Annotated in this window: 52 protein-coding genes and 1 riboswitch (1 of these 53 running past the window's edge); of the genes, 22 read left to right on the top strand and 30 right to left on the bottom strand. The window is 40.1% G+C overall.

Going from position 1 to position 57,671, the window contains the following annotated elements; genetic code table 11:
- Positions 1-43: 43 nt before the first annotated feature.
- Positions 44-505, bottom strand: coding sequence for a PA2169 family four-helix-bundle protein (locus tag R2S57_RS23060; protein WP_316847301.1), 462 nt, complete (start codon positions 503-505; stop codon positions 44-46).
- A 328-nt stretch (positions 506-833) separates the two neighbouring features.
- Between R2S57_RS23060 and R2S57_RS23065 the strand changes: the two genes are divergently transcribed.
- Positions 834-1,319, top strand: a complete 486-nt coding sequence (locus R2S57_RS23065; protein ID WP_316847302.1) for an ankyrin repeat domain-containing protein — start codon at positions 834-836, stop codon at positions 1,317-1,319.
- Here the strand turns inward: R2S57_RS23065 and R2S57_RS23070 are convergent.
- The 3 genes from R2S57_RS23070 to R2S57_RS23080 all read right to left on the bottom strand — a co-directional run bounded on the left by R2S57_RS23070 (position 1,316) and on the right by R2S57_RS23080 (position 4,744).
- Positions 1,316-1,924 carry a hypothetical protein gene (locus R2S57_RS23070; protein WP_316847303.1) on the bottom strand — a complete coding sequence of 203 codons (609 nt, stop codon included), beginning with the start codon at positions 1,922-1,924 and terminating at the stop codon, positions 1,316-1,318. The genes R2S57_RS23065 and R2S57_RS23070 overlap by 4 nt on opposite strands.
- Before the next feature lie 62 nt (positions 1,925-1,986).
- Positions 1,987-4,179 (bottom strand): catalase, encoded by a 2,193-nt coding sequence (locus R2S57_RS23075; RefSeq protein WP_316847304.1) that lies wholly within the window; start codon positions 4,177-4,179, stop codon positions 1,987-1,989.
- A gap of 10 nt (positions 4,180-4,189) precedes the next feature.
- Positions 4,190-4,744 carry a ferritin-like domain-containing protein gene (locus R2S57_RS23080; RefSeq protein ID WP_316847305.1) on the bottom strand — a complete coding sequence of 185 codons (555 nt, stop codon included), beginning with the start codon at positions 4,742-4,744 and terminating at the stop codon, positions 4,190-4,192.
- Between the two features lie 297 nt (positions 4,745-5,041).
- Here R2S57_RS23080 and R2S57_RS23085 point away from each other — a divergent pair, with 297 nt between their 5' ends.
- On the top strand, positions 5,042-5,272 hold the full coding sequence (locus R2S57_RS23085) for a hypothetical protein (RefSeq protein WP_316847306.1): 231 nt from the start codon (positions 5,042-5,044) through the stop codon (positions 5,270-5,272).
- A gap of 276 nt (positions 5,273-5,548) precedes the next feature.
- On the opposite strand, the gene R2S57_RS23090 is transcribed toward R2S57_RS23085, so the two are convergent.
- On the bottom strand, positions 5,549-5,929 hold the full coding sequence (locus R2S57_RS23090; RefSeq protein ID WP_316847307.1) for a helix-turn-helix domain-containing protein: 381 nt from the start codon (positions 5,927-5,929) through the stop codon (positions 5,549-5,551).
- A gap of 82 nt (positions 5,930-6,011) precedes the next feature.
- Between R2S57_RS23090 and R2S57_RS23095 the strand changes: the two genes are divergently transcribed.
- On the top strand, positions 6,012-6,758 hold the full coding sequence (locus R2S57_RS23095; RefSeq protein ID WP_316847308.1) for an SDR family oxidoreductase: 747 nt from the start codon (positions 6,012-6,014) through the stop codon (positions 6,756-6,758).
- 238 nt (positions 6,759-6,996) lie between these two features.
- Here the strand turns inward: R2S57_RS23095 and R2S57_RS23100 are convergent, their stop codons facing one another.
- On the bottom strand, positions 6,997-7,683 hold the full coding sequence (locus R2S57_RS23100) for a DUF2461 domain-containing protein (protein WP_316847309.1): 687 nt from the start codon (positions 7,681-7,683) through the stop codon (positions 6,997-6,999).
- Between the two features lie 186 nt (positions 7,684-7,869).
- Between R2S57_RS23100 and R2S57_RS23105 the strand changes: the two genes are divergently transcribed.
- From R2S57_RS23105 to R2S57_RS23115, 3 genes are all read left to right on the top strand, one after another.
- The gene (locus R2S57_RS23105) at positions 7,870-8,646 is read left to right on the top strand and encodes a helix-turn-helix domain-containing protein (RefSeq protein WP_316847310.1); all 777 of its coding nucleotides are present in this window, start codon (positions 7,870-7,872) and stop codon (positions 8,644-8,646) included.
- Between the two features lie 84 nt (positions 8,647-8,730).
- Positions 8,731-9,357 (top strand): SDR family oxidoreductase, encoded by a 627-nt coding sequence (locus R2S57_RS23110; protein ID WP_316847311.1) that lies wholly within the window; start codon positions 8,731-8,733, stop codon positions 9,355-9,357.
- Positions 9,358-9,813: 456 nt separating this feature from the next.
- Complete coding sequence (locus R2S57_RS23115) at positions 9,814-10,332, top strand: sigma-70 family RNA polymerase sigma factor (RefSeq protein ID WP_316847312.1); 519 nt, start codon at positions 9,814-9,816, stop codon at positions 10,330-10,332.
- Positions 10,333-10,392: 60 nt separating this feature from the next.
- Here R2S57_RS23115 and tam read toward each other — a convergent pair whose 3' ends face one another.
- Entirely contained in the window at positions 10,393-11,178 is a 786-nt protein-coding gene (gene tam, locus R2S57_RS23120) for a trans-aconitate 2-methyltransferase (protein ID WP_316847313.1), read from the bottom strand.
- A gap of 156 nt (positions 11,179-11,334) precedes the next feature.
- Between tam and R2S57_RS23125 the strand changes: the two genes are divergently transcribed.
- Together R2S57_RS23125 and R2S57_RS23130 are read left to right on the top strand one after the other, a co-directional pair.
- A complete protein-coding gene (locus R2S57_RS23125) occupies positions 11,335-12,087 on the top strand; it encodes a glucose 1-dehydrogenase (protein ID WP_316847314.1) in 753 nt (250 codons plus the stop codon).
- Between the two features lie 225 nt (positions 12,088-12,312).
- Positions 12,313-14,778 carry a YfhO family protein gene (locus tag R2S57_RS23130; RefSeq protein WP_316847315.1) on the top strand — a complete coding sequence of 822 codons (2,466 nt, stop codon included), beginning with the start codon at positions 12,313-12,315 and terminating at the stop codon, positions 14,776-14,778.
- A 459-nt stretch (positions 14,779-15,237) separates the two neighbouring features.
- On the opposite strand, the gene R2S57_RS23135 is transcribed toward R2S57_RS23130, so the two are convergent.
- From R2S57_RS23135 to R2S57_RS23145, 3 genes are all read right to left on the bottom strand, one after another.
- Positions 15,238-16,002 carry a hypothetical protein gene (locus R2S57_RS23135; protein WP_316847316.1) on the bottom strand — a complete coding sequence of 255 codons (765 nt, stop codon included), beginning with the start codon at positions 16,000-16,002 and terminating at the stop codon, positions 15,238-15,240.
- Entirely contained in the window at positions 15,999-16,415 is a 417-nt protein-coding gene (locus R2S57_RS23140) for an ABA4-like family protein (RefSeq protein ID WP_316847317.1), read from the bottom strand. The genes R2S57_RS23135 and R2S57_RS23140 overlap by 4 nt, the downstream gene beginning before the upstream one ends.
- Positions 16,416-16,694: 279 nt before the next feature.
- Positions 16,695-17,270, bottom strand: coding sequence for a Crp/Fnr family transcriptional regulator (locus R2S57_RS23145; RefSeq protein WP_316847318.1), 576 nt, complete (start codon positions 17,268-17,270; stop codon positions 16,695-16,697).
- A gap of 459 nt (positions 17,271-17,729) precedes the next feature.
- Here R2S57_RS23145 and map point away from each other — a divergent pair, with 459 nt between their 5' ends.
- Positions 17,730-18,530 carry a type I methionyl aminopeptidase gene (gene map, locus R2S57_RS23150; protein WP_316847319.1) on the top strand — a complete coding sequence of 267 codons (801 nt, stop codon included), beginning with the start codon at positions 17,730-17,732 and terminating at the stop codon, positions 18,528-18,530.
- 915 nt (positions 18,531-19,445) lie between these two features.
- On the opposite strand, the gene R2S57_RS23155 is transcribed toward map, so the two are convergent.
- The 3 genes from R2S57_RS23155 to R2S57_RS23165 all read right to left on the bottom strand — a co-directional run bounded on the left by R2S57_RS23155 (position 19,446) and on the right by R2S57_RS23165 (position 24,711).
- Positions 19,446-20,444: a 2-hydroxyacid dehydrogenase gene (locus tag R2S57_RS23155; RefSeq protein ID WP_316847320.1), complete on the bottom strand. Its 999-nt coding sequence runs from the start codon at positions 20,442-20,444 to the stop codon at positions 19,446-19,448.
- A gap of 305 nt (positions 20,445-20,749) precedes the next feature.
- Entirely contained in the window at positions 20,750-21,865 is a 1,116-nt protein-coding gene (locus R2S57_RS23160; protein ID WP_316847321.1) for an acyltransferase, read from the bottom strand.
- Positions 21,866-22,557: 692 nt separating this feature from the next.
- Entirely contained in the window at positions 22,558-24,711 is a 2,154-nt protein-coding gene (locus tag R2S57_RS23165; protein WP_316847322.1) for a GH92 family glycosyl hydrolase, read from the bottom strand.
- 244 nt (positions 24,712-24,955) lie between these two features.
- Here R2S57_RS23165 and R2S57_RS23170 point away from each other — a divergent pair, with 244 nt between their 5' ends.
- Together R2S57_RS23170 and R2S57_RS23175 are read left to right on the top strand one after the other, a co-directional pair.
- Positions 24,956-27,193 (top strand): glycosyl hydrolase family 95 catalytic domain-containing protein, encoded by a 2,238-nt coding sequence (locus R2S57_RS23170; RefSeq protein ID WP_316847323.1) that lies wholly within the window; start codon positions 24,956-24,958, stop codon positions 27,191-27,193.
- 114 nt (positions 27,194-27,307) lie between these two features.
- Positions 27,308-27,661, top strand: coding sequence for a nuclear transport factor 2 family protein (locus R2S57_RS23175; protein WP_316847324.1), 354 nt, complete (start codon positions 27,308-27,310; stop codon positions 27,659-27,661).
- A 64-nt stretch (positions 27,662-27,725) separates the two neighbouring features.
- Here the strand turns inward: R2S57_RS23175 and R2S57_RS23180 are convergent, their stop codons facing one another.
- The 3 genes from R2S57_RS23180 to R2S57_RS23190 form a co-directional block, all read right to left on the bottom strand.
- On the bottom strand, positions 27,726-27,920 hold the full coding sequence (locus tag R2S57_RS23180; protein WP_316847325.1) for a hypothetical protein: 195 nt from the start codon (positions 27,918-27,920) through the stop codon (positions 27,726-27,728).
- Positions 27,917-29,104, bottom strand: coding sequence for a GAF domain-containing sensor histidine kinase (locus R2S57_RS23185; protein WP_316847326.1), 1,188 nt, complete (start codon positions 29,102-29,104; stop codon positions 27,917-27,919). The genes R2S57_RS23180 and R2S57_RS23185 overlap by 4 nt, the downstream gene beginning before the upstream one ends.
- Positions 29,105-29,316: 212 nt before the next feature.
- Complete coding sequence (locus R2S57_RS23190) at positions 29,317-30,741, bottom strand: glycoside hydrolase family 125 protein (protein WP_316847327.1); 1,425 nt, start codon at positions 30,739-30,741, stop codon at positions 29,317-29,319.
- 287 nt (positions 30,742-31,028) lie between these two features.
- Here R2S57_RS23190 and R2S57_RS23195 point away from each other — a divergent pair, with 287 nt between their 5' ends.
- A complete protein-coding gene (locus tag R2S57_RS23195; protein ID WP_316847328.1) occupies positions 31,029-32,216 on the top strand; it encodes a DUF1624 domain-containing protein in 1,188 nt (395 codons plus the stop codon).
- 120 nt (positions 32,217-32,336) lie between these two features.
- Here the strand turns inward: R2S57_RS23195 and R2S57_RS23200 are convergent, their stop codons facing one another.
- From R2S57_RS23200 to mutS, 3 genes are all read right to left on the bottom strand, one after another.
- Positions 32,337-32,804: a TlpA disulfide reductase family protein gene (locus R2S57_RS23200; RefSeq protein WP_316847329.1), complete on the bottom strand. Its 468-nt coding sequence runs from the start codon at positions 32,802-32,804 to the stop codon at positions 32,337-32,339.
- Between the two features lie 152 nt (positions 32,805-32,956).
- Positions 32,957-33,484, bottom strand: coding sequence for a C40 family peptidase (locus R2S57_RS23205; protein ID WP_316847330.1), 528 nt, complete (start codon positions 33,482-33,484; stop codon positions 32,957-32,959).
- A 70-nt stretch (positions 33,485-33,554) separates the two neighbouring features.
- Positions 33,555-36,167: a DNA mismatch repair protein MutS gene (gene mutS, locus R2S57_RS23210; protein WP_410479106.1), complete on the bottom strand. Its 2,613-nt coding sequence runs from the start codon at positions 36,165-36,167 to the stop codon at positions 33,555-33,557.
- Positions 36,168-36,583: 416 nt separating this feature from the next.
- On the opposite strand from mutS, the gene R2S57_RS23215 reads away from it, so the two are divergent.
- Positions 36,584-36,898, top strand: a complete 315-nt coding sequence (locus R2S57_RS23215; protein WP_316847332.1) for an HPF/RaiA family ribosome-associated protein — start codon at positions 36,584-36,586, stop codon at positions 36,896-36,898.
- A gap of 74 nt (positions 36,899-36,972) precedes the next feature.
- Here R2S57_RS23215 and R2S57_RS23220 read toward each other — a convergent pair whose 3' ends face one another.
- The 6 genes from R2S57_RS23220 to R2S57_RS23245 all read right to left on the bottom strand — a co-directional run bounded on the left by R2S57_RS23220 (position 36,973) and on the right by R2S57_RS23245 (position 42,048).
- Positions 36,973-37,578 (bottom strand): hypothetical protein, encoded by a 606-nt coding sequence (locus R2S57_RS23220; RefSeq protein ID WP_316847333.1) that lies wholly within the window; start codon positions 37,576-37,578, stop codon positions 36,973-36,975.
- A 6-nt stretch (positions 37,579-37,584) separates the two neighbouring features.
- Positions 37,585-38,361, bottom strand: coding sequence for a Fic family protein (locus tag R2S57_RS23225; protein ID WP_316847334.1), 777 nt, complete (start codon positions 38,359-38,361; stop codon positions 37,585-37,587).
- A gap of 56 nt (positions 38,362-38,417) precedes the next feature.
- Positions 38,418-39,143: a menaquinone biosynthesis protein gene (locus R2S57_RS23230; protein WP_316847335.1), complete on the bottom strand. Its 726-nt coding sequence runs from the start codon at positions 39,141-39,143 to the stop codon at positions 38,418-38,420.
- Between the two features lie 39 nt (positions 39,144-39,182).
- Positions 39,183-39,806 carry a histidine phosphatase family protein gene (locus R2S57_RS23235; protein ID WP_316847336.1) on the bottom strand — a complete coding sequence of 208 codons (624 nt, stop codon included), beginning with the start codon at positions 39,804-39,806 and terminating at the stop codon, positions 39,183-39,185.
- Between the two features lie 198 nt (positions 39,807-40,004).
- Entirely contained in the window at positions 40,005-41,198 is a 1,194-nt protein-coding gene (mqnE, locus tag R2S57_RS23240; RefSeq protein WP_316847337.1) for an aminofutalosine synthase MqnE, read from the bottom strand.
- 355 nt (positions 41,199-41,553) lie between these two features.
- Positions 41,554-42,048, bottom strand: coding sequence for a hypothetical protein (locus R2S57_RS23245; protein WP_055907819.1), 495 nt, complete (start codon positions 42,046-42,048; stop codon positions 41,554-41,556).
- A gap of 122 nt (positions 42,049-42,170) precedes the next feature.
- On the opposite strand from R2S57_RS23245, the gene R2S57_RS23250 reads away from it, so the two are divergent.
- On the top strand, positions 42,171-43,286 hold the full coding sequence (locus R2S57_RS23250; protein WP_316847338.1) for a trans-sulfuration enzyme family protein: 1,116 nt from the start codon (positions 42,171-42,173) through the stop codon (positions 43,284-43,286).
- 49 nt (positions 43,287-43,335) lie between these two features.
- On the opposite strand, the gene R2S57_RS23255 is transcribed toward R2S57_RS23250, so the two are convergent.
- Entirely contained in the window at positions 43,336-44,349 is a 1,014-nt protein-coding gene (locus R2S57_RS23255) for a hypothetical protein (protein WP_316847339.1), read from the bottom strand.
- Between the two features lie 212 nt (positions 44,350-44,561).
- A riboswitch (SAM riboswitch) is annotated at positions 44,562-44,672 on the top strand.
- Positions 44,673-44,938: 266 nt separating this feature from the next.
- On the opposite strand from R2S57_RS23255, the gene R2S57_RS23260 reads away from it, so the two are divergent.
- From R2S57_RS23260 to R2S57_RS23270, 3 genes are all read left to right on the top strand, one after another.
- Positions 44,939-46,270 carry an O-acetylhomoserine aminocarboxypropyltransferase/cysteine synthase gene (locus tag R2S57_RS23260; RefSeq protein ID WP_316847340.1) on the top strand — a complete coding sequence of 444 codons (1,332 nt, stop codon included), beginning with the start codon at positions 44,939-44,941 and terminating at the stop codon, positions 46,268-46,270.
- A gap of 48 nt (positions 46,271-46,318) precedes the next feature.
- Positions 46,319-47,419, top strand: coding sequence for an alpha/beta fold hydrolase (gene metX, locus R2S57_RS23265; protein WP_316847341.1), 1,101 nt, complete (start codon positions 46,319-46,321; stop codon positions 47,417-47,419).
- A 131-nt stretch (positions 47,420-47,550) separates the two neighbouring features.
- Positions 47,551-48,795 carry a homoserine dehydrogenase gene (locus R2S57_RS23270; protein WP_316847342.1) on the top strand — a complete coding sequence of 415 codons (1,245 nt, stop codon included), beginning with the start codon at positions 47,551-47,553 and terminating at the stop codon, positions 48,793-48,795.
- 79 nt (positions 48,796-48,874) lie between these two features.
- Here the strand turns inward: R2S57_RS23270 and R2S57_RS23275 are convergent, their stop codons facing one another.
- Complete coding sequence (locus R2S57_RS23275; protein ID WP_316847343.1) at positions 48,875-49,324, bottom strand: hypothetical protein; 450 nt, start codon at positions 49,322-49,324, stop codon at positions 48,875-48,877.
- A gap of 33 nt (positions 49,325-49,357) precedes the next feature.
- Complete coding sequence (locus R2S57_RS23280; protein ID WP_316847344.1) at positions 49,358-50,128, bottom strand: queuosine precursor transporter; 771 nt, start codon at positions 50,126-50,128, stop codon at positions 49,358-49,360.
- A 201-nt stretch (positions 50,129-50,329) separates the two neighbouring features.
- Here R2S57_RS23280 and R2S57_RS23285 point away from each other — a divergent pair, with 201 nt between their 5' ends.
- Positions 50,330-51,556: a multidrug effflux MFS transporter gene (locus R2S57_RS23285; RefSeq protein WP_316847345.1), complete on the top strand. Its 1,227-nt coding sequence runs from the start codon at positions 50,330-50,332 to the stop codon at positions 51,554-51,556.
- 253 nt (positions 51,557-51,809) lie between these two features.
- Here R2S57_RS23285 and R2S57_RS23290 read toward each other — a convergent pair whose 3' ends face one another.
- Together R2S57_RS23290 and R2S57_RS23295 are read right to left on the bottom strand one after the other, a co-directional pair.
- Complete coding sequence (locus tag R2S57_RS23290) at positions 51,810-52,493, bottom strand: PepSY-associated TM helix domain-containing protein (protein ID WP_316847346.1); 684 nt, start codon at positions 52,491-52,493, stop codon at positions 51,810-51,812.
- Entirely contained in the window at positions 52,465-53,991 is a 1,527-nt protein-coding gene (locus R2S57_RS23295) for a DUF2271 domain-containing protein (RefSeq protein ID WP_316847347.1), read from the bottom strand. Before R2S57_RS23295 ends, R2S57_RS23290 begins: the two co-directional genes overlap by 29 nt.
- A 325-nt stretch (positions 53,992-54,316) precedes the next feature.
- Here R2S57_RS23295 and R2S57_RS23300 point away from each other — a divergent pair, with 325 nt between their 5' ends.
- From R2S57_RS23300 to R2S57_RS23315, 4 genes are all read left to right on the top strand, one after another.
- Positions 54,317-55,462 (top strand): methionine aminotransferase, encoded by a 1,146-nt coding sequence (locus R2S57_RS23300; protein WP_316847348.1) that lies wholly within the window; start codon positions 54,317-54,319, stop codon positions 55,460-55,462.
- Positions 55,463-55,480: 18 nt separating this feature from the next.
- Positions 55,481-56,287: a nitrilase family protein gene (locus R2S57_RS23305; RefSeq protein WP_316847349.1), complete on the top strand. Its 807-nt coding sequence runs from the start codon at positions 55,481-55,483 to the stop codon at positions 56,285-56,287.
- 241 nt (positions 56,288-56,528) lie between these two features.
- Positions 56,529-57,563: a N(4)-(beta-N-acetylglucosaminyl)-L-asparaginase gene (locus tag R2S57_RS23310; RefSeq protein WP_316847350.1), complete on the top strand. Its 1,035-nt coding sequence runs from the start codon at positions 56,529-56,531 to the stop codon at positions 57,561-57,563.
- 46 nt (positions 57,564-57,609) lie between these two features.
- A protein-coding gene (locus R2S57_RS23315; protein ID WP_316847351.1) for a YegJ family protein crosses the window boundary here: on the top strand, positions 57,610-57,671 show its 5' portion. 817 nt of this gene lie beyond the right edge of the window; 62 of the gene's 879 nt are visible here — the first part of the coding sequence; its start codon is at positions 57,610-57,612; its stop codon lies beyond the right edge, outside the window.

The following is a 57,671-nucleotide window of genomic DNA, read 5'->3' on the forward strand; positions in this document are numbered from 1 at the left end:
GTCCCGATTTTACATCGGAACGGCTTCTTGTTATTTTATAATCTTATAATGCAGCATGGGCATCTCTCAATGCTTTAATGGCATCATGACTGATATTAATACCTTCCTGTTGTTTTAACAGTACGGATCTGATATTTTCGCCCAACTCATTTTCCTGAAGTGCATCGCGGTAAGCTTTTTTGATCGCATCCTCCCCACGTTCGCATTCTGCTAAAATACTGTGTCTGTCGTCGCCACCAAAACTTGCTTTAATATCGATCCATGCACGGTGTAAACTTCCTAAAATAGTATTACCGGTATCTGGGTTTTCGCCATTTCTACCTACCAAACCAGCAAGTTCAGTTACATTTGCTCTGCTATCGGATGATAATTTATTAAAAGTCGCTTTTAAATCTATATTCTCGTCTTTCAAATCTGCACTGGCTTTATCAAAGCCATCTGCCCTATCGTTATTAATCTGAATCAGGTCGTTAAGAACCTCTACTGTTTTTTCTTGATTTTCCATAATGTATTGTAGATAATTTAAAGTAAGAACAGTACTTTAATCGGAATAGTTTAGAATATCTTACAACTTTAGTAAAATTTTTAATGATTGTGTTTTTCTCTTCCAAAAGAAGAATGTTCTGGGAAAAAATTTGGGAAAAGAGAAAGCCCCATATTACTATGAGGCTATATAATGATGTTCTATAAGCATCCACCTATAAAACTAACCAAACAAACTACATACTAAACGCCATGTGTTTTAAATTGTTTTAAAAAAAATAAATAAAATTTTAACGCAACCTAAATTATTGATTTTAAAACTTTACGCATGAATAAAGGTTGTAGAAAATATGGAGCATATAAATGATTTGATTATTCCAGCTGCCAGATTAGGCGAGCTTGAAGTACTAAAAGAATTGGTCCGCAGAGGTGCTGATTTAAACCATCGGGATGAAAAAGGTTATACCCCTTTAATTATTGCCTGTTACAACAATCAGCTGGAAGCTGCTAAAGTATTGATTGATGCGGGAGCGGACATTGATGCAGCTGATTTTGGCGGCAATACAGCCCTAATGGGTGTAAGCTTTAAAGGTTATCCTTTAATCGCCAAAATGCTTATCGAAAACGGCGCCAACCTAAATCTCCAGCACGGCAATGGTGGTACCGCACTAATGTTTGCCGCCATGTTTGGCAGAAACGAAGTATTAAGGTTATTGTTAGAAAACGGAGCTGACACCCTAGTTGTGGATCAAAATGGTCAACGTGCAATTGAGTTTGCCGCATTACAGGGTAATGAAGTTGGTATAGAGATGTTACAAGCGCATATTCAGGTTTAATTTTTTAACAAACCTTTAACCAAACTTTTCCATTGTGGATAAGAAAGGCCAAGTTTAGCGGCCATGCCCACCACAAAATTTCTCCCTTTGTCGTATAAACTTCCTTCAGTAGTATTGGGCACCTCATTGCGGCCATGTTCCTCAGCGGTTACACGGAGTCCGTCTCTTTTGATCAGAAAGGTAGAGGTTGCTGCATCTTTTAGAAAATGGGCGGTATCTCCGTTCTGTGCAAGTGGATGTGCGCTAGGCCTTACCGTTAACGCGAGCAACTGATGGTCGTATTCGTTAATGTTTTTGATATCAATAATCACTACCCAATCGTAGCCATGTCCGGCCTGTGTACCTGGCCCCGGAATATCGATCCTGATAAAATCGCCTTCCTGAGCTTCCCTATCAGCTTTAATGCCATGTATATCAATAAGCTGAAATGCCGATATCCCTGCATAGTTACCCCATTCATTTACTGTTAACAGTTTAGCAGAAGCCTCATTAAAGCGTTTTGTAGCTTCATCTGTTGAGGCACCAATCCATTCTTCCGAAACATCCATACTGCTACCCATATATTGGGCAGGTACAATATCATGGTTCAATTGATCTTTTTCCATCGTATATTTATATTTTAGGCGAAGGCAAAGCCTTCGCCCATGATACAACTTCAATTTTTAGATTAAGCAGGAATTTTTCTCGGATTCTCCCTGTCCCAGAAACGGTGCAATGCAATCATTTTTATAAAAGTAGCTGAAAGTGTTTTTAAGTCTTTTCCTACCAACACCCCTTCCCGCAACACGGTTTCTTCCGAATATTCAGCGGGCAGTTTTTTGAAAAAATAGGTCGATGATAATACCTGAAGTGCTTCTTCATCTGCCGCAATGGCTTTGCAATGCTTAAATGCTTCATTTAAAAAATGTATGGCATTGGCCTCTGCTTCTAATGTAGCCACCGAGTTGCCCCCACCTGGAACATATACCGCATCGTACAACACTGAAGCAGCTGTTAAAAAGCTTTCATCAGGCGTAATCTGCTGATCTTCTTTAGATAAGATCTGGCCCAATTTAGGCGCAATAATATATACAACGGCGCCTTCAGCAACCAACGCGTCTTTCACTCTACTTAACGACTTTCCATCTACACCATCGGCCGCCAGGATGGCTATTTTTCTGGTTTTAATGGTATTTTTTATTGTACCAGCCATACTTAAAGCTTCAGATTTGGCTAAACTTCCTTTAGGATTTAATGAGGCGTAATCCGCACGGTCTCCATCTGCAGGTAAACTGTTGTTTAATTCTTCCAACGGGATTTTAGGAATGTGCAAGCCTAGCGCAAAAGCCACCTCAGCTGCCAGTCCTTTATCTATCTGTGCTAAAACAGCAAGCATCCTTTCTCTGATGGACACAGTCTTAACTTTACCAAGCTCAAAACTTAAGGCATCGATAATATGGTTTTTCTCCGCATCACTCTGGCTATTGAAAAACAATGTAGCTTGAGAAAAATGATCAAAAAAGCTTCTGCTCCTCGCCCTTACTTTCCTAGCATCAATGCGTTCGTTGTAACTTACAAAACCACCATCGGCTGCTTTCACCTGTTGTGGATCGTTATTGCCAATAGCGTTTGGACCATAGCTGGTTTTACCCCTATTAATCGTTTGGCGCATATGCCCGTCACGCTGGTTGTTGTGCACTGGAACCACCGGGCGGTTAATCGGAATCTCATGAAAATTAGGACCACCCAAACGGAGCAGCTGTGTATCGGTATACGAAAATAACCTGCCCTGTAACAATGGATCATTGGTAAAATCGATACCTGGAACCACATGCCCTACATGGAAGGCCACCTGCTCTGTTTCTGCAAAAAAGTTATCCGGATTCCGGTTCAGTGTCATTTTTCCAATACGTTGCACAGGAACCAGTTCTTCGGGAATCAGCTTGGTCGGATCTAAAAGATCAAATTCAAATTTAAACTCATCGGCTTCAGGAACAATCTGCACACCAAGTTCCCACTCTGGAAAAGCACCTGCTTCGATGGCATCCCAAAGGTCGCGACGGTGGAAATCAGGATCTTTACCCGAAATATTCTGGGCTTCATCCCAGGCTACAGCGTGTACGCCTAATAAGGGTTTCCAGTGAAACTTAACAAAGCTGGCCACGCCTTTAGCATTTACAAACCTAAAGGTATGCACGCCAAAACCCTCCATCATGCGGTAACTTCGGGGTAATGCCCTATCGCTCATGGCCCACATCACCATGTGTGCTGATTCAGGCATCTGTGCAATAAAATCCCAAAAAGTATCGTGCGCCGAAGCCGCCTGTGGCATTTCGTTATCCGGTTCGGGTTTTACGGCATGTATCAGATCAGGAAATTTAAGTGCGTCCTGAATAAAGAATACCGGCATATTGTTTCCAACCAAATCAAAATTACCTTCCTGGGTGTAAAATTTTACAGCAAAACCCCTTACATCCCTGGCCAGATCGCTTGATCCCCGAGAACCTGCTACGGTCGAAAACCGCACAAATACTGGTGTTTCGGCACCCGGATCGCATAAAAAAGCTGCGCGCGTTAATTCCGACATATCTTCATACACCTTAAAAACGCCGTGTGCTGCTGATCCCCTGGCGTGTACAATTCTTTCCGGTATCCGCTCATGATCAAAATGCGTGATTTTTTCCCTAAGGATAAAATCTTCGAGAAGCGTTGCTCCACGTTCTCCTGCCTTAAGTGAATTTTGATCGTCGTTAATTTTTAAACCATGGTTCGTGGTCATCAACTCACCACTGGCATCAGCAACAAATGATTCCAGTTTTCTGGTTTTATCATTTTCTTGCTGTAGCGGTGTACTTGCTTTATCTGATGTTTTCTTAGCCATTTTATTTCCCTTAAGCTTCTTCAGCTGCTTTATAATTAATTTCGTTTTCTGCTATATCGGTTAGTTTGCTATCGGCGAGCTTTTCTTCAGCGAGTGTTTGTTCTAAGATATCGGCGATTTCGGTGAGCCCAAGTGTGGTGGCCAATTGAAACAGACCGCCATAACTGGCAATTTCATAATGTTCAACTTTTTGCGAAGCCAGGATAATTCCAACATCGCGTGTGGCCGTACCAGCTTCCGTTTCTTCAACAATTCCTTCCGCCTCTTTGCTAAGTCCTTCCATGGCATCGCACTTTTTGGCAATAGCTTTTTCTCCCAATAACTCAAACACCTGTTCTAACCGGGTAACATGTCCTTTGGTTTCTTCGAGATGTGAGGTGATGGCATTTTTAAGTTCAGGGGCAGTTGCTGCTGAAATCATTTTAGGCAGGGCCTTTACCAAATGGTTTTCGGCCCAATAGAGATCAGCAATAGCATCTTTGAAAAGTTCGTGCAAAGCAGGTGCGTCCTGTGTGGTTGTTTTGGTCGCGAATTTTGGATCGCCACCAGTTTCATTTTTTTTCATGGTATATGCTGTTAGTTCTGCAGGTACAACCCATAATTTTGGTCGAAGGTTTTGCTTTTTTACCGATACTGTAATAAAGCGTATTTACCACGATAGAAATTCGAATGTTGGCGCTGCGCAATAAAATGAAAATCATTCGAAAAAAAGTCTAAAAAAATCGACCAGCCAGAACACCCTCACTATCAACTCAATCCAGATAAAAAATTACAGTTTTGTTTAGAAACCACTCTTTGTTGATAAATCATGTCAAACAAATACACTGTTTATCTGCTTATACCCATCATCAAAACTATTTATATGAAAAACACAGATACTCCAATCAGTACTGATCTACAGAAATTCATCGAAAAGTTCGAGCCAAATAAGTTTAAAATGTTGGCCCGCGGAATTGAAATAAGAGGCAATAACGATGTGCACAGAAGCATTACCTTCGCAAAAGAATTGATCGAGCGCATGAAATTAAAATTAACGGTTCATCACTCTGCCGAAATGGCCATGTACGGTGGTTTCGAAGTAGTGAATAGTTGAAGAGAGTCCGGAGTCGGAAGTCTGAAGTCCCAAGTCGATTAACCAGATTAGTTTGGAGCTGGGAGTTTGGAGCTGGGAGTCAGTTAACCGATTTCAACAATTAACCGATTAACCAGTCTGAGTTTGGAGTTGAGAGTTTGGCGTTTGGAGTCAATTAACCGATTTGAACAACTAACCTATAAACAGTCCGGAGTCGGTAGTCCATAGTCAATTAACCGGTTCAAACAATTAACCGATTAACCAGACTAATGAACTAATGACTAATGAACCAATGAACTAACCCCTCCTCTTCAACCTTAGCCTATGCTCTTTTCCCCATTTAATCATTTCGAGAATAATATCTCCGAATGATCTGCAATAATCGGTAGAAGTATATTCGATGCTTACAGGTGTATCGTCAGTAACCGTTCTTTTGATCAGTTGATTTGCGGTCATCTCTTTTAATTCTTTCGAAAGCATTCTTGTGGTAATGCCTGGGATACTTCGTTCAATATCCCTAAAACGTTTATTGCCGTTGCAGATCGAATTGATAATCGGCAGCTTCCATTTCCCACCCAAAACATACAATGTATCCTGCAAAGCCTGTATTTCTTCTTGCTGATTGCGTGGATTAGCCAGCACTTCTGCCGCCATCTGATTTCTTTTTTCTGTTTCCATACTGGTATACTCCGTTATACTACTTACAAAAGTATACCAACAACTCCATACTTTTGTCGGTATAAAATATTTTTTTTTCATCATGAACAATTTAGCAGGAAAAATAGCGCTGGTTACCGGCGGAAATAGCGGCATCGGCTACGCCACCGCAAAAGAATTAAAAGAACAAGGTGCAGAAGTCATCATTACTGGCAGAAGAAAAGATGCCATTGAGAAAGCTGCCGCAGAACTTGGGGTTACAGGCTTTGTGGCCGATCAAAGTCAGATTACGGCAATTGAGGGGTTGGCAAGCGAGGTAGAAAAAAACTTCGGTAAAATTGATATCCTATTTATCAATGCAGGTGTAGTTGAACAGACCAGCATAGCAGACGCCACTGAAAAAATATTTGATACCATTTTTGATATCAATTTTAAAGGAGCTTATTTCACCCTTAGCAAATTCATCCCTTTATTAAATGATGGGGGTTCTGTTGTATTTCTATCTTCAAACACTGCAAGCATGGATTTCCCTAACAGTTCGATCTACTCTTCGAGCAAGGCCGCACTGAACTCCATTATGCGCATTGCAGCAGTAGAATTAGCACCACGCCAGATCCGCGTAAACAGTGTAAGTCCGGGCCCAACAGCTACAGAGATTATGAATAAAAAAGGACTGAACGAAGAGCAATTGGTAGAATTGAACCAGTGGATGATCAGCCGTATTCCACTTAAAAAAATCGGCAAATCGGAAAATGTAGCCAAAATGGTGGCTTTCTTCTGCGGAGAAGCGGCTACATTTATCACAGGGGCAGAAATTGTAATGGACGGCGGAATGAGCCTTAAATCATAAGTAAACAACAGAAGGCATGAGTGTATCGAACTTGGGCCTTCTGTTTTTAATTTCAAATGTTCAATCACCAATAATCAAAAAACAATAACCAACTGACAGTCCAAAGTCCGGAGTCGGTAGTCCATAGTCAATTAAACGGTTCAAACAATTAACCGATTAACCAGGCCGAGCTGGGCGTTTGGCGTTTGGCGTCAATTGACCAATTAAACAGTTAACCGATTAACCAAGACCAATCGAACTACTCTCCGTTCGCATCACCACTCAACACACTGCTCATGTAATCAAAAAACGGTCTCATGGCCTTAAAGCCCTGCCCCATTTGATATACAAAATCATCTTTAAGTACTGCTGCATCATCAAATCTTTTAACTAACAGGAATTGCTTAAAACGCAAAAGATCGATATCAGGGTGTTCGGCTTCGAAACCTTTAGGTGTAGTTTTTAATTGTTCGCCGGCTAAACTCCCAAAGGCCGAAACAAAATCTTTGCTGCTCAAAATATCGCGTAGCGGTTGGGCATCAAAAGCAATGTCGTCTCTAATCAGCTTTAAGTCGGCTGGAGATGGACCCCAAAAACCACCACCAACAAAACTGTTTCCTTTTTCAATATGGAAATAATAACCACCACGCCTGCTTTTGCCTGCGCGTTTAAAACTACCGCTCCAATGTGTTTTATATGGTGTTTTATCTAAAGAAAAACGGGTATCGCGATAAATACGGTATAAACTCTTTTTGCCTGATGGCGTTTCAATTACGTCATGAAGATTAAGTTCGGTTAATAATGCAGCGGCAAAATCTTCGATATGCGCTTGTTCGGATAGAAATTCAGATTTACGCTCGTTAAACCATTCGCGGTTATTGTTTTTTTTCAATTGCTCCAAAAAATCGATACTGGAGGGGTTTATTTTTATTGGGGTAGCTGGCATTTTCTAGTGTTGTTGTTGTTTTAGGTATTCCTTTTTCAAAGATAATAGCTGAGTAAAAAAGTTTATCCATAATGGGGTAATAAAGTCAACTAATTTGTTTCACCTGGTATTCCATCATCCATTTTACATCACACATCCTCCATATTCCATTCAATTTATCTTAATTTACATAAAAACACGACGGATATGAATTTCCAAAGTATAGCGCCAAATAAAGATATATCTCTTTTTGTGAAGGACATATTGGTATTTGAGAGTAGCGATACCGCTGTAAAAACATGTTTGCCGTTTTTTGCAGATGGCTACCCCGGACTCATGTTTCATCAAAGCCCAGCAGGACTGATTGTTAATCCGCATAAAAAGCTGATGCCTAACCTGTTTCTATATGGGCAAACCTTAAAGCCGATCGAATTGGAAATGAGTGGTGCCTACCGTATTATTGTTTTTCAGCTCTACCCTTTTTTACTGAAAGGCTTTTTTAACATCACGCCCGTTAGCATCAACGATAACTGTTACGACCTAAGCGAAGTGAAGGATTTTGATGTGAACGCCCTCTCAGCCACGTTGCTCTCCTTAACCGATATCAATCAGCGGGTAGAATGTCTGAGTCACTTTTTATTCCAGTTATTTATCCTGAAAAAACAGAACCTCGATTATAAGATTCTTCAGGTTATCAAATCCATCATCAAAGAAAAGGGAACTGAAAACATCATCAACATCGCAAAATCACACCACATCAACAGCCGGACACTTGAACGTCGGTTTTTCGCAGAAACAGGACTATCGCCAAAACAGTTTGCCAAAGTGATCCAGTTTCAATCCTCCTTAGAACAGCTCAACTATAAAGATTTCACCAAACTCACCGATATTGTTTACGAGAATGGTTTTTCCGACCAATCGCACTTTATCAAGGTTTTTAAAGCTTATACGGGTAAAACACCCAATGCATTTATCCGACAGTAAATTAATTTCAACTGTCGTTTTTTTTCTATTCTGCCTCCTTGCTCCTCACGACATTTGTTTGTATAAACTTTAAATGATATACAAATGAAACTAGTTATTTTCGGAGCCACAGGAAGTGTCGGCATCCACCTTGTAAAAAATGCATTGGCCAAAGGCCATTACGTAACGGCTTTTTCACGAAGTGCCGGTAAACTTAAAACCCTGAAACACGGGAATTTAAACATTTTCGAAGGCGACCTCGCGGATAGCAATGCGGTAACAGTGGCCATCACCAATCAAGATGCTGTGTTATGCGCCATCGGAGATGGAAGAGCGGGCAAAGTAAGGGCCATCGGCACGAAGAACATCATCGAGGGCATGAAAAAAGCCAATGTTAAAAGATTGATCTGTCAAACCACCCTCGGTTTGGGCAGCAGTGCGGGTAATTTAGATTTTGTTTGGAAATACATCATGTTCGGCTTTTTCTTAAAGAAGGCATTTAAGGATCATGAAGTTCAGGAGCAATATCTTCTAGAATGTGATCTCGATTATACCATTGTGAGACCTAGCGCTTTTACGGATGGCGAAATTACCAAACAGTATGTTGTGGGCTTTGACGGTGCATTTAAAAAACTCAGCCTTAAAATCAGCAGAGCAGATGTAGCCGATTTTATGATCGACCAGTTAAACAATCCTGACGGAATAAAAAAGGCAATCAGCATTTCCAATTAAACCACCATTAAAAACAAGCTCATGCCTCAGGAGGTGCTGTTTAACCACGAAACCGCCTTGAAGCATGAGTTATTATTCTTATCTTACTTATGACAATCAGTCATTCTTTCATTCAATAATTCATCCATTCTATTAATTTTCTCACCACCTTAGTCACCTTAGGCGATCGCTAAATTCAATCATTCAATCAATAATTCAATCATTCTCTCAATCACTAATTCAATCATTAGCTCATTCAATAATTCAATCACTAATGCAATCATTCTCTCATTCAATAATTAATCTTTCTCCCCCGTATAAATACTGTATTTACATTTTTTAAGAGAAATACTTAAACCAAATCAATCTTATGTTGTTAATCCGTTCAATATTACTGACAATATAGGATCTAAACCTTACAACAACATTAGATCCAGCGTACTGAATTGATTTATAAAGGCCCTAACAAAGAAAACGATGAATCAAAATGAATTCAGCTTAGCTGCAAACGCACATGCATCATCCCTGCATTCGCATGCCATGCAATTTACCAAAGACCCGGATGAGGCGAAAGACCTGGTACAAGATACCTTGCTTAAGGGGATCCGTTTCTGCCATAATTTTGATCAGGGCACCAATATAAAGGGTTGGCTCTATGTGATTATGCGGAATACCTTTATCAACAACTACCGTTCTAACAAAAAGAGAAGCGAAACGGTAACCACTGAAGAAGAAATTTCGAGTGCTCAGCTCCTCAAGAGCTCCTCGCGCAATGCTTCTGAATCGGGTTTTGTAATCAGCGATATCCAACGGGCGCTGAATAGTATACCTCCAGCCCTTAGCATTCCCTTTCAACGGTATTTTGAAGGTTATAAATACCATGAAATTGCCGAAGAGCTCGATATCCCGCTGGGAACAGTAAAAACACGCATCCATCAGGCCCGGCTCGAACTTAAAAAGTACCTAAAAAACTATCAGGGCAGTTATCACATTTAAAATAGAAAAATCAGGCCCACAACAAAGCCGAGTTAGATCTTTGTTGTGGGTTATAATCATCTAACGAGTAGCCACAATAAACAACCTCGGATAAGGCAATAACACCACACCGTCATCAAATACCGGGTAAGCTTTTGCAAGCTCTTTTTCAAATCGATCTATAAAAAGTACTTGTTCAGCAGTGTCAAGTGCATTCAGATAGGGCCGTAACCCAGTTCCTTTCAACCATTCCACTATCCCCTTCACCCCACCTTGTAACGGATGAAAATAAATCGTCCGCCAGATATCGAGTGAGTTTACTTTATTCCGCAAATTTTCATAATACCATTCCGCACCTTCTCTTGCAACCCGTTTCGAGGCCGAAATCAGTTTACCTTCCCAACGATCTTCGCTGGCAATGGCGCGCATTAAACGGTGTGTGGGTTCCTCAAAATTATCTGGCATCTGCACAGCAAGCGAACCGCCATTGTTTAATTTACCAATCAGGTTTGGAAACAGTGTAGCATGATCAGGAACCCATTGCAACGCAGCATTGGCAAATATCACATCATAAGTTCCCTCAGCTCTCCATTGCGTAATATCAGCAAGTTCAAAGCTGTTATTGGGCATACGTTTTTTCGCAGCGGCAACCATATCGGCCGAACTGTCTATCCCCGAAACCACAGCATCAGGATATTTTGCCTGTAACAGTTCTGTTGAGTTTCCTGGTCCACAGCCAATATCTACAGCATTCTTCACATCAGTTGCAGGGATGTGCTCAAGTAAATCCATTACCGGGCGGTTCCGTTCTTTTTCAAATTTGCTGTACTGAGCGGCCGACCAGGTATCATTTTCGTTTAAATCCATTTTTCAGACATTAAGCTAATCTTAACAAATAAACGTACAATGGCATTTCTTGTTTTAACTAGGTCAACATCGATTTTAAGCTAGTATGTTAAAACACTTTCAGCTGACAAACATTTTATTACCTCACCCGTTCCTTTTATAATAAAAAAAATAATCATGTCTATATTAGAAAATAAAGTAGCCGTTGTTTCGGGAGCGGGTTCAGGAATCGGACGGGCAATTGCCATTACTTATGCGAAAGAAGGTGCTAAAGTTGCAGTAGCCGATATCAATGGCGCACATGCTGAAGAAACTGTTAAATTAATTAAAGATGCTGGCGGTGATGCCTTTGCCATAACAGCCGATTCATCAAAGGCAGAAGAAAACAAAACCATAGTAGAAAAGGTAGTTGCGCAATATGGCCGACTGGATATTGCCTGCAACAATGCAGGTATGGGTGGTCCTGCCAAACCCACCGGCGAATACGAACCAGAAGAATGGGACCGCGTAATTGCGTTGAACCTGAATGGTGTATTTTATGCCTGCCGTTACCAATTGGAACAAATGGAGAAAAATGGTGGTGGCTCCATCATCAACATTGCTTCTATACATGGCCAGGTGGCTGCACCGAACAGTCCTGCTTATACCGCTTCGAAACATGCCGTAGTCGGCCTTACCAAAAATATCGCTGCAGAATATGCACAAAAAAACATCCGTTGTAACGCAGTTGGTCCGGGCTATATTGAAACACCATTATTATCAGCCAATCTGGATCAAAGTGCACAAGATGCCATCGCTGCAAAAAGCCCCATCAACAGATTGGGAACAGCACAGGAAATTGCAGATTTGGTTACTTTTTTAAGTTCCGACAAATCATCCTTTACCACTGGAAGCTACATCATCTCTGATGGTGGCTACACTGCCGTTTAGGATTAAATGCAACAGACAATTACCATTAAGGCCATGAATTAATTTCAGGGCCTTTTTTTATAGCACAACATCACTAATTCAATCATCCTCTCAATCAATCATTCACTAATTCAATAATTCTCTAACTCTCACATTCAATCATCCTCTCATTCAATCATTCACTAATTCTCTAATTCAATAATTCTCGATTGAAAATCATATTTTTATCCTTCAAACATTCCGATCATGATGAAAAACTGGTTTAGCAAGAATTCTACACACATCCTTATTGTATTTTTACTGTTCGTTATCTGCTTTCTGTTTTTCAGTCCATCTTTTATGGGCAAAACCCTGGGACAGAATGATGTAACCAGGGCACAATCTACACAGACGGAAATTAACCGCTACAAAGAAAAGGGAGAAACCATTTTATGGACCAATCAGATCCATGGCGGTATGCCCACTTTCCAGATATGGGCACCCTATCCGGCAAACATTACCACCTGGATAGTTAAAGTGATTAGCTATGCCATGCCAGCCCCTACCGGAATTTTCATGGTACTATTGCTCGGCACCTATCTGCTGTTTTGCGTACTCAAAATCAATCCGTGGTTATCCTTTGCGGGCGCTTTAGCCTTCGGATTTTCTTCTTATAATATTATCCTCATCGGCGCAGGCCACTCCAGTCAGATTTTCGCCATTGCTTTCTTTGCCCCGGTTATCGCTGGGATCATCCTTATTTTCAGAAAAGAATATCTTGTAGGGACCATTCTGCTCAGTACATTCCTGGCCATGGAAATCAGGGCGAACCATATCCAAATGACCTATTACCTCATGCTCGCGATCTTGCTTTTTGTGCTGATTGAATGTTATAAAGCCATCAGAGCAAAAGCAATCCCGGTATTCTTTAAATCTGTTGGCTTTTCTGCCGCAGCAACTATACTGGCGGTATTGGTAAACACCTCATCCCTATGGAGCACCTACGAATATGGAAAGGAAACCATTAGGGGCACTTCCGAACTCAGCGCTACCACCACTAAAAAAACTACCGGTTTACCACGCGATTATGCCTATGAGTGGAGTCAGGGCGTTGGCGAATGTATTACCTTTTTAATCCCCAATGCTTACGGTGGCAGTTCAAGACCGAGTACCAGTCCTGAATCTAACCTTGTTAAATCGCTTAAAACATTGGGTGCTGATGATAACCAGGCATTAGGCATTGCACAAAGTATGCCTGCACTCTATTGGGGCGAAAAACCCTTTACCGAAGGCTCCTTTTATTTCGGTGCCATCATTGTATTTTTCTTTGTGCTTGGTCTTTTCATTGTTAAATCGAGCATCAAATGGTGGCTATTATCGGTTATCGTTCTTACCATGTTACTTTCATTCGGTAAAAACTGGCCATACCTTTCCGACCTGTTTTTTTATCACGTACCCCTATACAATAAATTCAGGGCAGTAGAGTCTATTCTGGCTGTGGCTGGCCTTTGTTTCCCCATGCTGGCCATCTTAAGTCTGCAGGAAGTCATCAATAGTAGCGACAAAAAACTGTTGCTCAAAAAAGTATTTCCAGCTTTTTACATTACGGCAGGTTTTACCCTACTGATCGCTGTAATACCTACCCTATTTTTATCATTTAAAAGTGCTAACCATAACGAAATGCTCGGCCAGATTGCTACAGCCTTTAAAATCGGTTCACCTGAAGCCAACACGATCGGAAACGCCCTGGTTGAAGACCGGAAATCGCTTGCACAAAGCGATGCCATCAGAACATTGGCTTATATCATTGCCGCATTTGCACTGCTTTGGTTATACCTGAAAGATAAACTCAGCCTCACTGTTTTCCCTATTGCCATCGCGGTGATTGTATTGATTGATCTGTACACGGTTGACAAACGTTATGTGAATAAGGAAAGTTTTGTGGCCAAATCCATTACCAACACACCCGAACCCCGGGCAGTTGACTTAGAAATATGGAAGGATACCGATGTAAACTATAAGGTAATCGATCTTACCAAAGATATTTTGAGCGATGCCACTACGCCTTATTTTCATAAATCGATAGGCGGTTATTCTGCAGCCCGTTTGAAAAAATTCAATGAGATTGTAGAAATACAGTTTTCCAAAGGTGTTAATCCAAATATCCTGGGCATGCTGAATACCAAGTATATCATTACCAGCGATTCTAGTCAACAGTTGCGTGCGATGGCCAATCCAGCAGCTTGTGGCAACGCCTGGTTTGTGAACCACATCACTTTCGTAAAAAATGCCGATGCAGAAATGAAGGCCCTGGGCAATTTAGATCCAAAGAAAGAGGTCATCATTAACGAAAAATACAGCAATCTGATCAACAAAACAACAATTAACAATACTTTACCCAACGGGGAGATCAAACTGACCAGTTACTCGCCCGATACCCTTGTTTATGAAAGCAATTCGCCACAAACCAATACCGCCGTATTCTCAGAAATTTATTACAACAAAGGCTGGAAAATGTTTATCGATGGAATTGAAAAACCTTATTTCAGTGTCAATTATATTTTAAGAGGTGCACAAATTGCCGCCGGGAAACACAAAATCGAATTTGTTTTCCATCCGGCCTCCTATTATGTGGGCGAAAAAATCTCATTCGCTGCATCCTTAATTTTAGTTTTACTGATCGGCGCTGGCTTGTATGTGAACTTTGGTAGAGTGCGGAGCGAAAGGCGGTAAGCGATAAGCGGTAAGCGGGTTGGGACTGAGGGATTACCGCAATATCATTAATAAGTTTTCACCTCACTTATCCAACTAGCCACAGCCATCGTGTGGCCATATTTTTATTAGTTTCATGTTTTTAGGCATCATGCTAGCCTTGCTTAAAAAAAACACAAGTTAAGCCGAAGAACGACGTCAATCCCAAGTGGCAGGAAAATCAAAAAAACAGTTGCAGAATAATTCCTGACCCCACTTCCAAACCTGAAACGCAGTGGTTTTGTGTTCATTAGCATAAATTCAAATTTTCCATGAATATTGAACACAAAACTAAGTGCCGCTGTTTTTTTGATGCGCGCGGGGGTGGTGAGAAGCCACATTGCTGGATTGACAAAGCGCTTTGGGTACTTTGGCGCTCCAAAGTACCATGCCGCCGCGGCATAGAGCGGAAATAAAATTTAGTGATAAATTATCATCCCCTTAAAACAACGGCCTACCCAACATCGCGTTATAAAACAGCAATGAGATCAACACAAAATACAGCACCGAAAAAACAATAGCTGGCCTTGCCGTTTTTACTTTGGTGAGCAACACAAACAAAGGCACAATCTGTAAAGCATGCAGCCCCATAAAATGGGCAATACGCAAATCGCCGGCTATCGTACTCCAGTTAAACAAGGGAATCCCCGGACCACCATCTGCCGCACCAACCGTGTGTGCCAGTCGCGAGGCCATTATACCACCCTCTAAAGAAAAAACAGCAGCCATTACAATCCCCAAACGAATGGCCCACAATAAAGCCGGACTGATCGAAACAGCCTTCACCTTAAAATACACAATCCCCATATACAGGGCAAATAAAGTTTGCGACACTATTACAATCCCCATCGAAGCAAATACCAAAGCGTTATACCCGCCCGAAACGTTATAATGTGATAGCTCACCTCTTGCCGCCTGCGTAGCAATGGCCACCATTTCGAAAGTCATGGCGAATACCGTAAAATTGGCGAAGCGCCTTTTTAACCTTTCAAAAGGGAAGTATTGTAAGAGCAGCGGCCAGGTTAAACAATAAATGGCGATGGATATGGCAAATTTCATCGGTTTAATCCAAAGGTTAATCCCCATTAATTGCCGGTGATCGAACAGCACGATAAGCAACATCAGCACCATTAAAACCAAATGACCTATACCGCAATAATATAAAGCAGGACTAGCAGTTTTAATCCGTTTAAATATAGTTTTCATCGTTGTGATTTAATTTTTTGAATCATCTGATAAAGCAGGTAACCACATGGCCCGAACATAAAGGTGAGCAGCAAACAAGGGATCACCAGCCAATGTGAAACCGATTTATCCTGTGCCGATTTGATGATTGAGAAACCGATCAACAGATCAAAAGCCAGGTAATGCGCCCAGCCCGCTAGCAACAGATTGTCGTTGCTAAAAAGTATGCGCACCTCTTGTATCGACCCAAATCCGCCACCCTGAATGCCAAAGAAACCTGTTATATAAATACTGTAAACAATGGCCAGCAATAGTGGCACAACAGCAAAACGAATGAGCCATTGCGTAACCTTCCATTTCGGTGCTACAATTAACACTAACCATTGCAGTGCAGCCAGTGAGCTAACCGCCGAAAAAACCTGTGTGGTATCCATAAAATGTTTAATCTTTAATACGGTACAAAACTGGGGATAATCATTTAAGCGAAAAATGATCTCAGGTTAAAAAACGCAGGAGATTAGTTAACATAGGTGAAGCGCTGGGCGTTTGGAGTTGGGCGTTTGGCGTTTGGAGACAATTAACCGATTAACCAGGATGAGCTTGGCGTTTGAAATAGACTATCCGCGAAAACAAGTGAACCAATGACCAATGAACCAATGACCAATGAACCAATGACCAATGACCAATGAACCAATGAACCAATGACCAATGAACTACTTCCTTGCCACTTTCCCTCTAATCCTGCTCAAACTTTGCGGTTGGATACCCAGATACGAAGCAATTAAATGTTGGGGCAGTCTTTCCAGAATATTGGGCTGATTCGTTAATAAATCCAAATACCTGTCTTCGGCAGATTGCAACAGTAAATTACGTTTACTTTTTGCGGTCTCCACAAATAAGTTTTCTGCTATAAGGCGTCCGAACCTTTCAAAACGCTGACTATGTAAATACAGCGCCTGCATATCCGCATAACTGAGTGTAAACAACGCACAATCTTCCAGTGCCTCGATAAACGAATCGGAAGGCGCCTGCAGTAAAAAACTCTCATAATCGCCGAGCCATTCGCCCTCAAATGCAAAACCCAGTGTATGATCGCCTTTTTCATTGCGTGTAAAAAATCGCATACCACCCTTGTACACAATCACCATGCTTTTGCAAACCTGCCCTTCAGATAAATAGAAGTCATACTTTTTCAAACTTACAGGTTTAAGCCTTTGCATAAACAAAAAAAGCTCTTCCTCCGTAAAATCGACCACTTTAGTTAACGATTGTGTAATGATTTCGTACATACAGGCTTTAGATTTAATAGTCAAATTTAATACATATATTTTTATGGCTGTATCGGTTAACTGTATAAATTGTTTAAATCGGTTAGGCGATTAGGGTTTAGCGGTTAGCTACACAAGTGCTTTAGCAGAATAAAAGTTTAAGCATCACTACCCAAAAATAAGACATACGAACACAGCAATAAGTTAAACTAACTTCTTAACCATTCCCATTAAGAAAATAAGTTTATCCCATTCTTCCACCCCTCCAACCTTCAACCTTCCAACCTTCAACCTTCCAACCTTCCATCCTTCCCACCATCCACCTTCCAACCTTCAACCTTCCATTCTTCCCACCATCCACCTTCCAACCTTCCATCCTTCCCACCATCCACCTTCCAACCTTCAACCTTCCCCCTCTACATCATCCATTTTCCATCATCCATCTTCCATCCTAAATATTCTTTTACTAAATTTGCAGCAATGATTTTATACAAAACCAACGAAGAAGTAGAACTGATGCAGATCAGCGCCCTACTTGTAAGCGATACACTGGCAGAAGTAGCCAAAATATTAAAACCCGGCATCACCACATTGGCAATTGATAAACTGGCCAACGAATATATATTAGATAACGGTGCTATCCCGTCCTTTTACAACTTTAACGGATTTCCATTCCACATCATCACTTCGGTAAACGATGTGGTGGTGCATGGTTTCCCAACCAAAGACGAACTAAAAGATGGCGATATTATTTCGGTAGATGTAGGTACCATCAAAAATGGTTTCCATGGCGACCACGCCTATACTTTTATTATTGGTGAAGTTTCACCAGAAATATTAAAACTGGTAAAAACCACCAAAGAATCTTTGTTTTTGGGTATTAAAGAAGCCGTTGTAGGTAAACGCATTGGCGATATCGGCGCAGCCATCCAAACCCACAATGAAAAAGAAGGTTATGGCGTAGTGAGAGATCTCGTAGGTCACGGCTTGGGCAGAGATATGCACGAAGACCCACAAGTACCAAATTACGGTCGCAAGGGCAATGGTTTATTACTCAGAGAAAACCTCGTGATGGCCATAGAACCTATGATTAACATGGGCAAAAAAGAAGTTTTCTTAGACGATGATGGCTGGACCATCAGAACCGCCGACGGAAGTCCATCGGTGCATTTCGAACACGATGTTTGCGTTAAAAAAGGCGAAGCACTTATCCTTTCCAACTACGCACCGATCGAAGCTGCCGAAAAGCAAAACAGTAACCTCAACACTTCATATTTTTAAAATAAATATAGCCATAGCGCAAGTTGTGGCTTTGTTGTTTTTGTATGGCACTTATATCTCTTATATGGTTAAAATTGCAGATGAGTTTAAAAAGATCCTTCGTGCCTCAGGATGACAACATGGTTAAAAACAACCCAAGCACCAAGCTAATATTAGGCAAGCTTAGTGCCTTTGTGACTTGGTGGTAAAAACCCAATAACTGCGATATGATTAAGAATGCGCGAAAGGCAAAACCTCCCCCAGTCTCTAACATAGCTATGCAATCAGATTTCCTCCTGCGCGAGATCTGATAGCTATCGGAAGAGGATCGTGTTAGAGATACTATGTAAATGAAGGTCGTAGCCAATTACATAAGGATCCTTCGTACCTCAGGATGACAAACATGGTTAAAAACTACCAAGCACCAAGCTAATATTAGGCAAGCTTAGTGCCTTTGTGACTTGGTGGTAAAAACCCAATAACTGCGATATGATTAAGAATGCGCGAAGGGAAAAACCTCCCCCAGTCTCTAACATAGCTATGGCATCAGATTTCCTCCTGCGCGAGATCTGATAGCTATCGGATGAGGATCGTGTTAGAGATACTATGTAAATGAAGGTAGTAGCCAATTACGTAAGGATCCTTCGTGCCTCAGGATGACAACTGGCAAGGAATCTTTAATCCCTGCTATCCGACACCTTTTTAAGATTTCACCATTTAATTCCATGTTCTCTGTGTTTCCCCCGCCTGAATAGTCGGGCAGGCCCGCCTGAACGGCCGGGCAAGCGTGGCAATTAAACCAAACGCTTAGCGGAACGTTAAGACCAGGTGAGACGCAGAGGCACGGAGCTAGGCGCAACAGTCCATCATCCATTTTACATCTTCCATCCCCTCAGCTCCTTGACTTCGGACCTCCGACCTCTGACTTCCGACTTATTAAACCAACACCGCTCCTTCCCCTATATCTCCCCCTTCCAAAATCGCCTTAACCGTGCCTAATGTCGATTCGGCAATTTCCGTCAATGCCTCTTGCGTAAAAAAAGCCTGATGCCCGGTAACCAGAACATTCGGAAAACTGATTAAACGCTGAATATCATCATCACCGATAATACTGCCCGATAGATCTTTAAAAAAGAGTTTTTCTTCCTGCTCATATACATCAATGCCCAGTGCAGCAACCTGACCCGTTTTCAGTGCCTCAATCACCTCACGCGTGTGGATCAGTCCACCTCTGCTCGTATTGATCAGCGTAACACCCTTCTTCATAGCCGACAAACTGCCTGCACCGATCAGATAATGGTTTTCGGACGTTAGCGGACAATGTAGCGAAATCACATCAGCATCTTTAATCACCTCATGAAAAGGCATATACTTTACACCTGCGCTCTTTAAACTTTTATTATCAAAAGGATCATAGGCCAATACCTTGCAACCAAAACCCAGCATAATCTTACAGAAAGCAGCTCCGATTTTCCCGGTGCCGATAACTCCTACCGTTTTGCCAAAAAGATTGAAGCCCATTAAACCCGACAACGAAAAATTCTGTTCACGCACCCGGTTATAGGCCTTATGCGTTTTTCGGTTAAGCGTTAGCAACATCGCCACTGCATGTTCTGCAACCGCTTCGGGCGAATAAGCCGGAACCCGGCAAACACGGATGCCATACTGTTTAGCCGCATCAAGGTCTACATTATTAAAACCCGCACAACGCAAGGCGATAATTTTTACCCCTTTCTGTGCCAGCACCTCAATTACCTCCGCGTTAAGTTTATCATTTACAAATACACAAACGGCATCCGTACCTTCTTTTACCGCATCGGCAATATGTGGTCCCAAATGGGTTTCCCAAAACTCCAGTTCGAAACCATAACCTTCATTACAACTTTCGAAAAATTCGCGGTCGTAAGCCTTGGCAGAAAAAAATACTATTTTCATATAGGCTAAAATACGGATTAAATGTGGGTGTTGCCCAATTGAGTATTCAACCTTTTACCACCGAGATTACAAAGAGGAGACACAAAGGGCACAGAGCCCCTATCCGCCAATTGGCAGCTTTCAACTGGAAGGGAAAGGTTAAAGACAATTTACAGCACCCTGCAATAGGCCGCATGCGATATGCTCCCTGACTTCGGACATCCGTCCTCCGACTCCGGACTATTTCCAATTTTATAACCCAAAGAACACAAAGCTGTGGATACCATTCCATCATCCATTTTACATCTTCCATCTCTTCCCGACTTCTAAGCAAACTTCTTCTGCAACCACTTTCTCACCGGTTCATCATACCATTTCAGCGCAGCATAAGCCAAAGCAATCCCGCCAACTAAAATCAATAAGGCATAAGGCCAGGCCTCTGCGAGGGTTACACCTTTATGATTGCTGATCCAGGCCACATAAAAATACACCAATGGATAATGCACCAGATAAAGCGGGTAAGATATATCACCTAAAAACTTGCATATTTTGTTCTCTCTTTGCGATTCCATCACACCACTGGCACCCAGGTATACAATAAGTGGAAAAACGATGATAATACAAACAGATTCATAGATTCCGTTCATCCAAAGGTGTTCGGCGCCACCAATGCGGGGCATATACAATACAATGGCCACCAAAAGACTGCACAATAAAAAAGCATTTTTAATCCGGATTGGCTTTGCTATACGCGAAAGTAACAAACCGGCAAAGAAAGGATACATTGTACGGGTAAACCCGATGCGTACCTGTTCTACATTTAATGTCCAGCCGCCACTCACATCGCCATTGCTAATGGCCAGTTGCGCAAGTGCAACAGCAGCGATAACCACTAAAACAATCAATGCTGTTTTAGAGAATTTCCTGATCCATACCGCATACAGAATATTGGCAATGTATTCGAAAAACAACGACCAGCCCACACTATTCAACGGGTGCATTTCTTCCCAGCCGCGTATATCAAGCGATAAAGAAACAGGCAGGATCGTATAACCGATGAGCAACACCAGTAGCATTTTCCAAAGCGGAATGGTATGAATGAGCGGCCATATGGTAGAGTCTGTATAGTAAAATCCGATGGCACCGAGTGTCATTCCCAAAACCACCATGGGTTGAAGACGGATAATCCGGCGTTTAAAAAAATTACCTACGGTCATTTTCTGCCACCTGTCGTCGTAGGCATAGCCCATTACAAAGCCCGACAATAAAAAGAAAAAATCTACAGCCAGATAACCATGGTTAACCAGGATATCCAGATGTCCCGTTCCCAGTGGCTCGGTAAGGTGAAAGGTAACAACAATGATGGCTGCAATACCGCGAAGGCCATCTAATATAGGATAGTGTGGCTTGGTGGCCAGCTCATTATTAAGGTTAGTTGTCATGTAATAGTTGTAAAAAATTGTAATTTCTAAAAAATAGTTAACATTAAATTATCCGGTTCTTTTTTTAACCGCGAAGAACGCAAAGAGAAAGACGCAGAGGGCACAGAGTTGGGCATACTATCATCATCCATTTTACATTTTACATCTTCCACTTTAACCTTAAGGCTAGAGAAAAGGTTAATGGAGAAGATCCCCTCGTTTAAACCACCCCATGCCCATCAAATTTTCAAAGCAATTAATCTACGAATGCCAGTATCTGCTCTTTGCTATCTGCGCCCTGCTATCCGGCCTCGGAAATGATGGAAGGAGAAGCAGTTGAAACTTGTGTATAACCTTTCATTAACCCAAAAAACCAAAACAGAGGCAAGAACGATTTTTCTTCGTTCCTATCCGCTGTTGTCAATAAAGTTTCGACTAGCTCATCCAACATCAGTTCCAAGCCTTGATTTTTTGGTCACTTTTTTATCAAGAAAAAAGGACTAGCCACGGCGGCAATGACCCGTTTCAAAACATCTGATTTTTTTCGCAGAAGCAACCGCTTTAAGATTAGCGTGGATGAGCACTTCGTGGTTCCCTCCTGCGTGCGATCAGATAGCTATCGGATCGCGCTCGATTACTCATTTCCTCCTCCGAAGCCCATTGTATATCGATAGCCAAAGGAAGTCAAGTTTTAAAAACTTGACTTCCTTAAATTACTTCGTCAGAATCTCAACCTTTCCTCCATTCTTAAACAGATCATGAGAAATAAAATACCCTTGGTTCGTTTTCCCGTTTACCTTAATGGCAGTAATACCCCTTCCCTTTCCAGGTTTGGTAATGGTTAATAGTTTACCCGTATTCGTTTTCCATTTTACTTCATCAAATAGCGGAGCCGTAACAATATAATTGGGATCCGTAGCAGAGAAAGGATATAAACCCAAGGAACTAAATACATACCATGCCGACATCTCACCAGCATCATCCATACCCGATAGCGCTAAACCATCGCTACCGATGCCATACAGTTCATTCAAAATTTTATCGATTATTTTTTGCGATTTCTCTGGTTTACCGATAAAAGTATAGGCAAAGGGTGCCTCATGATCGGGTTGGTTACCCTGGCAATACTGACCAATCATGGTTTCTACATTCCTCGCAATGTATTTCGGGTTCCATGGCAAGGTAAACAACGAATCCAATTTCGATTCGAAACCTTTAGCACCACCGTACAGTTCGATTAAACCTTTCATATCATGCGGGGCATAAAAAGAAACCTGCCAGGCATTGGCCTCCCTGTACATATATTCGTAATACGGGTACTGCGGATTAAAAGGTTTGATCCAATCACCATTTTCCAACCTGCCCCTCATAAAACGCGTGGTTGGGTCGAACATGTTTTTATAATTCTGAGATCTCGCCATCAGGATTCTGTAATTCGTACTATCACCCAGTTTTTTGGCAATCTGTGCCAGCGAATAATCATCGTACGAATATTCCAGTGTTTTAGAAACACCCGCTTTCGCCTTTGTTTCTACATGTGGGTTTTTCACATCAGGATCCGAAATATACCCTTTCTCGATATACTCCTTTATAAACGGACGCGCGCCACCCTCTACATTCGCATTGCGCAATAAAATCTGGTAAGTACCTTTAATATCGAAATCATCAATCCCCCTTAAATAAGCACCTGCAATAGACGAAGCCCCATGATCACCGTGAAAAAATGTCGGTATAAATCCGGTTTTATCACCCACATCTTTCATCGATTTAATCACGTCTAAAGTTACTTTAGGTGTAACCAATCCTAATAGCACATCTTTATTGCGGTAGGTGTCCCAAAGAGATGGTTCAGTATAATAATTAAAATTACCCTTGGTTACGTTGCGTTTTGCATCCTTAAACTCGCCATTCACATCGCTGCGCAAAGCCGGCCATAAAAAGGAACGGTACAGGCAAGAGTATAACATCTGTTTTTGTTTCTCGGTGCCACCCTTTACTTCAATGTTGGATAAAAGCGCTTCCCATTTTGCAGTAGCTTCACTACGGATCTGCGTAAATGTTTTATCTCCGATTTCCTTTTCCAGGTTTTCTTTTGCGTTTGCCATACTCACAAACGACAAGCCGATTTTAAGTTCAACAGGTCCTTTGCTTCCATCAGCAAGATGTAAAATGGCATAACCCGAACGTTTACCCACGTCTGTTTGATCAAGCTTTTCGATCTTACCATTAATGGTGGCATAAAAATAAATATTCTCTCCGCCCTGAAAACCTTGCACAGCTGAATTACCCACCTGCTCAATGTTCCAGGTAGAAACTCCGCTATTGGCTTTCCCTAATAGAAACAGAATTTGCCGGTCGCTGTTATTTTTGTATTCATATTGATGAAACCCAGCCCTTAAAGTAGAAGTAAGCTTTACATTTACTTGATAATCATCAAGGTAAACCTGATAAAACCCCGGTGCCGAACTTTCATTTTTGTGCGAAAACTTCGATCCAAATTTAGCCCCTGGATTAGATAAAGGTAAAATTGGTATGTTGCAAAGGTTCCAATGTCCCTTGTTGGTGTGTGCGAAACCATAAATGGTATCGTCTTCATATTCGTAGCCTGCACCCGAACCGAATTCGGTAATCGGACTCAGTTGTACCATGGCATTGGGTAGCGAACTCCCCGGAAAGGTTAAACCTGCCCAGGAGCGCCAGCCTTGTGGTAATTCATAGCCTAAAATTTTAGGATCCGTTAGCGGTGCTGTACCGATAAAAGTATTGACATACCTGGTAAATGATGTTTTCGACTGGCTCTGAGCATGATAAATGCCCACTACGTTCAGAAATAAGAATAAGTTTAGAAATTTGGTTAGCGATTTCATTTTACATAAAACGTTTTAGTGTGTGGTACCAAATATAGAAAATCTATTAAAATACACCCTAAAATATCACAATAGTTACCTGTTAAAGTTTGAAAAACCCCAAATACCAATGCTTAAATAACTCAATATAATGCCAATAATCGAGATGCTTTCATTTACCTGTAGCGCAACACAATCGTTTGATTATCTATATATTTGGCCACACACTAATCAAATATCCCTTATGCTTTTTAAATCTAAGCACATGATGCCCTGCGCATTACTTCTCTTGCTAAGCCTTAGCTTTTCCAGCGCTATTTTTGCTCAAAAAATAGAAACATCACCCTTATTGCTCTGGGATAATAAACCGGCAACTACCTGGATGACGGAGGCTTACCCAATTGGCAATGGCCGCATTGGCGGGATGATTTTTGGTGGTGTAAACCAGGAACATATCCAGTTTAACGACAATACGCTATGGACTGGTGATGAAAACGACAGAGGCATGTACCAGGCCTTTGGCGATCTGTTTATCGATTTTGATCAGAAAGATAAAAACTTTACCGCATATAAACGTCGACTCAACCTTGCTGATGCCATCCATACCATCGCTTATACTCAGAATGGGGTGAACTATAATCGCGAATACTTTTGCAGCTTTCCCGATAAAGTAATGGTGCTAAGACTTAGCGCAAATAAAAAAGGCGCTTATTCGGCTGCAATCAGACTTAAAAACGCACATCAAGGCAACATCACGGTGAGTGGAAATACCATTCAATTTGTAGGCAAACTGTCTAACGGCATGTCCTATCAAGCTACCGCTTTGGTTAAAATTGAAAATGGCAGCAGTAAACCCGTTAAAGATGATGATGGTGAAAAATTAAAAATAGACAATGCCGATGCCATTACCATCATTTTCACAGGCGCTACCAATTACAGCAATAAACGCGGGCAGAACTGGAAAGGTGAAGAACCAGCCCCAAAAATAGCTGCAATATTAAAGCAGGCTTCAGCAAAACCCTATATCAATTTATTAGGAAGCCATGTAAAAGATTATCAAACCTTGTTTAACCGTTTGTCCATTACCTTAGGATCGGGAGATATAAAAAACAACAATCTACCTACCTATCAACGGTTGATCAATTACAAAAAATCTCCGGATCTTGGTCTGGAATCCCTAATTTTTCAATATGGAAGATATTTATTGATCAGTTCTTCCAGAAAGGGAGGTTTACCTGCCAATCTTCAGGGACTTTGGAACGAAACCAATACCCCACCCTGGGGCAGCGATTACCACTCTAATATTAACATTCAGATGAACTATTGGCTCGCCGAACCGACCAATCTTTCAGAATGCCAGATTCCATACCTTGATTATATCAACAGCATGCGCGAAGTAAGCGCCATTGCCACCCGCAAACAATATCCAAACACCCGCGGTTGGACCGTAAAAACAGAGAACAATATTTTTGGCGGCATGAGCTTTCTTTGGAACACACCGGGCAGCGCGTGGTATGCACAGGCCCTTTGGGAGCACTATGCCTTTACAAAAGACAAAGATTATTTAAAGAATTTCGCTTACCCGATTATAAAGGAAATCGCTGAGTTTTGGGACGACCATTTAAAAAGAAGACCTGATGGTACTTTGGTTTCGCCATTGGGCTGGTCGCCTGAACATGGACCAACGGAAGATGGCGTAACACACGATCAGCAGATTGTGTACGATTTATTTACCAACTATATTGAAGCAGCCGAAATATTAGGTATTGATCAAGATTACAAAACACACATTGCCGACCTTAAAGCACATTTATTAAAACCAAAAATCGGCAAATGGGGCCAGTTACAGGAATGGGAAACTGACCGTGATGATCCAAAAGATCAGCACAGACATATCTCCCATCTTTTTGGCCTGCACCCGGGAAGGGAAATCAGCACCATTAAAACACCAGAACTGGCAAAAGCAGCGCGGGTAACCTTAACCGCCCGCGGCGATGAATCAACAGGCTGGTCTATGGCCTGGAAAATGAACTTCTGGGCACGGTTGCAAGATGGTAACCATGCGTACAAAATCTTACAGAATTTCATTACCCCAGTTGGCGGCTCAGGAACCGATTACAATAAAGGCGGTGGTATTTATTCCAACCTTTTTTGTGCACACCCACCCTTCCAGATTGATGGTAACTTTGGTTACACAGCAGGTATTTCGGAGATGTTATTACAAAGTCAGGCCGGCGAATTACAGTTTTTACCTGCCCTACCCGATAAATGGGCTACAGGAAGTATTCAGGGTTTAAGAGCACGCGGTAATTTCGAAATCACCAACCTACAATGGAAAGATGGTAAAATTGTAAAGTTATCCATCAAATCGTTGTCTGGCGAGGATTGTATCGTGAGAAGTCCGAATGTGCTGAAAAGCAAAGGTATCACAGAAAAGAAATCAGGAAAAGACTTTACATACAGTTTTAAAACACAGGTAGGGAAAGTATACAATTTTGAATGAGTGAATGATTGAATGGTATACAATCAACATTCTCTCATTCAAAACTCAATCATTCAATAATTAAATCTTCAAACATTTTCTCCTGGATTTTCGTTTTATCTTAAAACAAATGCCATGAGTAACTCAAATAAAATACTGACCGAACACAATGCAAAGGTTGTTGTGCTCGATTTTATCAATGCCTTAAATGCAGAAGATTTTGATATCGCCAGAGCCCAACTTCATGATGATATGACCTTTAAAGGTGTAATGGGCGAACGAAATGGTGCCGATAATTACATCGGTGACATGAAAAAAATGAAATTCAAATACGATGTTAAAAAAGTATTTGTAGATCGGGAAGAAGTTTGCCTGTGGTATGATATTAATATGGGCGAAAAAACAATATTTTCCAGTGGTTGGTATACATTAGAAGATGAAAAGATTAAATCCTTTCAGGTAATATTTGATCCAAGGCCGCTATTGTAAGGGGTAGGTAAGCATCGTGGAATCCGTCATTGATAGAGGGTCGAAATGACGAATACGAATATAACTAACAGATCTGTTTAAGTTTCTTAACGATGATGTGTTTGTTTTCCAATTGAAACAGAAACATTAAAAACTCATCAGTTTCACTGATTTCGATACTTTTAATCGCACCAGATTGGCGATTTCCATCTGTAATTTCCTCACCCACCTTGAGTTCTAAAAGTGTTGATGTAGGCAAACTATCGTTAACAGTGATCATTTTTGTGAGGGTAAACGTAAGGTAAAACAGGTTTGTTCGGGAGTAGAAGATACATCAAGCGTACCATCATGGGCATTTGCAATTTCAGAGGCAATGTAAAGACCTAAACCTAAACCCTTTTGATTGGGTTCTACTTCCCCTCTCGAAAAAGGCTGGAATAAGCGATCCATTGCAGCAGCAGGTATCTGTTTGCCCTTATTCGCTACGCAAAGGTTAAATTCTTCCGTATTGCTAAATGCGGTAATTTCTACGGTAGACTCTACCGGCGAATAATTCAAAGCATTACCCAATAAGTTCGAAAAAAGCTGTGCCAATCTCTTGCCATCTGCATGTACAGGATGATCAAGATTGAAATTTAACTGAATATGCCTGCCGGGCCAAATCGCCTGCAACTCATCCACTACCTCAGTCAGTAATTTCTCCAGATCTTCATCGGCTGTTTTGTCGATCGCAATGCCTTCGCCTAAACGGCCACTGGCAAAATCGAGCATGTTCTCAATTAATCCGTTCATTCTAAAAGAAGAGTCTTTGATGATTTTGGCAATACGACTACCGCGTTCATCTAAATTTAAACGCGATAAAAGCTGCGCACTACTCGATATCGCATTCAGCGGGTTTCGCAGATCGTGACCTAAAATAGCAATAAACTGTTCTCTTAAAACGGCTATTTCCTGCTCCTTTTTTAATTCTTCTTCTGTTATGGCCAATTGCGCAAGCGCATCTAAATGGAACGCAATTAAATCAGCAAACATCTTAAACATACCCGTAACTGTCGGATTCTTTAATTTTGCCGGCTTGGGATCGATTGCACAAAGTGTACCGAAAAATTCGCCGTTTTTTAATTTGATGGGTACCGAAATATAACTTTGAAAGCCATACATCAATGGCGTATGGTGATGGGCAAAATCAGGATCTTCAGATACATGATCGATCACAACAGATTGATGATGCTGCCTGATTTCGTTACAAATGGTGGTCTCCAGTGTAAGTTCACCCCCAACCCCCAAACCAAAATCGATTTCATCTAATACCGCACAAACGATCCACTTATCGGAAGTTACCCTTGCAACGGCAGCAAAGCCCATTCCAGTAGTTCGGCACACTATCTCCAATATATTAGCAACAGCAGGGATTTTACCTATTGCTTCAATATCAGCAAGAATTAATTTTTCAGGGCTTTGCAATGTAGGGGGTAAATAATTTCCAGCAATTTACAAATATTTATTTTTGTAAAAAACAGTTGCTGGTCTTCTAACACATGTTTTACATGAAATGACTAATTTAATTCCTAAATAGCGTATTTATACTATGTAAATATCCCGATATCCATATATCGAGTGGTAAAATAAGGCTGTATTGATCAGCAAACAATTGCCAAAAAACACAGCCTTATATGTTAAGCTTTTAACAAAGCTGGTTTCTCGTGATAAGTTCTCCAAAGCAATTCGCCGAATAAGGTATTCGACCAGGCAAACCATGCTCTTGTAAAATTTTCCGGATTGTCTTTATTGAAAGATTCGTGCATAAAACCTTTACCTGCATGTGTTTTACGTAAAGTATCGATGCAATATTTAATTTCTGCATCATCTTTTGAGGTTAAGGCACGCATGGTAATACTCATTGGCCAGATCATATCCTGACCAGCATGCGGTCCACCGATCCCTTCAGCAGCCGTTCCTTTAAAGAAATAAGGATTATCTTTTGAAAGGGCAAATTTTCGGGTATTCTGGTAAATCGGATCTTCCACTTTCATCGCACCTAAATAAGGTAATCCCAATAAGCTTGGTACGTTAGAATCGTCCATCAGGTATGAACTTCCAAAGCCATCCACTTCAAAAGCGTAAATTTTGCCATATTTTGGGTGGTTCACAATGGCATGTTTCTGTAATGCAGCATTCACTTCGTCAGCAAGATTTAACAAACTGCTTTCTAAAGTTTTATCAGGTTGTAAAGCTTTGATCATTTCTGCTGCTTGCTTTAAACTCGATACCGCGAAAAAGTTAGAGGGTACCAAAAAAGGGAAAATAGTGGCATCATCACTCGGACGGAAGGCTGAACAGATTAAGCCCACCGGGTTTACCGGAAAACCATATCCTGCCATTGGCAATGTATCTGTAGGTTGGGTTGTTTCTCTCTGGAAATGATAAGGACCTTTATCCGCCTTGCGCTGTTGCTCTTTAAATGTTTTTAGAGTCGCCTCGATACCTTTTTTCCAATCGGCATCGAAAGGTGTTTTGTCGCCCGTTTTTTTCCAATAGTGATAAGCTAAGCGGATGGGGTAACATAAAGAATCGATTTCCCATTTACGCTCGTGCACACCGGGTTGCATGGCTGTTTTATCAGTTTTCCACTCACCTACCTTAGTGGCATCTCCATAAAAAGCATTGGCATATGGATCTTTTAAAACACATTTTGTTTGGTGGATAATTACACCAGCGATTACCTTTTTAAGCGGTTCGTCTTCGTTTACAAACTGAAGATATGGCCAAACCTGAGCAGAACTGTCGCGCAGCCACATCGCATCAATATCACCGGTAATGACATAAGTATCTGGTCGGCCATTTTTTTCAGAATGGTAAACCGTTGTATCTAGCGTATTTGGAAAACAGTTTTCGAATAACCAGGCCAACTCCGGGTTTTTAACGTTTGCCTGGAAAGTTTTGATTGCGGCATCAACAGCCTTGCTCTGAAAATGTCGCTTAGCAGCAGCCACACGTACCACAGGAAATTCTGGTGCGAGATTAGCCGCAAAAGAAAATTTCGATGCGACAACTCCTGCTCCTAACAAGCCTGTGTTTTGTATAAATGTTCTTCTTTTCATTATGATGTGTTATGATAATTTGGTCAAATTTAATAACCGAAAGCCATCTGGCATTGATCGTGATCAATGGTAAGGGTAAGATATTATTCGGTTAGCGCTAAAACAAATATTATTATAATTTTTGGAACATCAAAATGATTATCGGCAATTAAACTATTCCTAAATCGATTTTCTTGATCATTACATTAAAACACGCATCAATATCAATCAGATAAACCCAAGGGTAATAATTAAGAACGTAAAAAATAATTACGAATTGTTATCTTTAAACAACCAAACCTATTGCCATGAATGCCGACAGCACCACCCTATCAAAACGCATTTTATCTATAGATATATTGCGTGGCTTAGTGATGATCATTATGGCGCTTGATCATACCCGTGATTTTTTTCATATCGGTGCCATGACGGGCGATCCATTAAACCCGGATACAACAACCGGAATGTTATTCTTTACCCGTTGGATTACCCATTTCTGTGCACCAACCTTTGTATTTTTATCAGGATTATCGGCCTATCTTTCCGCACAAAACAAAACACCGGCCCAGGCCAGCTCATTTTTATTGAAGCGGGGTTTGTGGTTGATCATAATCGAAATTGCAGTGATTACACTTGGCTTAACCTTTAATCCATTCTACAATTTTGTGATCCTTCAGGTGATCTGGGCCATTGGTTGTAGCATGATCTTTTTGGCATTATTAAGTCGCATTTCTTATAAAATAGTTTTGATTACCGGACTGATATTGGTTTTTGGACACAACCTCTTCAATTTATTTCCCGCACCTACGGATGCCGACGGTGGACTGATTTTGAAGGTGTTTTTCACAGCAGCCGGAACCGTAATCCCACTAGCTAAAAACCATTTAATTGGCGATTTTTATGCCATTCTCCCATGGACGGGCATCATGTTTATCGGTTATGGCCTTGGCGCCTGGTATAAAAAAGGGTATGCCGCCGACCGCAGAAAGCGCAACTTAATCATTGTTGGCTCGCTTACTGTATTTGCATTTATCGCTTTAAGATTGATTAATGTATATGGTGATCCTGCACCAAGAAAAGAATACCACGATCTGTTTAAGAATTTACTGGCCTTTTTCAACGTAAGCAAATACCCGCCGTCGCTACAGTATGCCACCATGACTTTAGGTCCGGCGATGCTGATCTTAGCCTTTACTGAAAACATTAGCAACTGGTTTACCAGGATCACTTCCGTATACGGCGCTGTACCTTTCTTTTATTATGTACTTCACTTTTACCTGTTGCACACCTTACTCGTTGTGGTATTTTTTGCCACCGGGCATCACTCAAAAGAAATTGAACAGGTACCATTTTTATTCAGGCCTGTAGCATTTGGCTTTAGTTTACCAATCGTGTATTTAATATGGCTCTGTACTGTAGCTTCATTATATTTACCCTGCAGATGGTTTAAAAAATATAAAGAAATACACCGCCAGTGGTGGTTGAGCTATGTTTAGCCCTTTTTCCATGTAATGCCACAGCAAACGGCCTTAGTTGATGCGATTGTCGGTTTTTTGCCCGCTGATAACACGTTTAAGGCAATTTTTAACAAATTAAAATCAATGATTTCATCACAACTATTTTAACTTTAACAAAGTATCTTTCAGTTCCGTTTCGGTAAATTCTTTCTCATAAAAACGTCTGCTTTTCTTGTTTACAAAAAGTGTAGCCGGAATAGCGCCAGACCACTTTTTGTCGATCCTTTCTATATATTGTTGCTGGTCGGGCTCATTTAAAAGAAATACCTCAGCATTAATTTTATGATTTTGTACAAAGGGAATCACTTCCTTTTGCAGTTTTGATTTAAAATCCAGACTCACCAAAAGCACTTTCACGGGCTTTTTAAAATTGGCTACCCGCAGTTTCTCGAAATTCGGCAACTCGGCCACACATGGCGAACACCAGGTAGCCCAGAAATTGATCACATAGGTCGTATCTTTTCCATTGGCGATGCGTTTATCCAGATCATCCAATTTGAGTAAACTCACTTGTGCTGAAACAGAATAAGTAATTAATGATAAGCAGATTATAAAAAATATACGCATAAATGAATAATGGAAAATAAAAGGGTTTGTTATTAAAATTGATTGTCATTCCGAGCCAAGCGAAGAATCTTTCTACTTTGCTCCTGGTCATTACGGGTTCAGTGTTCCATCTGAAAAGGATTCTTCACTGCGTTCAGAACGACAGCAAGAAATTAATTCACTGATCCCGATTTAACCAATACTTTTTGATACGCAGGAAGTGTTAAATCATCAACAATTACTCCTCGGGTAGTGCTGGCATGTACAAAAAAGCCGTTATTGAGGTAAACTCCCACATGGTCTACATCATTACCGCCGAAGGAGAAAAACACCAGATCTCCTTCTTTTAAACGATCTAGATCTTTACGTTTTACAACATTGGCCTGATCGCGCGAAATGCGGGGAAGGGTTACACCATAAATTTCTTTCTCCAATAAAAAGGCAAAACCCGAACAATCAATCCCACCTTTATCCAAACCGCCAAAACGGTACCTTACACCTGTCCAATCGGTAATAAAACGGTAAAGCTGTTTACTCTGTAAGTTAGACATTGCATCAGCCGCCTTTGAAGCTTTGGTATCGCTTTTAACGGTATATCTGCGTGTACCGCATGAAGATAAGATGATTATGAGCGCTATTAAAAAGAATATATTCCTTTTGAGCTGGAAGGTAAAGGGTTTAAGGTTTAAGGTTCTTTCCATCGTATAATAAATTAGTTGCATGTTGTGAGATTCAAGCCTTATGCCTTAAACCTCACACCCCACACCTTTCTTAATTCTTTATCAATCGCTGTATTTCATCCAACTTCAACAAAGCTTCTACAGGAGTTAACGCATTAACATCTAAATTATTTAGTGTATCACGGATTTTCACCAAAACGGGATCATCAATGGCGAACATCTGCAATTGATAAGCCTGGTTCTGAACCTTTTTAATGCTGTCTTTTATACTTTGTCCCTCGGTACGGTCTATTTCCAGTTTCTTCAATATCTCATTCGCGCGACCGATTAATTTGCTCGGCATACCTGCCATTTTCGCCACGTGGATACCGAAACTGTGTTCGCTTCCACCAGGCACCAGCTTCCGTAGAAAAATCACCTTATTGGTCATTTCTTTTACCGAAACATTAAAGTTTTTGATGCGCGGCATGGTGTTCGCCAATTCATTTAACTCATGGTAATGTGTGGCGAAAAGGGTTTTTGGACGGGCTGTTGGATGCTGGTGTAAAAACTCTGCAATGGCCCAGGCAATCGAAATACCATCATAGGTGCTCGTTCCGCGACCAATTTCATCGAGTAAAATCAAACTGTCATCAGAAATGTTGTTCAAAATACTGGCCGTTTCATTCATTTCGACCATGAAAGTACTTTCTCCTGAAGAAATATTATCTGACGCCCCTACACGGGTGAAAATCTTATCTACAATACCTACCTCTGCATCTTTTGCCGGAACAAATGAACCCATTTGCGCCATTAACACAATTAATGCGGTTTGCCTTAAAATAGCCGACTTACCCGCCATGTTGGGTCCGGTAATCATAATGATCTGCTGACTCTCGGTATCCAGGTATACATCGTTGGTGATGTATTCCTGCCCTACTGGCAATTGTTTTTCAATTACCGGGTGGCGGCCACCTTTAATATCAAGTACCTTCTCTTCGGTAACCTTAGGTTTATTGTAGTGGTTTTTAACGGCCAACTGCGCAAAACACAATAAACAATCCAGCTGCGCAATTAAAAACGAATCGAGCTGGATCGGTTTGATGTAACTGGCCGTTTCGTACATCAGTTCGTTATACAAGCGGATTTCGATGGCCTGTATCTTTTCCTCAGCTCCTAAAATCTGGTCTTCATATTCTTTAAGTTCGGGCGTGATATAACGCTCGGCATTTACCAGGGTCTGTTTACGGATCCAGCCTTCAGGCACTTTATCTTTATGGGTGTGGGTAACTTCTAAATAATAGCCAAAAACATTATTAAAGGCAATTTTTAATGATGGAATACCTGTAGCCTCCGCTTCTCTTTTCTGTATCTGAACCAGATAATCTTTACCTCCAAAAGCAATTTTACGCAAGCGGTCTAAATCCTCATCAATGCCATCGGCAATTACATTTCCTTTAATCAGCAAAGCTGGTGGTTCAGGTTGTAACTCTCTTTCAATTCTTTCTCTAATCGCTAGGCAAGGATTCAATTGATCTGCTATTTTGATCAGGAAAGGGTTTTTAGAATCTGCCGCTAATTTTTTAACCGCTTCAATATGGTATAATGCGCGTTTTAAAGCCACCAGCTCACGAGGACCAACACGTTGCAAACCTACCTTAGAAATCAGGCGTTCTAAATCGCCAATCTGTTTAATGTTATTTAAAAATTCACCTTGTAGTTCTTCATGCTGCACAAAATATTCAACCATACCCAAACGTTCCTGGATCGGTTTCAATTCTTTCAATGGCATGATAATCCACTTTTGCAGCAAACGTGCACCCATTGGCGTACAGGTATGGTCCAAAATATCGAATAAGGTTACGGCATTGTCGTTTGGCGAATTTACCAGTTCCAGGTTACGGATGGTAAAACGGTCTAACCACATGTAACGGTCTTCTTCAATACGTCCTATCGAACTGATATGCTGCAAATTGCGGTGTTCGGTTTCGCCTAGATAGTGCAAAATAACACCAGCAGCAACAATACCACTTTGCAAACGCTCCACACCAAAACCTTTTAAAGAAGAAACTTCAAAGTGTTTCATCAGGGTTTCGTTGCCATAATCGGATGTGAAAGGCCATTCGTCTAAACCAAAAGTGTAAAAACGGTCGCCAAAGTTTTCGGTAAAAGCCTGTCGTTTAGACTTTTGAAAAATAACCTCTGTAGGTTTAAAACCCTGCAAAAGTTTATCGATATAATCGCTGTTACCCTGCGCGATTAAAAATTCACCTGTCGAGATATCTAAAAATGAAACACCCAATTGTGTCTTATCAAAGAAAACACAGGCCAGAAAATTATTCGATTTTTGATTTACAATGTTATCACCATAAGCCACACCGGGCGTAACCAATTCAGTTACCCCACGTTTAACAATGGTTTTTGTGGTTTTTGGATCTTCAAGCTGATCACAAATGGCTACCCGTTGACCGGCCCTAACCAGTTTGGACAAATAATTATCCAAAGAATGGTGCGGAAAACCAGCCAGTTCTAAAGCACCGCCATTTGGCCCGGTACCCCTTCTGGTTAATACTATCCCTAAAATCTGTGCCGTTTTAATGGCATCTTCGCCAAAGGTTTCATAAAAATCGCCAACCCTAAATAGTAAAAGTGCACCCGGATACTTCGCTTTAATTGCGTTGTACTGCTGCATTAACGGGGTTTCTTTATTCGTGTCTTTAGCCAAAACTGAAATTAATTTACAAAAGCCATAAAGATAACATGAATAAGTGTTTTACAGCTGTTTTGTTGAAAAGTTAAAAAAAAACTGGCTGTTTAATCGGTTAACTGTTTAAATCGGCTAGTCGAAAGCTATAACAGTTAAGCAGTTTATAAAATTTAGACAATTAACCTCTTCTTGGAAATGGAGGGTTCAGTACGTTTCGGGGGTTGCAGTCCTGCTTTATTTCTCCCGACTTTACGTCGGGATTCATTTCAATCAGGTTTAGAAACAAAGGTCTGTTTCAACCCGATTACATAATAACTTCTTACCTAAACAGTTAACCAATTTGTACAATTAACCAGTTAACCCATACCAACAATTTAAACAATTAACCCTATCTATGTGTTAACCTTATACAATTTACACCTAACATTTTAATTATGACGATCCAACTGAACACCGACAAAAATTTAACAATACACCAGGAATACGATGAAAAAATTCAAACACAATTAAGTGAAGGTTTGAGCAGATATAGTGATTTAATTACACGTTTAGAGGTACATTTATCTGATGAAAATGGAAGTAAAGATGGTTTAGACGATAAAAGATGTTTGTTAGAAGCAAGAATCACGGGAAAAGATCCTATTGCAGTTACCAACCTGGGTAATACTTATGATTTAGCGATCACTGGAGCGTTAACCAAGCTAAAAAGCACACTTGAAAAAGTGGCTGGTAAAATGAAAACGCATTAGCGCGTAATAGATGCTGAAACAAGTTCAGCATGATAAGCAAAGAAGCAATCTGATTGGATTGCTTTTTTGTTACCTTAAAATATTGTGGGTCTTCTACCTTTAATCTCGAACTGAGAATAACACCTTCCATCTAAAAATTCAAATTTAGTGTTCGACACGGCATTTTTAAACAGTATATCACTATGCTTATTCATTATGCCTATATGAATATCTCCATACTTGCAAATCGAGCCTATGATGTTTTGAGATTCATCAGTAAAGTGAACATATTGTATTAGACCATTTATAGCCACTAGATTGGCAAGATGTTTAACGAATTGAACTATATCCTCTTCGCCTACAACTAAACCACCGGTAAAAGTTTTCTTTATGCCTGCGCTTGCGAAATAACCCATTCCTTTCTTGAAATTTTCATATTTCTCCTCACGGAACCGCCATGCTAACTTTTCATCACCTAGAAAAATAAAATTGCGTGACTTTAAACCTGCGTTAAGATTTAGAAGTTCTTTTCCCAAATCCTTAAGAAGCTTTTTATAGGTCTTCGATTTCAGTATTAAAGTATAATTGGAAAAAGTTTCAGGATAGCAATAATCGTAATCTTCAATGCTTTCATTATAGGTTCTAAGTGGGAATATTGGATATGCTGCAAGGCATTTTTTCCTTTTGATCTGCTGAATCATTAATAATTATAAGGCTTTAGTTAGCATCAATAAGAAAGGCAAAGCCTTCGAATAATTCAATTCTTCATATTCTAGTCCCAAGATCCTTAAATTTTGATAATAGCTTTGATGATTTTCATAATACATCTTCTCTGATTGGACGAACCAGGATTTTTCACCCAACTTCTGCGCTAAAAACCATTTTTCCAACAACCTACCTGTGCGGCCATTTCCATCGTTGAAAGGATGTATTTTAACGAACACCAAATGAATTATTGAGGCAAAAAAGAAAACTTCTTTGATGCTTAAACTAGCTACAAGCAATAAAGATAAATCGTGATATAGTTTTGCCATTTCTTCGGCAACTTTTATTGGAGATACTGCAACGTAATCTATGCGGCCATCCGGCGTAGAAACGTACATGTTATGGTTTCTTAATTTTCCCTGGTAATTTTTAGCAACGATGTGTTTACTCAATAATTGATGAGCCTTTGTAATATTGTCGATGTTTATCTCATTAACTTTGGCAAAATCGTATGCAGAATATAAGTCGTCGATCTTTTTAGTATAATCAGGTAAAAACTCAATACCAAACCTTTTATGCTTGATATAAGAGTCAAGTTCAATCTCTTCGCCTTCTATTTTACTTGAATAAACTGATGATACCGAGGTGTAAAAACTAAATTCACTTGTAGATAGCTCTGCATCTTGTAATTGATCGAATTTTCCCAGCAAATCCTCATCAACCTGTAAAGAATAGGCCTCCAACAAATCAACAGGAATGATCTCTAATTCATCTAACATTACCAAATGGTTTTACACTAATTTAGGATTTGGTTTTGTAAAAAGCGATTCTAATTTTACAACTGCTCAATATATCCCAAAAACAAATTCAATGCCTTCCTTCTATCGTCGGTAACATCAAACTGAAGCCTGTGGTATAAATAATCTTCGAGATCGAAATTTGGCGATTCGGGCAATTCTTGCAACACTTCTTTTCTATGGTCGAGACCAAATTTTAAAGCTGCATTAAATTCATCTTTAAACTCCTGGGAGATTTCTTTATTCGCCACCCAGGCAGCGTACATAAAGGGTAAACCTGTTAGCTTTTTCCATTCCTCGCCCATATCGTAGGCGTAGGCGAAATCGTCTTTTTTACCAAAAGTCCTATCGCCGATCAAAACAAAAGCATCTGTTTTCGCATTCAGATCCGTGGTAAATTCTACTTCTTTTTTCCAATGGAACTTAAGCAATACTTTTGCTAAATTGTTCGATGTGCGCGAATGGGCATCTAACCGTACCGTTTTAATCTCCTCTGCAGGAACGTCGCTAAAAATAAATACCGAATTTACACCTCCATCGCTGCCAATACAATAATCGGCTACAATATTGGCATTCGGAACCAGGGGAATCGCGGCTACCGGCATCAAACCGATATCAACCTGACCACTAATCACTTTGGCTGCGCAATCTGAAGGAATATCTAAACTTAAATCAATTTTATTTATAATGTCCGAATGTGCTAATCCGTATATAAAAGCTTTGGTGTTGGTATAAGCAACAGCCGATATTTTAATCTTATTCAAGGTGTTATGTTTTGCGCTTCGCGTTTGGCGATAAGCGTATTAGTCAATTACTAAACCGTCTAAATGCACGGCACTGTTAAATTCAAGAACGGTAAACTTCCCGTCTTCGAAACCCATTTTATAGAGTACGGTATTCTGATGTGGAAATTCAGTCATTTCGCTCAGTGGTTTACCCAGCAATAAACATAAGAAAACACGCATCGCTCTACCGTGCATACAAAGTAAAACCGTTTTTTCTTCAGGTCTGCTCATTAAAACCTCCATAGGCTGTTTCAAACGTTCATAAACATCCTGAACACTTTCGCCACCCTCAAAATGAGCGGTGTAATCTCCATCCTGCCAGCTCTGTAACATTTCTCGGAAAGCATCACGGGCATCTTCTGTATTCGGTTTTCCCTCCCAAACACCCCAGGCCAGTTCATCCAGTCCCGAAAGCCTTTCCCATGGCAATTCCGAATCAATAAACTTCTGAACGGTTTGCCAGGTGCGCTTTAAATCCGAAGTGTAAATTTTATCAAAAGGAATATCTTTATAGGTTTGGTAAAAAGCCTCCGCTTGTGCCCTTCCTAAATCATTTAAGTCAGAATTTATACCTCTGCCCTGTACTATGCCTTGTCTATTCAGTTCCGTCTCGCCGTGGCGGATGATGTATATTTCCTTCATCTAATTTATTATTGAATGAGAGATTTTTGAGTGATTGAATGTTAAATTTAACGCTCAATATTCTCATTCACTCATTCAGTCATTCTCTAATTCAATCCTTAATTTAATTATTGAATGAGTGAATTTTGGATGATTTAATGTTGAAATTAAACGCTCAATATTCTCATTCACTCATTCTATCACTCACTCACTCTATCATTAATTTACTACAGGTAATTTATAATATTGGGGTTTCTTTTCTTCCTCGAAAACTACATTTTCAAAGTCGGTAACCACATTGTATAAAGTATCGCGTTCAATTGCTTTTCTGCCCACCTGTTTGATTAAATTAACCAGTTCTTTGGTACTCATTGCAGGTGTTTGCTCTTCAGCTCCCGCCATTGAATATATTTTTGTGGTATCATCTAAAGTACCATCAATATCATCAACACCGTAATTTAAAGATAACTGGGCTGTTTCGCGACTGATCATTGCCCAATAGGCTTTAATATGGTCGAAATTATCCATGTAGATCCTGGCAATAGCATAATTCCTTAAATCTTCAATTACTGAAGTTTCTGGCACATGACTCATTTGATTATGTTGGTTCCTGAATTTTAAAGGAATAAAGGTCTGGAAACCACCAGTACGGTCTTGCAGCTCACGTAATTTTTCCATGTGATCTACACGGTGCCAATATTTCTCTATATGTCCGTAAAGCATGGTAGCGTTGCTGCGCATGCCCAGTTTATGCCATTCTTCGTGTATATCCAACCACTGCTGACCGGTACATTTATCTTTGGCAATCTGTTCTCTAACTTCAGGGTGAAAAATTTCTGCTCCACCACCTGGTATCGATTCTAATCCAGCCTCTTTCATCAAACGCATACCTGTTGCATAATCGATTTTAGCTTTCTTAAAAATATAGTGGTATTCAACAGGGGTTAACGCTTTTACATGCAAATCAGGGCGGTGCTGTTTGATGGCGGTAAATAAAGCAGAATAAAATGCTACATCATATTGAGGAAGCACCCCACCCACAATGTGAACTTCGGTTACAGGCTCACCATCGTATTTTTTAACGATATCGAGCATCTGCTCCATAGTTAATGCCCAACCTTCTTCTTTTTGTTTAATTAAACGCGAATAAGAACAAAATTTGCAATCGTAAACGCAAAGATTCGTCGGTTCTAAATGGAAATTGCGATTAAAATAAGTTTTATCGCCATGTTTATGCTCCCTGATGAAATTTGCCAGGATACCTAAGTAACCCAGTTCTGCATGTTCGTACAGGTAAACACCTTCGTCAAAGGTAATGCGCTCTCTGTGAAGAACTTTGTGTGCTATGTTTTGTAATTCAGTTGATAAATTGGTATCAGCTAATATTTTTTCAACTTGCTCAGTTGTATTCATTCCTGATTTATTTTGAACAAAAATACAATAATGAGCCGATTTGAAAATCATTTTCTTGTAACAAACGGTGATTTTTGGATACTGACCTTGATTATTAGCCACGGAAGCACGGAAGTCACGGAAAAATAATTGTCGAATCTTAGTATAATCGATGGCTAGGCAGGTAAAGCAAAACCTGATCCTCATTTATATCTTGTTGATCTGTGCCATCTGTGGTTAATACCTATTATAAAAGAGCCTGAGAAACTCCGTGCAAATCCGTGTTTCCGTGGCCATCCTAAAAAGTTAGTAACAAAAAAAGCACCTCTTTTCAGAAGTGCTTAATATGTTTTTCACAGGTAAGTATTTTAGCTAATTATCTTGCAGCAGGCACAAACGTTAATACAATGTTTGCCGTTTTGCCACCAAATTCGATTGGCGATTTTAAGATCATCTGTGTGCTAGAAAGATCAGTTAATACCAAACGGTAACCTTCAGTTACGTTTTTAGCTTTATCGCCTTCAAATATTTTCTTGAATTGGAAGGTTTGGTCTTTAGGTGCAGCCGACCAAAAAATAGTCTGCATTACCGAACCACAAGCGCTTGATGCAGGTAAAGTATATGAACCGTTACCGCTGTTGGTTAAATTCCAGGTACTGCCCTGAAAACATTTGTACGATTTCTCTCCAAATAAACCTTGAACTGCGCCATCAGGCAATCCTTCTAAAGCTACATTACTCACTACCCACTCGCGAACAACTGTACCCCTGCTACCTGTTACTCCTGCAGTTACTCTTTTTGCGGTATTACAACTTTGTAACATTACTAAAGTAGAACATGCTATTGCGATAGCTATAAATAATCTTTTCATTTTTGTTGAATTTAAATTTCGTCAAACTTGTTACATAAATCTTGCCAAAACCATTACGAACCTTAAATTAGCACCAAATTATTAAATTGCATTTCATTATTACTTCGATCAATAAAATTATCATGAAACCCGAAACCCTTGCTATTCACGCTTCTAATCTTGTAAAAAGCACCACAGGCGATGTTACCCCGCCTATTAATCTATCAACAACTTTTTTCCGCGACGAAGATGGAGGTTATCCCGGGGGGCACATGTATAGCAGGGTAAGCAATCCAAACCGGTCTGCTTTAGAAAACACTGTAGCGAAATTAGAATATGGTGAAGATGCAGCGGCTTTTTCTTCTGGTAATACTTGCGGACTGGCCATGTTTCAGGCTTTAAAGCCAGGCAGCCATATTATAGCACCTGATGACATGTACTGGGGAATTAAAAAACAGTTGCTGACGATTTTTAATGATAGTCTGGAATTTGATTTCGTTGACCAGACGGACTTGAATCTGATACAATCGAGCATTAAACCCAATACGAAACTGATCTGGATTGAAACACCTTCAAATCCATTATTAAAAGTGACTGATATTGGGGAGATTGCTAAAATAGCCAAAGCTAAAAACATCACATTCGCCTGCGATAGCACCTTTGCTTCTCCGATTTTGCAAAACCCGATTTTATTAGGGGCCGACATTGTAATGCACAGCAGTACCAAATATCTTGGTGGCCATAGCGATGTGCTTGGCGGAATTTTAGTCACAGCAAAAAAAGACGAGCTTTGGGAGAAAATTAAGAACATCCAACAAACCGGAGGCACCGTTCCCTCTCCTTTCGATTGTTTTTTATTAACCAGGAGTATTAAAACCTTGGCTTACCGCATGAAAGGCCATTGCGAAAATGGAAAGATAGTAGCGGATTATTTAAGTAGCCATCCAAAAGTGGAAGCTGTTTTTTATCCAGGATTAGCGAGTCATCCACAACACGAAATCGCTAAAAAACAAATGAAAGATTTTGGCGGAATGATGTCGTTTTTAGTTAAAGGCGGTGTGGAAGATGCCCATAAAGTGGTGAATAAAGTTCAGTTGTTTGCACAAGCGACGAGTTTGGGCGGTGTGGAGAGTTTAATCGAACACCGTTATTCGGTAGAAGGTCCTGATAGTAAAACACCGAAAAACTTGCTTCGCATTTCAGTAGGATTGGAACACGTAGACGACATTATTGCCGATTTAGCGCAAGCCTTGGGATAAAATATCAAAACCTATAAGGTCTTAAAGACCTTATAGGTTTCTAATTAATCTATTTTGGATTACAAACTGTAGTCAATTTTAACGAATAATTCGCCTCTAATGGCTCATTCGTTTGTGCTAAACGCTGTGCGCCTGTATTGGCAGGGCAGGCAATATCGCCGGCGGCATCATAAATCAGTTTAGTTCCATTGGCCAACAATTCTTTTGGCACATAAACCTGTACTTTGGTAATTGCATATCCTGAAGGGAAATAACGCACATAATAACCATCAGGATGTTTCGTCCAGATGCCACTTGGCACATCACTTCTAGGTGGCGCCATACCCGCTAATATGGCATATTTCTCCATATCCGCATAGGTATAATTGCCAGAAGCCACCAATTGGCGGATGTTATTCTCGGCCTCAAAAACAGCTCTCACGCCCGATGGCAATTGATCTTTGGCTTTCTCCATCACATCAAACGGCAAAATACCCAAGGCACCACCTTCTAATTGGGTAAGCTGTTTAGGTGTTAATAGCTTGATGGCGGTTACTTTTACCTGTCCGTTATAATCGGCAAATTTTGTTCTGGCGATGATTGTCCACAATAGCGCCTGAATATCGTGCTGCTCTACATCTGAGTGTTTCTCGGCACTTTTTAAGATAGAAACCACAATCTCTTCTTTTGGGCCTAAAACTGGTGCAAACATATAGCCATCACCTTTTGAGGGCGCAAAGGTTCCGGCTTTTAAACAATAACTTTTGTTGGTCATTTCGTACAGGCCTTCGCAAAGCACGAAACCACCTTCCGGGTTTTTAGGCAAAAGGTACAAAGGCTGGGCTTTTAATTTTAGTGAAGTGATAAAATCAGGTAGTTTTTCGCCCTCCCTGTTTACATCTTCGAAACTGGTGGTAATGGCCGCAGGTTGTTTTAAAAACTTGTCTACACCTAAAGCTTTGGCACCTTGTGCGGTACCCACTTTTAATAATTTGTCTTTTAAACCTCCAAACTGAGCGTTTACATTATTTAAACATGCTACAGTAAATAACAGGCCTAAACACAGGGATTTTGTATTTTTCATCATGATTAATTTAGATAGGTAACACAAACTTAGAATTTTAAGCGTTAATTTTATATTAAAAGTTTTAGACCATAAGACATAAATAAAAATACTATATTCATTTTCAATGAGTTAACTTTATTTCAAAATTTTATTTTGTGGATTAAAATTAAATTCAGACATTTGAAATATTATTTGGCAGAAAGCTGAATAAAAGTCAATCTTCAGAGGTTGATTTATAAAGAAGTGGCGAGAGACTGGCTCGATGACCCACTGGCAACCCTCAGAAAGAGAAGGTGCCAATTCCTGACCGGATAACATGGTGTTATTTGGTGATATAAATTTAGAACTGATGAAAACATTAAATCTTCAATCGCTAAGCGAGCCCAGTGCAAACCTGAAAAATGCAGAGCAATCTTCTATTTCTTTGATTTGTTGCGATATGCGTGCGGTTACTTGTATGTGCTGTTGCATACAGTAATTTAAAAATCTTCCTTTTTTGTTTCTTTCAAACTGGAAGGTCCCGGGAAATCGGGATACGCCCTGCTAGGTTTTAGGATGATCCTAAATCTGGATGCATCTTATCAATAACAATCTAAAAAATAGAAAAATGTCAACATCATATAAATTTGAAACTTTACAATTACACGCTGGTCAGGAAATAGATCCAACAACAGGTTCGAGAGCGGTTCCGATTTACCAAACCACTTCTTACGGATTCAAAAATGCCGAACATGGTGCCAATTTATTTGCGCTAAAAGAGTTCGGAAATATCTATACCAGGATCATGAATCCAACCAACGATGTTTTCGAAAAACGCATTGCCGCTTTAGAAGGCGGAGTTGCAGCATTAGCTGTAGCATCTGGTCAGGCCGCTCAATTTATTGCATTAAATAATATATTGGAAGCTGGCGACAGCATTGTTTCTTCTTCTCACATATACGGAGGAACATATAATCAATTCAAAGTAGCCTTTAAACGTTTAGGTATACAGGTAGATTTTGCAAATCCGGATGTACCAGAAGAATTTGAGCAAAAAATTACAGATAAAACCAAAGCCATCTTTTTAGAAACCATCGGAAACCCTGCTTTTAGCATTCCTGATTTCGAAAAAATTGCAGCAATTGCCAAAAAATATGATCTCCCATTAGTGGTGGATAATACTTTTGGTGCGGGAGGATATTTATTTAAACCATTAGAGCATGGCGCCAATATCGTTGTAGAATCGGCAACCAAATGGATTGGCGGTCATGGCACAAGCATTGGCGGTGTGATTGTTGATGGCGGAAACTACAATTGGGGCAATGGAAAATTCCCACAGTTTTCTGAACCTTCAGAAGGTTATCATGGCTTGGTTTTTAGTGATGTTTTTGGTATCGGTGGACCATTCGGAAACATCCAATTCATTATCCGTGCCCGTGTTGAAGGGCTAAGAGATCTTGGACCTGCCCTATCGCCTTTTAATTCTTTCCTTTTGTTACAAGGATTAGAAACCTTATCACTTCGCGTTCAACGCCATGTAGATAATGCACTGGAATTGGCTACCTGGTTAGAAAACCATCCACTGGTTAAGGAGGTTCATTACCCTGGTTTAGCAAGTAGCAAATACAACAACCTGGCAAAAAAATATTTAAGCAATGGTTTTGGTGCAGTTTTATCTTTCGAGTTAAATGGAAGCAAAGAAAACGCAAGCCAGGTGATTGATAGTTTGAAACTGGTATCACATCTGGCAAATGTAGGTGATGCAAAAACTTTGATCATTCAGCCTTCAGCCACCACACACCAACAATTAAGTGAAACAGAACAACTGGCGGCAGGTGTAAAACCAAATGCATTAAGGGTTTCGGTCGGTATTGAGCATATCGATGACATTAAAGCAGATTTCGAGCAGGCATTTGCAACCATTAATGCTACAGCTCCTGCAGAAAGTTTACAAGCCTAAAACCCAAACCCTGAAAGGGGATTTTTAAAACAACAACAACATTACAAAATGCATAACAGTAAAAATGATAGCACTTCAAAGTCTGTTTCGGGAGATGTAGAAGCGACATATAACTATAATAAACAGTTCAAATTAGAAAGCGGGAAAAAGATCCGCAACCTGCAGATTGCTTATCAAACTTACGGCAAGTTAAATGCGAATAAAGATAACGTAATCTGGGTTTGCCATGCACTTACCGCCAATGCTGATGTTTTTGAGTGGTGGGAAGGTTTGTTTGGGGAAAATGCATTGTTCAATCCGGAAGACCATTACATCGTTTGCGCCAACGTTTTAGGTTCGCACTATGGCAGTACAAATCCGTTAAGCACCAATCCTGTAAATGGTTTGCCTTATTACCTTTCTTTTCCGCAGTTTACCATCCGCGATCTGGTTTCGGCACACCAGTTATTGGCTGCGCATTTGGATATCGATTATATCAAATTATTAATCGGTGGTTCTTTAGGGGGGCAACAAGCCGTTGAGTGGAGTATTTCGGAACCGAACAAAATCGAAAACCTGATCTTGATTGCCACCAATGCAGCACATTCTCCTTGGGGAATTGCTTTTAACGAAAGTCAGCGTTTGGCCATTACTACCGACAGGACTTTTTATGCCAACCAGCCAAATGGCGGTAGCAAAGGTTTAAAAACAGCCCGTAGTATTGCACTTTTAAGTTATAGAACCTATAGCGCTTATGGCAGTACACAGGTAGAAAGTGTAAACGATAAAACGGACAATTTCAGATCATCTTCTTACCAGAATTACCAGGGTGAAAAACTGATCAACCGTTTTAATGCTTATAGTTATTATTACTTAACCAAAGCAATGGATAGCCACAACGTTGGCCGTAACCGCAAAAGTATTGCCGATGCATTAAAATTAATCACCGCAAATACCCTGGTAATCGGAATAGAAAATGATGTATTGTTTCCTTTATCAGAGCAAAAGTATTTAGCAGATCATATCCCGGGGGCCGAATTTAGTGCCTTACATTCTGATTATGGCCATGATGGTTTCTTAATCGAAACCGATGCATTGACCAACGTTATCGGAAATTTCATCAAAGAAAGCCGGGATAAGAAGATTATTAAATTGCAGCATACAGCTTAGAAAGGGAGAAGGCTGAGGGTATAAAGGTTGAAGGTAAGAGACCAGATGCCAAAACAAAATTTAAAATAACAAAAAATAAGAGCAGTTAGCTTCGGTGTAATCCCGCTATCTGTGTAATCAAGACTAAAATAATGAGTAAGAATTTAAAAATCGGTTTATTTGGTTTCGGCGTTGTAGGGCAAGGTTTATTGGATATTATCCAAAGCCAGAACCTGAACCTGGAGATCATTAAAATTGCGATAAAAGATCCAAGAAAGAAGCGTACCCTAAATAAAGATCTGTTTACGACTGATCGTAACGAAATATTGAACAATACGGAGATCAATACCATTGTAGAATTGATCAACGATGCAGATGCCGCTTACGAAATTGTAACTACAGCTTTAAAAAACGGCAAGAACGTAGTTTCGGCCAATAAAAAAATGATTGCCACGCACTTGAAAGAGCTGGTAGATTTACAACAGGAGCATGGTACCTCTTTATTATACGAAGGAGCAGTTTGCGGCAGTATTCCGATTATCCGTAACCTGGAAGAATATTATGATAATGAGCTATTCCACGCCTTGAGTGGTATTTTCAATGGCTCATCTAATTACATTCTGTCTAAAATATTTAACGAAAATCAAAGTTACGATTCGGCATTAAAAGAGGCGCAAGATTTAGGTTTCGCCGAAACAGATCCAATTTTAGATGTGGGCGGTTACGATCCTAAATACAAACTGGCCATTGCTACGGCACACGCTTATGGTTTATTCGTGAACCCTGATGCCATTTTGAATATCGGAATCCAGAACCTTTCTCAGCACGACATTAAATACGCGCGTGAGAAAAACTTTAAAATCAAATTGGTTCCTACTGCGCGTAAGGTAAATACCAAAGATATCGTAACCTATGTATTGCCTAAGCTTGTAGCAAAAGATGATTTCTTGTACAATGTAGAGAATGAATACAATGCAGTTGCCGTACAAGCGGCCTTCGCTGATAAACAGTTTTTCTATGGTAAAGGTGCTGGAGGCCATCCTACTGGTGCTGCAGTACTTTCGGATATTGCGGCCTTGCGTTACGATTACCGCTATGAGTATAAAAAATACCATTCAGAAAATGGTGTAAAACATACGGAAGAGATATTATTGGAAATTTATCTGCGTTACGCTGACGAAGATCTGATTACCCTATTGGAATTTGATAACATCAGCGAACGTTATGCGGCCAGTAGTTATAAATATGTGGTTGGAACTGTTAAGCTGCAAAGCTTGATTAAAAACCGCGATCTGCTTTTGGATGAATCTGTTTTTGTGGCCTATACTGGCAGACAGATTTATAAACAGGAGCAATTGAGTGAAAATGTTTTTGCCCAGGAATTGGCAAGCCTATAATTTATTTTTAAGGTTAATTTTTTTATTTGTTTTGTTGTTAAGTACAAAGGTCGGAGCGAGTCCGACCTTTTGCGTTTAATTACTTTACCTTAATATATTTCTCGATAATCACCCGGTCTACCCCCGCCTTTTCAACCTTCTCAATGCCTTTTTGAATCAAAGTATCTTTATTGATGGACAGTTTAAACTTAAAAGTCTTTCCTTCCCAGTCTTTGTTTTTATAATAATCAAGATGTTCGGTATAATCATCTTTATCTAATACAAAGCTTCCACCGCCTGCATCAAAACTGCTCGTATCTTTAGGGTTAATGCTATTTTTTAAAAATGCAAAATGCGTACCGTTAATAATTTTGATCATTTTCAGATCACCTGAATAATCTGTCGTTTCACTTTTCCCATTCTCGATAGTGGTAGCTGAAAACAGTTGCCAGGTACCCTGAATATCAAGCCCCTCTTTCCTGCTATCATCCTTACTGGCGCAAGATGAAAGCGAAAGTACCGCCAGTAGCATTACAATGTTTAGTCTCATAGGTATGTTATTTGGTTATTTTATCTTCAAAACTTATCCCCTGCCAGCCATCTTGATCAGTTTATGCGCCAGGTCTTTCCCTAAGTAGCCATCAATAATAGCATGTACCACATATAAAATTGGTGTCATTAAAATGGCTACCACAAATTTATAAGTGTAATTCACCAAGCCAATCGCGGCAACCATTTGCCAGCTATAATGGTATTGAGGGTTTAAATAAAAGGCAATAAAAATCACTACGAAACTATCAATCAGCTGCGAAACAAGCGTTGAACCTGTAGCGCGTAACCATAAGGCCCGCTCTCCGGTAATCTTTTTAATCCGATGGAAAATTAGCACATCCGCCAATTGCCCAATAATAAAAGCGGTGATGGAACCTACGATGATCCACATGCCCTGTCCAAATATCCCCGCGAAGGCATTGTTCATATTCAGATCTTCGCCATTGATATTTTGATGGACCCAAAAATCTGCCGCACTCAAATGCATTGATCCCCATACTACCATAAAGGCAAAAGCAATTAAAATAGAGGTCATGATTGAAAGAAAACGCACCTGTTTTACACCAAAATATTCGTTGATAATATCCGTCATAATGAAAATGATCGGCCAGGTTAATACCCCTGCCGACATCACAAATGACAAATTTGGCACACCAAGCAAGTTGATGTCGAACTTTTTGATGCCCAATGTTTCCTCAACACTAAATAACTTAACGCCAATAAATTCTGATAATATAGCGTTTGCTACAAAAAAGCTACCCAGAATGAGTAGTAAACGGCTTTCTTTCGTTTTAAAAGTCATAGAGTATAAATCTATAAATAAATAGCAGATTTAGCACAGCGATTATCGCATTTTTAACAGAGATAACATAAAGATTACGCATCCCTTCGATTACATCATTAGCTTTAATTAAAAATATGATTTTTACAATCGTTCGACCGTAAAAATAGGTTAACAAATTAAATCTCCCAATCTTTGCGGCATCAAAATCTGGTAATCTTCATGGCTAAAAAACAACACTTCTATCTGATACTTATTTTAGGTTCATTGGCCGCCCTTGGCCCTTTCTCGATCGACATGTACCTGCCTGGTTTTGTTGATATTGCGAAGGATTTAAAAAGCACCGAATCTACTGTAGCACTTTCCTTGTCAAGCTTTTTTATCGGAATATCTGCCGGACAGTTATTGTATGGTCCTCTATTGGATAAATATGGAAGAAAAAAACCTTTATACTTTGGCTTGGCACTTTATATTCTTGCTTCTTTTTTATGCCTGGCGGTAACTGATGTGAACCAACTGATTGTTTTACGTTTTGTACAGGCCATCGGAAGCTGTGCCACCGCTGTAGCCTCGGTTGCTATGGTTAGAGATTTATTTTCTGTAGAAGAAAGTCCAAAGGTATTTGCGTCTTTAATGCTGGTTATCGCCGTTTCACCAATGCTTGCACCAACTGCTGGAGGGTATCTAATTTCGGCCCTTGGGTGGAAATATGTATTTGTATTTTTAGGATTAATGGCTGTTTTAATGCTTCTGGCTTCTATTTTCAAATTACCGGAGAGTTATAAACCCGATCCAAATTACTCTTTAAAACCAAAACCGATTTTAACTAATTTCATAACGGTTTTAAAGGAGCCTCAATTTTATACCTATGCGCTCATCAGTTCGGTTACCTTTTCGGGTTTATTCGCCTATGTATCTTCATCACCACAGGTATTTATGAAGATTTATGAAGTAAGCAAAACAGGTTACGGCTGGATCTTCGCATTACTTTCTGTAGCGTTTATTGGATCAAGCCAGGTGAACAGTTTGATTTTAAGGTGGTTTACCAGCAAGAAAATTGTCACCTATGCACTTATCGCACAATGTATCTTCAGTTTGATTTTCTTAATTTTTGCGCTGAATGACTGGTTAAATTTATATTCCACCATTGGCTTTATTGCTTTATTCCTGGCTTGTTTAGGCTTAATTAACCCAAATGCTGCTGCTTTATCGTTGGCTCCATTTACCAAGAACGCGGGTAGCGCATCTGCATTAATGGGCGCATTACAGATGGGTTTAGGTGCTTTGGCTTCGGTGATGGTGAGTTTATTTAGCGAACACTCTGTTGTGCCGATGCCATTGGTGATGACGGCCGCTGCATTTATCGCTTTAGCTTGTTTATTAATCGGCAGAAGATTTATTACTACTGAGGTAGAAGCATCTTCTGATTCGGCTGTGATAGCGCACTAGGTTTTTACCACACTGTTTTTTTTTACCACAAAGGCACCAAGAACACAAAGAAATAGTTGTTTGTATATTCTTTGTTCCTTTATAATATTGCGCATCATTTTATAACCACCTGAGACAGCTTAGAGCACCTTATTTTTTTTGGTATGCTAGTGGTTTACCTCTACATGCCTTATCTGTTTTTTACCACAAAGACACCAAGAACGCAAAGTGATAATCTTGCTTTGTGATCTTAGTGTCTTGGTGGTAATTATTATTATGGTACAAATAACTTATAGATCAAATAGCAAATAATTGTGCCTACAGCGGCGATGATGAAACCGCTTAAACGCTTCTTTTTGATGAAACAGATCAGGATAATGCCTGAAATGGAAACCAAAGTCATCAGTACTGCTGAAATATCAATAATCCACGACCAGGCTTTGCCAGAATCTCGGCCTTTATGCAGATCGTTTATCACCGCTACTGCACCAAACCTCGTGGTGGTTAATTCATATTTACCCGTTTCGCGGTCGATAAAAGAATCAGCAAGATAACCTGGACCGTTAAAAGTTAGACTCAGTTCGCGGTCGTCGATCCTGAAATCGCTCAATGCCCCCTTTACTTCATGTTTGTTTCTGAAAAACTCAACAATCTGGAGTTTATTAATCTTATTGGTGTCAGGCTGATTAACCCATTTCAAGTTTACAGAACCCGAATCTTTACTTACCACTTCCTTACCAGAAGTAAACCAATCTGCATGGTTTAAAGTCAGGCCCGATACCGCGAAAAACAACAGAATGGTAAAACTCACCATCGACAAGTAAATGTGCAGCCAACGTGATAAACCTGCTAAACGTTTTTTGCCTTTAGCTTTTCCGCTATCCTTTTTTACTGGCTTTTTGCCAAGGCCACCAGGCGCTGCTACAATATTATTTTTTTGCGATTTTTCTGTAGTCAAGGGATGCTGATGCTAATTCTGTATTTGGAGTTAATTCTACTTTTTGAGCTGATCCTGTAAACTTCATTTCTTTCGAAATTACCTGGTAAGATCCATGCTCGCGCGCCACTTCAATGTAAACAGTATAAATACCTGCTTTTACCAATTGTCCGCTATCGTCTTTTCCATCCCATGATAAACTGTATTTACCAGGGCCACGCGTAGCCGAACTGGTTGAACTTAACTTACCTGCTTCTGCTTTTCTAAATTCATCGCCATTGGCACGGTTCCACGATTTTAAATCCGGCAACCAACGTGGTTTATTGTACCAAATGGCGAGGTTACGTACAGGTGTTTTGGCGGCATCTTCAATCCAAACGGCAACAAAAGGGCGGCGAACGCGCTTACCATCCGTTGATTCGATATTGGCAATTTCTAAGTTTACCAACAATTCATATTTTGTATTCCAGGGTTTATCAGCTTTGTTTGCTTTTGATACGGCAAACACTGGTTTATTTAAAACAACTTCGTATTGAGCCCACTCGCTGCTTTTAATCTCTTTTCCCTCTTTCGTAACCAATAAATAGGCAATGTCTTTTCTATTTCCGGTTAGTTTTTCAATTTCCGAAACAGAAAGCACATTAAAAGAAGTGGCTAAAGCACCGGCCTCACTTGCGTCAGCTGCAATCACCGTCGCGCTGATGATCTCTGAAGCAGGATTTCCAGTACGTGGATCAACGATATGCGAATACCATTTTCCATTTACATTAAAACCCCTGCGGTAATTGCCACTGGTAGCCACCGCTTTATCCGAAACTCTAATTGTAGTTAATGCCGCATCATTTTCGGCGTCTGCTTTAGGATTGGCTATTTCAATAGTTTCAGGTTGATTTCCTTTAATCGCCATATCGCCCCCAATGTTAACCACCACACCTTCAATACCGGCACTTTGCATCGCCCTTTCAGCAGCTTTATTTATGATATAACTTTTCGCAAAAGAATTCAATGCCAAAGGCACATCATCCAATCTCGTAGCGGTTTTATTTTTTTCATCCAGCACATAATGTTTTTGTTTAACCAGATTAACCGCAGTTTGCAGCGACTGGGCAGATGGCAAGCGGTTTTCGATAGCCGCCTTTTTCCAAACATTACCAATTACTGCCGCCGAAGCGTCGAGCGCCCCATTTGTTAAGCCTTTATAATCTTCAAACTGTTGCAAAACTTCAAATAATTCTGATGAAACTTTGGTGGTTTGTTTTCTATTGCTCAGCCATTTATTAAACTCACTTGTTGTTTTGTAAGCACTTAAAATACCATCTAAATGATCTATTTCTTTCAATGCGTTTTCTTCAGCCAGATCTGCGTCAGCCTGATTGTTTGCTTTAAATTTGAATTCTAATGAGGTACCCAGTACATTTTCGTAATTGGATACGAATGTTCTTAGGGATTTTTTTGGACTAATAAATGCTGAAGCAGTTATGACCACTAAAAAAGCAGAAATTAAGTGTTTAAACTTCATATATTATGGATGATTGGAGATTTTAAATGCAAAGAAAACAGTTTATCTGGAATAATTTTAAATAAGCAGAAATATATTTGAAATGATACATGCTTTTTTGCCAGTTAAATCACTCTAATCAACATTTTTTTATTTACGTTGATGATGTTAGTTTAAAGTCAAGGTTTAATGATGTTGACAGAAAAATGTTACGTTTTTTTGGTTACATAAATTAATATTTAACGCTTATTTCAGAAAAATAATCGACGATTTGCCCTTTATTCAGTTTAGCTTTTCCCATCAGTCTTTAGGCTTTAAGCTTTTTTTTCCTATTTTCGCTTATACGATGCTGAATATACAATCTAAACTTCCAGGAGTAGGCACCACCATTTTTTCGGTGATGAGCAAACTTGCGGCAGAACACAATGCTATTAATTTATCGCAGGGATTTCCCGATTACGCCTGCGACCCAAAATTACTTGAATTGGTAACCAAAGCCATGAAAGATGGTTTTAACCAATACGCGCCAATGCCTGGTTCTTCTTTTTTAAAAGAAACCATTGCCGATAAAGTTGAAAAACTCTATAACATAAAATACAATCCAGAAACAGAAATTACGGTTACTGCTGGTGGAACTCAGGCTATTTTTACCGCTCTGGCGGCCATTATCAATGCAGGAGACGAAGTCATTATTTTTGAGCCCGCTTACGATAGTTATGCACCAACAGTAAAACTTTTGGGTGGCTTGGTTAAAACCTATGAGCTTGCCCCACCCACGTATGGTATTGATTGGGACATGGTAAAGAAGCTCTTTACAGCGCGTACGCGGATGATTATCTTAAATACCCCGCAGAATCCTACAGGTAGTATTTTATCGCGTGATGATATGGAATCGCTCATTAAATTGGTTAGTGGTACTGATATTTTAATTTTGAGCGACGAAGTTTACGAACATTTAATTTACGATGAACAAAAGCACCAAAGTGTGATGCTTTACCCTGAATTAAGACAACGAAGCTTCATTGTCGCCTCTTTTGGAAAGCTTCTACATGCCACAGGCTGGAAACTGGGATATTGTTTGGCACCAGAGAAACTGACCAAAGAATTTAGGAAAGTACACCAATTTAATGTTTTCAGCGTTAATAGTCCCATGCAGCAAGCTATTGCCGATTACATTAAAGAACCAAAAAATTATAATGGGCTAGCCAGTTTCTTTCAACAGAAAAGGGATTATTTCAGAGGGCTTTTAGCCGAAAGCAGATTTAAGCTCCTGCCTTGCAACGGATCATATTTTCAATGTGTAAGTTATAGCGATATCAGCGATGAAAAAGATGCCGATTTTAGTGTGAGGCTCATTAAAGAATTTGGCGTAGCTACTATTCCAGTTTCTGCATTTTACCAGAAAGCTACCGACCACAAAATTATCAGGCTCTGTTTTGCAAAAGAAAATGCCACGCTGGCATCAGCTGCAAAGAAATTAAAAAATGTTTAATTATCCGAAATCATAAAAATGGAAGCACCTGTTTACACTCAAATAGAAAACCTGAAAGTAACTGTCTTTCAGGCCTATCTCTTTTGGGAAAACATCGAAAAAAACCTCTTAAATCTCGCCCTCCGATTATCAATGGGTGTTCGGGAGAAAACGGATATTATTGTTTTGCCCGAAATGTTTAATACGGGCTTTAGCATGAATTCTGAGACGCTTGCAGAAGAAATGGGTGGAAAAACCATGCAGTGGATGCAAAAAATGGCACACCAATACAATTGTGTGGTTACAGGAAGCTTAATTATAAAAGAAAATAATCAATATTTTAACCGTTTAATCTGGATGGAGCCCGATGGCAAACACCAACACTACGATAAACGCCATCTTTTTGGTATGGGTGATGAAGACGAACACTTCAGTCCGGGCAAAGAAAAACTTATCGTCGAATTAAAGGGCTGGAAAATCAGATTGGCCATTTGTTACGACCTCCGTTTTCCGGTGTGGTTGCGTAATGTAGATCAGGAATACGACATTCTGCTTTTGGTGGCCAACTGGCCTGATAAACGTTCGGCACATTGGAAAGCCTTAATTCCGGCAAGAGCAATCGAAAACCAGAGTTATGTAATTGCGGTAAACCGTGTGGGCCATGATGGAAACCAGATTTACCACAGTGGATTATCCATGTGTTTAGATCCTTATGGCAATACCGTTTATTACAAACCTGAAGACGAAGATTTATATACTTTTAGTATCAATTACGAGGAACTGGTAAAAATCAGAAGGCAATTTCCATTTCTTAAAGATGCAGACAAGTTTACCATCACTGATTAATGCGCCATGCTTAAATATAATGACCAATAATCAAATTGCAATGATCAACTTTAGAAGTAAGTAACCAATGTTCAAACAAGAGCAACCGACCAATTAACTTATAACCAATAATCAAACTCCAATTTTCAAACTGGATTAACCTATTAGTTAAACAATTAACCGATTTAAACAATTAACCAGTTAACCCACATCAACAATTAACAAATTTCAACACTTAACCGACAAAACAATTAACCATCCCATGTTTAACCGCCGTAAATTTATAAAAGCATCTGCCCTATCTGCCGGATTGTTGGCCATTGATAAAAGTAGCATTGCCGAAATCGTGCCTCAAAAAGCTACGATAACAGCCAATTTCCCTATTGTAATTTCTACCTGGGATTTTGGAATTGCAGCAAATGCCGATGCCTGGAAAGTTTTGTCGTCAGGCGGACGTGCTTTAGATGCCGTTGAACAAGGGGTTTGGGTGCCAGAAGCTGACGAAAAAAATCAATCTGTGGGCTATGGTGGTTTACCAGATCGGGATGGCCATGTTACCCTTGATGCCTGCATTATGGATGAGTTGGGCAATTGTGGTGCCGTTTTAGCGCTTGAGCACATCAAACATCCTATTTCTGTAGCGCGTAAAGTGATGGAAAAAACGCCACATGTGATGTTGGCTGGTGATGGTGCGCTACAATTTGCCTTAGAACAAGGTTTTAAAAAAGAAAACCTGCTTACCCCTGCCAGCGAAAAAGCATGGAAAGAATGGTTAAAAACAGCAAAATATGCGCCTGTAATGAATATCGAAAATAAACTGTACGAGAAAGCTGCTCCACAAAAATTACCTGGAAACCAATATAACCACGATACCATCGGTATGCTCGCCATCGATGCCAAAGGCAACATTTCTGGTGCCTGCACCACCAGTGGCATGGCCTACAAACTTCATGGCAGGATTGGCGATAGTCCGATTATTGGGGCCGGCCTTTATGTAGATAACGAAATAGGCGGCGCAACCTCAACCGGTGTAGGCGAAGAAGTTGTGAGAAATGTAGGTTCTTTTTTGGTAGTAGAATTGATGCGCCAGGGTTACACTCCCGAAGCCGCCTGCAAAGAAGCGGTAATGCGAATCATCAAAAAGAAACCCGAAACCGCTAAAAACATCCAGGTTGGATTTTTAGCCATCAATAAAAGGGGTGAATACGGCGCCTATGCCATTCAACAAGGTTTTAGTTACGCCGTTTGCAATGCAGAAAAACAAGATCTTTTAATTAAAGGCAAAAGTCATTATTAGCTTGAAGTAAACATCCCAAAAAATAAACTAAAAGAATAAGCGGCAAATGGGATTATTATCCAAAATTTTCGGCAAAAAAAATGTAGAAGAACGTAAGGGTGAACCCGA

This window comes from Pedobacter psychrodurus (assembly GCF_032678585.1).
Classification (GTDB): Bacteria; Bacteroidota; Bacteroidia; order Sphingobacteriales; family Sphingobacteriaceae; genus Pedobacter; species Pedobacter psychrodurus_A.

Bases quoted from the DNA above. Each gene is read 5' to 3' on its own strand.
- R2S57_RS23060 (WP_316847301.1), bottom strand. From the start codon at position 505: ATGGAAAATCAAGAAAAAACAGTAGAGGTTCTTAACGACCTGATTCAG.
- R2S57_RS23065 (WP_316847302.1), top strand. From the start codon at position 834: ATGGAGCATATAAATGATTTGATTATTCCAGCTGCCAGATTAGGCGAG.
- R2S57_RS23070 (WP_316847303.1), bottom strand. From the start codon at position 1,924: ATGGAAAAAGATCAATTGAACCATGATATTGTACCTGCCCAATATATG.
- R2S57_RS23075 (WP_316847304.1), bottom strand. From the start codon at position 4,179: ATGGCTAAGAAAACATCAGATAAAGCAAGTACACCGCTACAGCAAGAA.
- R2S57_RS23080 (WP_316847305.1), bottom strand. From the start codon at position 4,744: ATGAAAAAAAATGAAACTGGTGGCGATCCAAAATTCGCGACCAAAACA.
- R2S57_RS23085 (WP_316847306.1), top strand. From the start codon at position 5,042: ATGAAAAACACAGATACTCCAATCAGTACTGATCTACAGAAATTCATC.
- R2S57_RS23090 (WP_316847307.1), bottom strand. From the start codon at position 5,929: ATGGAAACAGAAAAAAGAAATCAGATGGCGGCAGAAGTGCTGGCTAAT.
- R2S57_RS23095 (WP_316847308.1), top strand. From the start codon at position 6,012: ATGAACAATTTAGCAGGAAAAATAGCGCTGGTTACCGGCGGAAATAGC.
- R2S57_RS23100 (WP_316847309.1), bottom strand. From the start codon at position 7,683: ATGCCAGCTACCCCAATAAAAATAAACCCCTCCAGTATCGATTTTTTG.
- R2S57_RS23105 (WP_316847310.1), top strand. From the start codon at position 7,870: ATGAATTTCCAAAGTATAGCGCCAAATAAAGATATATCTCTTTTTGTG.
- R2S57_RS23110 (WP_316847311.1), top strand. From the start codon at position 8,731: ATGAAACTAGTTATTTTCGGAGCCACAGGAAGTGTCGGCATCCACCTT.
- R2S57_RS23115 (WP_316847312.1), top strand. From the start codon at position 9,814: ATGAATCAAAATGAATTCAGCTTAGCTGCAAACGCACATGCATCATCC.
- tam (WP_316847313.1), bottom strand. From the start codon at position 11,178: ATGGATTTAAACGAAAATGATACCTGGTCGGCCGCTCAGTACAGCAAA.
- R2S57_RS23125 (WP_316847314.1), top strand. From the start codon at position 11,335: ATGTCTATATTAGAAAATAAAGTAGCCGTTGTTTCGGGAGCGGGTTCA.
- R2S57_RS23130 (WP_316847315.1), top strand. From the start codon at position 12,313: ATGATGAAAAACTGGTTTAGCAAGAATTCTACACACATCCTTATTGTA.
- R2S57_RS23135 (WP_316847316.1), bottom strand. From the start codon at position 16,002: ATGAAAACTATATTTAAACGGATTAAAACTGCTAGTCCTGCTTTATAT.
- R2S57_RS23140 (WP_316847317.1), bottom strand. From the start codon at position 16,415: ATGGATACCACACAGGTTTTTTCGGCGGTTAGCTCACTGGCTGCACTG.
- R2S57_RS23145 (WP_316847318.1), bottom strand. From the start codon at position 17,270: ATGTACGAAATCATTACACAATCGTTAACTAAAGTGGTCGATTTTACG.
- map (WP_316847319.1), top strand. From the start codon at position 17,730: ATGATTTTATACAAAACCAACGAAGAAGTAGAACTGATGCAGATCAGC.
- R2S57_RS23155 (WP_316847320.1), bottom strand. From the start codon at position 20,444: ATGAAAATAGTATTTTTTTCTGCCAAGGCTTACGACCGCGAATTTTTC.
- R2S57_RS23160 (WP_316847321.1), bottom strand. From the start codon at position 21,865: ATGACAACTAACCTTAATAATGAGCTGGCCACCAAGCCACACTATCCT.
- R2S57_RS23165 (WP_316847322.1), bottom strand. From the start codon at position 24,711: ATGAAATCGCTAACCAAATTTCTAAACTTATTCTTATTTCTGAACGTA.
- R2S57_RS23170 (WP_316847323.1), top strand. From the start codon at position 24,956: ATGATGCCCTGCGCATTACTTCTCTTGCTAAGCCTTAGCTTTTCCAGC.
- R2S57_RS23175 (WP_316847324.1), top strand. From the start codon at position 27,308: ATGAGTAACTCAAATAAAATACTGACCGAACACAATGCAAAGGTTGTT.
- R2S57_RS23180 (WP_316847325.1), bottom strand. From the start codon at position 27,920: ATGATCACTGTTAACGATAGTTTGCCTACATCAACACTTTTAGAACTC.
- R2S57_RS23190 (WP_316847327.1), bottom strand. From the start codon at position 30,741: ATGAAAAGAAGAACATTTATACAAAACACAGGCTTGTTAGGAGCAGGA.
- R2S57_RS23195 (WP_316847328.1), top strand. From the start codon at position 31,029: ATGAATGCCGACAGCACCACCCTATCAAAACGCATTTTATCTATAGAT.
- R2S57_RS23200 (WP_316847329.1), bottom strand. From the start codon at position 32,804: ATGCGTATATTTTTTATAATCTGCTTATCATTAATTACTTATTCTGTT.
- R2S57_RS23205 (WP_316847330.1), bottom strand. From the start codon at position 33,484: ATGGAAAGAACCTTAAACCTTAAACCCTTTACCTTCCAGCTCAAAAGG.
- R2S57_RS23215 (WP_316847332.1), top strand. From the start codon at position 36,584: ATGACGATCCAACTGAACACCGACAAAAATTTAACAATACACCAGGAA.
- R2S57_RS23220 (WP_316847333.1), bottom strand. From the start codon at position 37,578: ATGATTCAGCAGATCAAAAGGAAAAAATGCCTTGCAGCATATCCAATA.
- R2S57_RS23225 (WP_316847334.1), bottom strand. From the start codon at position 38,361: ATGTTAGATGAATTAGAGATCATTCCTGTTGATTTGTTGGAGGCCTAT.
- R2S57_RS23235 (WP_316847336.1), bottom strand. From the start codon at position 39,806: ATGAAGGAAATATACATCATCCGCCACGGCGAGACGGAACTGAATAGA.
- mqnE (WP_316847337.1), bottom strand. From the start codon at position 41,198: ATGAATACAACTGAGCAAGTTGAAAAAATATTAGCTGATACCAATTTA.
- R2S57_RS23245 (WP_055907819.1), bottom strand. From the start codon at position 42,048: ATGAAAAGATTATTTATAGCTATCGCAATAGCATGTTCTACTTTAGTA.
- R2S57_RS23250 (WP_316847338.1), top strand. From the start codon at position 42,171: ATGAAACCCGAAACCCTTGCTATTCACGCTTCTAATCTTGTAAAAAGC.
- R2S57_RS23255 (WP_316847339.1), bottom strand. From the start codon at position 44,349: ATGAAAAATACAAAATCCCTGTGTTTAGGCCTGTTATTTACTGTAGCA.
- R2S57_RS23260 (WP_316847340.1), top strand. From the start codon at position 44,939: ATGTCAACATCATATAAATTTGAAACTTTACAATTACACGCTGGTCAG.
- metX (WP_316847341.1), top strand. From the start codon at position 46,319: ATGCATAACAGTAAAAATGATAGCACTTCAAAGTCTGTTTCGGGAGAT.
- R2S57_RS23270 (WP_316847342.1), top strand. From the start codon at position 47,551: ATGAGTAAGAATTTAAAAATCGGTTTATTTGGTTTCGGCGTTGTAGGG.
- R2S57_RS23275 (WP_316847343.1), bottom strand. From the start codon at position 49,324: ATGAGACTAAACATTGTAATGCTACTGGCGGTACTTTCGCTTTCATCT.
- R2S57_RS23280 (WP_316847344.1), bottom strand. From the start codon at position 50,128: ATGACTTTTAAAACGAAAGAAAGCCGTTTACTACTCATTCTGGGTAGC.
- R2S57_RS23285 (WP_316847345.1), top strand. From the start codon at position 50,330: ATGGCTAAAAAACAACACTTCTATCTGATACTTATTTTAGGTTCATTG.
- R2S57_RS23295 (WP_316847347.1), bottom strand. From the start codon at position 53,991: ATGAAGTTTAAACACTTAATTTCTGCTTTTTTAGTGGTCATAACTGCT.
- R2S57_RS23300 (WP_316847348.1), top strand. From the start codon at position 54,317: ATGCTGAATATACAATCTAAACTTCCAGGAGTAGGCACCACCATTTTT.
- R2S57_RS23305 (WP_316847349.1), top strand. From the start codon at position 55,481: ATGGAAGCACCTGTTTACACTCAAATAGAAAACCTGAAAGTAACTGTC.
- R2S57_RS23310 (WP_316847350.1), top strand. From the start codon at position 56,529: ATGTTTAACCGCCGTAAATTTATAAAAGCATCTGCCCTATCTGCCGGA.